The sequence below is a fragment of the Hamadaea sp. genome, from assembly GCF_013362815.1.
Classification (GTDB): domain Bacteria; phylum Actinomycetota; class Actinomycetes; order Mycobacteriales; family Micromonosporaceae; genus Hamadaea.
Window position 1 is genome coordinate 1 of sequence record NZ_JABFVK010000044.1, and the last position, 54,701, is coordinate 54,701.

A 54,701-nucleotide genomic window follows, 5' to 3' on the forward strand; every position below is an offset into this window, starting at 1 on the left:
GGGGCGGGGTCTCCGGGCGGCGACACGTCGCGTTATCCCGGGATAACGCGGCCTTCCAGCGCGAGAAGGGGACGTCATCCCGGGACAACGCGATGATCATGCCCGGGACGCCAGCGATCATGCCCGGGACGCCCAGCGATGATCATGCCCGGGGACGCCGGGGAGGATCACGCGCGGGACCCCCAGGGATGATCGTCGGGGCCGTCGGCGACGATCATGTGCCCCGCGACGACCCCGGGAGGGGTCAGGCAGGCGAGTCCCAGTCGATCCGGTTCTGAAAGACCCAGGCCATCTTCTCGGGCTTGGCCATCCGCGCGAAAGCCTTGATCGCCCAGGCGTTGATCACCCGCATGACCGGACCGGCCGCCTTGGCGGCGTTCTTGCGGTCGGTCGCGGCGATGACCCGCTCCACCCGAGGCCGCCGCGTCTGCTCGTACGCCGAGAAAGCCTCGTCGTAAGGCAGGTCGCGCAGGCAGCGGGCGAGTTCGATCGCGCTCTCGATGGCGAGCGAAGCGCCTTGGCCGGAGCTGGATGAGGGCGCGTGCACCGAGTCGCCGACGAGGACGAGGCGGCCGCGGCTCCACTTGGGAACGCGGGGCATCTTCTCCATCGGGCCGACCAGGATCAGCTCCTCGGGAGCGGTCCGGGCGATCAGGTCCGCCGCGGGCGTACGGTCTTCGGCGTACAGCGGGGGGAGCCGGCGCAGCCATTCCTCGGCCGGAGTCTCCTTGACCTGGGCCAGCGTCAGCGGCTCGGGATTCGGCAGGTTCACGAACCAAACCGCGGTGTCGTCGTCGAAGACTTGGTAGCCGAAGAAGCCCTTCTTGCCGAACGGCATGTTCATCTTGCCGCCGGTCGAGGGGACGCCGGGCTGAGGGATGAGCGCTCCGAAGCTGATGAGCCCGGTGTACGCCGGTTCCGGCGCGTTGGGATCGATGAGCTTGCGGGTGACCGAGCGGATGCCGTCCGCCCCGATCAGGATGTCGCCGGTCGCCTCGGTGCCGTCCGCGAAGCGGGCGGTGACTCCGTCCGTGGTCTCGACCGCGTCGACCAGGCGTTTGCCGGTCTCGATCCGGATTCCTCGCTTCGCGGCCTCGTCGAGCAGGGCGCGGTAGACCTCGTGGCGGAACATGAACAGCATCGGCGCGATGCCGGGCGGGTTGCCGAACTCGCCGAGCCGATCGCCTTTCCAGTCCTGGAGGACGATGCCGGTCATCGGCTTGCCCAGTGCGCGTACCGGTTCGTCGGCGTCGATGACTTTGAGGGCTTCCATGCCGTTGGGGGCGATGCTGAGGCCGCCGCCCTTGCCGTCCGCCGTTCCCGCGTACGCCTCGTAGACGACCGAGTCGATGCCCGCCTTCTGCAGTGCCATGGCCAGGACGGGCCCCGCGACGCCGCCACCGATGATCAACGCATTTCGAATTTTCCCCGTCATGCCGCCGATAGTTGCACAGCCACTAGTTACGTCGCAAGTAGTAGGGTCTACCCATGACCGTGCGTAGTTCTCCGCTCGCTCTGACGGTGCTGGCGCTCCTGATGTACAAGCCCCAGCACATCTACGGCATTCAGCGTCTGGTACGCGAGTGGGGCAAGGATCTGGTGGTCAACGTCGGTCAGCGGACGAGCCTCTATCGCACCGTCGAACGGCTCGCGGGCCAGGGGCTGGTCGCCGCGCGAGAGACCGAGCGCCATCAGGCGTACCCGGAGCGGACGGTCTACGAGATCACCGACACCGGCCGGGAGATCGCGCGTACGTGGCTCGCGGAGATGCTGACGGACACGCGCTATGAGTTCCCGCGGTTTCCGGCCGCGTTGTCCTATCTGCTGATGATCACTCCGGCCGAGGCGGCAGACCTTTTGCAACGCCGGTTCGACGCGCTGACGAAACAGCTTGGCGCGCTAGAGGTCCGGCTCGCCGACCAGAGCGGGGGCGGCCTGGACCGCGTCGGGCTGCTGGAGTTCGAGTATCTGCGCACGGTGACGGAGGCCGAGGCGAAATGGGTGGGATCGGTGGTCGACGACGTCCGATCCGGCCGGCTGACCTGGGCGTCGGCCTAACGATGCGAAATGGCCTCCGCCGTAGCAGTGAGCAGTGGCAGGACGTGGCGGCCGATCCGCTCGGCCTCCTCGCGATGCGGCCAGCCGGACAGGATGAACTCCGACAGCCCGAGGTCGGCGTACTCGCGAAGCCGATCGGCGACCTCGGCATAGCTGCCGACCAGCGCGGTTCCGGCGCCCTCCCGGACCAGGCCGACGCCCGCCCACAAGTTCGGCGCGATCACCAGCCGTTCCGCGCTGCCGCCGTTTAAGGCCGCCATCCGGGTCTGCCCGACGGAGTCCATAGTGGAGAAACGACGCTGGGCGGCGGCGATGCGCTCGGGGCTCATCCCCGCCAGCAGCCGGTCCATTTCCGCCCACGCTTCGTCGGCCGTCTCGCGCGCGATGACGTGCAGCCGAATGCCCAGGCTCAGCTCGCGTCCGTGCGCCGCCGCGAGCTGCCGCATCCGCTCGGCCCGCTGCGCGATCGCCGTCGGCGGCTCGCCCCACATCAGGTAGGTGTCGACCAGCTGCGCGGCGACCTGTTCGGCCGCTGGGGACGCGCCGCCGAAGTACAGGGGAATCGCCGGGCTCTGCGGCTGCTTCAGGCCGCCTCGCTCGATCCGGTAATGCTCGCCGTGGAAGTCGAACGGTTCGCCCGCGAACGACTGCCGGAGCACCTGCACGAACTCGCGGGTCCGCGCGTACCGGGCGTCGTGGTCCAGGAAGTCGCCATAGGCGCGCTGCTCGGCGCTGTCGCCGCCGGTCACGATGTTGAGCGCCAGGCGGTCGCCCACCAACTGCGTGAAGGCCTGCGCCTGCTGCGCGATCAGCGTCGGCAACGCGAAGCCCGGTCGCAAAGCGACCAAGAACTTCAATCTACTGGTACGCACAGCGACGGCTGAGCACACGATCCACGGGTCGGGACAGCCGGACCCGACGGGGGTGAGTGCACCGACGAACCCATTGTCCTCGGCCGCCTCGGCGACTTCGGCCAGGTAGTCCAGCGTAGCGGCGCGGCGGTGGTCGGCGGCCCCGGCGGTGACGGTGGCCGCCCCGATCTGATCGCCGTCGCCGGAGGTCGGGAGGAACCAGTGGAAGCGCAACACGCAGTAAGCCTATCGGCATAGTGGGAAATCAGCGAATCCGCCATTGCGGAACGGCAGCGGTCTCGCCGGTGAGGGGAATGGCGACGCGGGTGGGCTCGCCGTCCCGGGTGACGCCGACGTCCAGCACGTCTCCCGCGTTCAGCCGGACGATCTCCGGGTACCGCGGCAGCTCGACGATCTCGCCTTCGCGGAGGCCGGCGCGTTCGGCGACTCCGCCGGGGACCAGCCCTTGGACTCGGCGGGTCATGAAGGTCGCCGGGTCGAGCCCGAGGTCGAGGACGGGTACCTGGACCGTGGTCTGTTCGAACCGCGGCCCGAAGCAGTCTTCGCCGGGGCGTCCGACGCCGGCGAAGACCATCGCGTCGAGCATCGGCAGCTCGGCGTCCGGCAGGACTTCCTGAACCTGGGCGCACCAATGTTCGATGCCGACGCGTACGCCCGCCCGGCGGCTTCGGATCACGAACCGGACGATGTCGTCGACGCACTGTCGGCCGGCGGTCGCCTGCCGCAGCCGGGCGTCGAGGTCGGCCAGATAGAACAGGCCGCGGGCGTATGCGAGCCGGTGGGCCAGGAAGTCGGAGAAGAACAACCGTTGTGCCGCACGGAGGTCAAGGCTTCGACGGGGATTCGCATAGCCTTCGCGAGCTTCGAAATTGACGGCGGACAGGAAGGCGTCCTCGTCGAGCATGCCTGCGCGGAGGGGAAGTACGAGCGAGTAGTAATCGGCCGCGCCTTCGACGAACCACGTCACATCTTCGGGCGGTCCGTCGAGGCGTACCCATTCGTGGACGAGCTCGTGAGCGATGGTCTCGTAGATCGACGCCTCGTCGAGCGGGTTGTCAGGGTTCAGTGCCATGACGAACGAGGCCGGGTGAGCGGAGGCGGTGGCTCCTCGGTGCGGGTGCGTACGCAGGAAGACGCGATACGGATGGGCGGGAGCGTCGAACGCCTCCGCCATGACCCGGTAGGTGGCTCCGAGCCGGGCGGTGAAGGCTTCGACGTCGATGCCGGGCGGAGTCAGCCACCAGACGGACAGCTCGCCGTCGCGGCGATGACGGCCCGCCAGGTCGCCGCACATCAGGTAGGTGTCGCCGAGCAGCTCGAGCCCCGTATCCGCGGCCACCTTCTGTGCGCCGCCGGTGCTCTCGCCCAGGCTGAAGACGGCCGTCGAGGACTCGCCCTCCGGTTCGTCCCAGTGCACCTCGAAGGTGAGATCCTCCGGGCCGGGCGGAAGGATCACGAAGTTCTTGAGCGCTCCGGAGCGACCGCCGTTTTCCGCTCGGAGCTCCAGGGGCGCAGTGGCGGGCCGTGGTTCGCCGACGACCGCCTCCGCCCGGTACGACACCCCGACCGGGCCACGGGTCGGGCGTTCCACGATCCAACGGTGAACGGGTTCGCCGTCGCCGCTGTCCGGCGGAGTGAGGCTGAGCGGCACCGGCCCGAGTTCGTCCGTCGCCGTCAACGCGACCGCCTCCGGCCGCAGCGTCGGCGCCCCGGCGATGGTGACCGGCAGCTGTCCGAGTGCTTCGCCCTTGTCCAGGGTCACCCCGCTGAGCAGCCACTTCACCGCCACGCCGCGCGGATCGACCGCCAACGTCACCGACAGATGCGTACGCCCCATCCGCGAGACATTAGTCCTGCGGGCTGATCGGGTAGCGCAGGATCGTCTTGAGCCGTTCCGGCTTGGTCCGGCGCGGATCGGAGAGGTAGATCTCGTGGTGGTCGCCGCTGATCGCGTACCCCTGCTCGGTGATGAAGGCGTGCAGGACTTCCAGCGTCTCCGGCTCGGTGGCGTACGGTCCGATGTGGAGCGCCTGCGCGCTCAGTCCCTCGGTGAACCACTCGCGGCGGACGCCGCCGGGCAACGGGACCGCCAGCTCGGCGGCCTCGGGCGGCAGCCCGATCATCAGCGTCCACTTCCAGCGCGACCGGTCACCCCCGGCGGCGAAGACTTCGAGATCGTCGGCCCACCAGCGCCCCTCCAGGGGTGCGACCTTCCGCTCGACGCCCGCCTTCTTCAGGGCGAACCGGAGCGTGTACGCGGGTTTGTAGAGCCCCGCGACCGCCTCGGCGTGGCCCGGCCCGTCCGGGTCGCCATGGCCGTCGACCATCAAGAACTCCTGCTCGGGAAGGTCGACGATCTCCGGTTTCACGCGCGTACCTCCAGCATCAGGCGGGTCAGCAGGTCGGTCGGCTCGGCCTCGCCGGGCCCGATCAGATAGGCCTCACGCACCGGGCCGACGGGGGTCAGTCCCCGCTCGTGGATCCAGGCGAACAAGGTGTGGTACGCCAGCCGCAGCTCGGCGTACGGTCCATCGTGGACGGTGGTGACGACGTCGGCGGCGGGGAGTTCCACCGTTTCCAGGGTTGTGATCGCATCCGTCTCGGCAGCGGCCGTGACGAGCAGGCCGTCGGCCACGTCGTCCGGGAGGTCCAGCGGGTACAGCCCCCACAACGGCGGTTTCCAGGACTGTCCGGCGAGCGTCGCGAGCAGCTGAGCGGCACATTCGCCGTACGCCAATCCGATGCGCCCGGGATCGGCGGTCGCCCGGACGACGGCGAACCGTCTCGCCGGCTCCGTTGTGCGTATCACTTCATGGTCGGCGTGACCGGACGCGAGCCGATCGAGCAGCGCGAGCCGGGCCCGATCGCGGTCGATCCGGTCGGCGAGCCGGTCGCGTTCAGCGGACAGCAACCGCCCACGGTCCGGCTCGGGCGCGGCCAGGACGGCCGTGATGACCGCGAGCGGTAGATCGATCTCGCGCAGCAACGCGATCGTGAGCGCGTCGCGAGCCTGCGCCGGCGCGTAGTAGCGGTAGCCGGTGGCCGGATCCACGCGGGCGGGCCGCAGCAGTCCCGCCTCGTCGTAGTGGCGCAGCTGCTTCACGCTCAGCCGGCACAGCCGCGCGAAGCGGCCGATGGTCATCTCGTCGGGCACGGTTCCCATGCTGGACCCTCCCACGGTGGGAGAGTCCAGCTCACAGGCCGCTGTTAATGATTTTCACTAGATCGTGACATGGTGACAAACCCTCACGGACGCAGCTAGGGTGATCGACAACCTGGGAGGCATCCACAAAGGAGGTACTACCGATGCGCAGAATCGCAGCTGTCGCGGCGGCCGCCATGCTCACCGCCACCGGACTGGTCGGCACGGCCGCCCCCGCGCAGGCCGCGGGCACGTGCACGCTTGAACTCTCCAAGTACATCTACAACGGCGCGAACATGGTCATGTGGTCGCAGGGCCTGTCGGGGTGCGCGGGCACGGTGGACACCGAAGTGCAGTCGCTGTGCAACGGCCAGTGGATCGTGTGGTCGCAGTGGAGCGCGTACTACGACAACCAGACCGCCACCTACTACGGCGACGTCGACTACCCCAACTACATGCGGGTCCACGCGACCTTCGGTACGCAGGAGAAGTACACCGAGCCGGCGCAGAACAACAACGGCGGCGGCGACTGTCTCTAGCGGACCGGCCCGGGCGCGGACGCACCCCGCGCCCGGGTCTCCAGCAGCTCCTCGATCGCCGCGCCGATGACGGGATGGATCTCGAACCGCTGCCGCAGCCAGGCGTAGACCACCGCGGCTGCTTCGAAGGTACGTCCGTAGCCGGCCACCATCCCGGCCAACGGCAGTTCATCCGGGGTGTACGCCCGCTCCACGCGGCGGCTCGGATCGAACACGTCCCGCTGGTACGCCCGCGGATCGGTGAGCCGGGCGAGCGCGATCACCCGGTCTATGGCGTACGACTGGACGAAGCGGGCCGCCGTCAGCCGCTCGCCGCGCAGCTCCCGATGCAGGCCGACGTAGAGGTTCGTCAGCGCCTCGTTGAGGTGGAACTCCACGGTGTCGTAGGGGATCGGCTGTTTTACCGGCGCACCTTCGGCTATCGGGCCGGCGTCAGGGCGGCTCCAGACGACCCGCGCACCCGTGAACGGCAGCTGCTTCAGCTCCGGCGGCGTGAAGATCGCGTACTCGCAGAAGACTCCGTCGGCGTACAACGCCTTGCGGCCGTTGCGATCGTTGGCGAAGCTGTACGCCACCGGCGCGGGCGCGTTCAGCCAGCCGAGATCGTCGAGGTACCGCTGCTTCGCGGCGTCGTCGGCCACGACGACGAAGAAGTCCAGATCGGAGTGTTCGTCGAACCGGTCCGACTCCGCCCCGGCCGAGCCGAGGCCGAGCACCCCGAGCACGTCACCCCGGGTCGCCAGGTGAGCCGCCAGTTCGTCCAAGCGTCGCAACATCGACGCCCCCTTCGTCAGAGGAGTCGACGTTTCAGCCCGCACGGTCCTTGACGCCCGCCGAGGTCGCGACGACAGCATTGTATGGTGGGTCCGCCGATGCTGACCAGCCCGACCGCGCCTGGGGCCGAGGCCACCCCCGACGAGGGTCCTCGGCGGAATCTCGGCGCGCTGCTGAAGCACCTGCACCTGGCCGGGCCGACGTCGCGGGCCGAACTGGCCGAGCGCATGAACCTCAACCGCAGCACCATCATGGCGCTGACCACGCGACTCAGCGCCGCCGGTCTCGTCCGCGAACGGCAGCCGGGCGGGCTCGGGCGCTCCGGCCGTCCATCGCTGGTCGTCACGCCCGCCGCCGATCGTGCGTATGTGCTGGCCTTCGACGTCGCGGTGGATCGGCTCACCGCCGCCCGCGTGTCGCTCGGCGGACGCGTACAGGATCGGCGGGTCGCCGCCCGATCGCGGTCCGGGCCCGACTTGGACGCGGTGGTCGGCGTACTCGCCGAATTCGGCCGGGAGCTGCACGAGGCCGCCCGGCCGGAGGCGAGCTGCGTCGGCCTCGGCGCGTCCTACTGCGGGATGATCCGGCCCGGCGACGGGACCGTCCGGTACGGCCCCTACCTGGGCTGGGTCGACCAGGCGTTCGGCAGTGAACTCCGCGACCAGCTCGGGCTCGGCCTCCCGGTCCGGGTGGGCAACGAGGCGCATCTCGGGGCGTGGGCTGAGCACCTGAGGGGTGCCGGAGTCGGCGTACGCAACCTCATCTACCTGCACGGAGACGTCGGCGTGGGCGGCGGGATCATCGTCGGCGGCGAAGCGCTCGACGGCGAAAGCGGCTACGGCAGCGAAGTCGGCCACATGGTGGTCAACCCGCACGACGGGCGGCCCTGCTCATGTGGCGCACGCGGCTGCCTGGAAGCCGAAGTGGGGGAGCGGGCGCTGCTCGACGAGGCCGGTCTGCCTGCCGACGTCATCGGCCGGGAAGCCGTCCGCGACGTGGTCGAGGCGGCGCTCCGCGGCGACCCGGTGGCCCGGCGAGCCGTCGATCGGGTCGGCGACTGGCTCGGCATCGGCGTAGCCAACCTGATCAACCTGTTCAACCCCGGGATGCTCGTCTTCGGCGGCATCATGCGCGACATCTACTCGGGAGCCCGCGAACGGGTCGACGCCCGGATCGGCGCGCATGTCCTGCCGGTCTCCCGGCCTCGCGTACGCCTGGAGCTCGCTGCGCTCGGCGAGGACACCACGCTCATGGGTGCGGCCGAACTAGGGTTCGCCGACCTGATGGCCAATCCGCTCCGGGTCATGTCTTCCCGGGCGTGAGGCTCGGGTCACCGGACCCAGAACTCGTAGGGGTGCCGCCCGGGGCGGAATCCGTGCGCCTCCACCATCGCGGCCGCCTCGGCGAACCGGAACGCCAGCGCTGTGGGCTCGTGGGCGTCGCTGCCGAAGCAGACTGCCTCGCCACCCTCCTCGTGCCACCACCGGACGATCTCCGGCCGCATCGGTCCCTTGGTGTTGACCTCGAGCACCCGGCCACTGGCGGCCAGCGTACGCAGGACGTGCCGGAACTCGGGCTGGAGTGCGTACGGGTCGAAGGGTTCGGCGTCGGCAGGCCAATAGCGCACGGCGTAGTCGACGTGGGCCAGCACGCCGAACTCGGGCGCCTCGGCGAACATTCGCGGCAGTTCAGCGAGGTAGTCCCGCATGACCTCGACGGCCGGACGACGGCGGAAGTGGAAGGGCGGCTCGGAAGCCTTGTCCTCCCAGCCAATCGTATGCAGAGAGCCCAGCACCCGCTCGAACTCGCCGACCGACAGCAGGGCGGCGACCTGGTCGCGGTGCCGATGCGGTTCGCCGAGCTCGACGCCGCTGATGATCCGCAGATCCGGGAAGCGCACCCGGCATCGGTCGAGACACTCGAGATAGCCCGACGCGTCGAACCGCGGCGGGACCACCCGGTCATCGGCGTCGAGGTGCTTCTTGAGCGTGGGGAACGGATCCAGCTCGCCCGGGTCGACCGTCCACTTCGTGTGGTCGACGTGCTCGGTGAACGCGATCGCCGGCAGGCCCAGGGCCACCGCCTGCGCGCAGGTCTGCTCCATGTCCCCGCTGAACGCGTCCCACGACCATTCGCTGTGCACGTGTCCGTCGGTCGGCAGCATGCCGTCATTCTGCCCCCCGGGGCCCTTCCCGGCGTGGGTTGGTGCGTGCGTATCACGGGATAACGTTGCTATTCCGCGCGGGATAGCCGCGTTATGCCGGATAACGCGGAGTGCGCGGGGAACGCGAAGTGCGCGGGGATCGCGAGCGGGCGGGGACGCGAAGCGCGCGGGAACCCCGAGCGCCCGGGGAACGCGCCCCGACCCATGTTCGCCGGGTGTATACGCCGGGTGTATAGTCTCGGGCATGACGGTGCCTCTGACCCTCCTGGGCCTGCTCGAACGCGAGCCGAGCCACGGCTACGAGCTGAAGCGCGACTACGACGCGTACTTCGGCCGCGGGCGGCCGCTGCCGTTCGGGCAGGTGTATGCCACGCTCGGCCGGCTGGCCCGGGACGGCAAGGTCGTCATCAGCGACGTCGGCAAGGGCGACGGCCCCGACCGCAAGCGGTACATCATCACCGAGGTGGGCGCGACGGAGGTCGACGCCTGGCTGACCGAGCCGGTCGAGCCCGAGCCCCACCTTCAGACCATCCTCTTCTCGAAGGTGGTCCTCGCGCTCATGCTCGGCCGCCCCGCCGAGGAGTACCTCGACACGCAGCGGCGCGCCCATCTTCAGCGGATGCGGGAGCTCACCGAAGTCCGGCGTACCGGGGGACTGGTGGACGCGCTGCTCGCCGACCACAGCCTTTTCCACCTCGAGGCGGACCTGCGCTGGATCGACCTGACGGCGGCTCGGCTGGACTCGCTGGCGAAGGAGGTCCGCAAGTGACCGCCCTGATCGAGGCGCGCGAGGTCGCGCTGTCCTTCGGCGAGACGCCGGCCCTGCGGGGCGCGTCCTTCCGGGCCGAGGCGGGCGAGATCGTCGCCGTCATGGGCCCGAGCGGCTCCGGCAAGAGCACGCTGTTGCACTGTCTGGCCGGCATCCTCGTGCCGGACTCCGGCGAGGTGAAGTTCGCGGGGGACCGGATCGACCAGATGTCCGAGACCCGGCGTAGCGCGCTGCGGCGCGACCGCTTCGGCTTCGTCTTCCAGTTCGGCCAGCTCGTTCCGGAGTTGACGGCGCAGGAGAACGTCGCGCTGCCGCTGCTGCTCGGCGGCGTACGCCGGACGGCGGCGATGAGCCGGGCGCAGGAATGGTTCGAGCGCCTGGATCTGTCCGGAATGGAGGGTCGCCGGTCGGGAGAGCTCTCCGGCGGGCAGGCGCAGCGCGTCGCACTGGCCCGGGCTCTCGTAGCCCAGCCGCAGGTGCTGTTCGCCGACGAGCCGACCGGCGCGCTCGACTCGCTGACCGGCGAGCACGTGATGGACCTGCTCGTCGGGTCGGCGAAGGAGCAGGGCACCACCGTCGTCCTGGTCACCCACGAGGCCCGGGTCGCCGCGTACGCCGACCGCGAGATCATCGTCCGCGACGGTCGCGTGGCCGTGCCGGAAGGTCTCGCGTCGTGATCCGCCTCGGTCTGCGGCTGGCCATCGCCGGTGGCCGGGAAGCCTTCGTCCGGCTGATCACGATCGCCGCCGCCGTCGCGCTCGGGGTTGGCCTCGTGCTCGCCACGCTGGCCGCGATGAACGCGGTGCACTCCCTAAATCACCGGTACGCCTGGATGAACACCGGCCTCGCCCAGGCGACGTCGGCGGATTCCGTGCACGCCGACCCGTTGTGGTGGGCTCCCCGGCAGGACTACTTCGACGCGCAGTCGATCGCGCGGATCGACCTCGCCGCGACCGGCCCGGATTCGCCGATGCCGCCGGGGCTGTCCCGGTTGCCCGGGCCGGGTGAGTATTTCGTCTCCCCGAAGCTCCACGATCTCCTCGCCGCCACTCCGGCGGAGCAGCTCGGCGATCGCTACCCCGGTCACGAGGTGGGCATCATCGGCGATTCTGCGCTGCCGTCGCCGACCTCACTCGTGATCATCATCGGGCACGATCCGGCCGAGGCGGCGAAGCTGCCGGAAGCGCGGCAGGTCAGCAGCATCTTCGGGACCTCGCCGGAGGACTGCGCGAGCTGCCTCGTGGGTTACCGGGCCGCCGGATTCGACCTCATCCTCGGTGTCGTCGCCGGTGCCCTGCTGTTCCCAGTGCTCATCTTCATCGGCACCGCGACCCGGTTGACCGCAGCTCGCCGGGAACAGCGGTACGCGGCGATGCGCCTGATCGGCGCGACAAGCGGCCAGATCTCGAAGATGGCGGTCGTCGAGGCGGCCGTCGCCGCAGTCATCGGCACGTTCGCCGGGTTCGCCGTGTTCCTCCTCGTACGGCAACCGCTGGCGGCGATCCCGTTCACCGGAGACCCCTTCTATCCGGAGGACATGACGCTGTCGGTCGCGAACGTCTTGTGGGTGGCGTTGGGCGTACCGGTCGCGGCGCTCGCCGTCGCCTGGCTCTCCCTGCGCCGCGTACGCGTATCGCCGTTGGGCGTGACGAGGCGGGTCACCCCGAAGCCGCCGCGTGCGTACCGCCTGATTCCCTTGCTGGCCGGACTCGCCTGGCTGTACTACCTGAACGGGCACCGGCCGCGCACGAGCATCGAGCAGGTAGCGGTCTTCCTCCCCGGGTTTCTCGTGGTGATGTCGGGGCTGGTCATCGCCGGGCCCTGGTTCACCATGGTCGGGTCGCGACTCCTGGCTCGGCGGGCGCAGACGCCGTCCACTTTGATCGCCGCGCGGCGGCTGTCGGACAACCCGCAGGGCGGGTTCCGGGCGGTGAGCGGCCTCGTGCTCGCGCTGTTCGTGACCAGCGTCGCGGTTGGCGTGATCGGCACGATCACCAGCGACCACGGCAGCCGGACCAGCCGTTTCGACGACGGCTATGTGCGGCACATGTTCTGGGCGGGCGACCGGTACGCCGGCCCCACCGGGACACCGGCCGTGACCGCGCAGATCGAAGGCGTCCCGGGGGTGACCGACGTCTTCTTCCTGCGGGCCAATCCGAACTTCGCGTCGGAGGTCCCCGACCCGGCGGCCGGGCCTTACGTGATGGCCTGCTCCGACCTGGCCCGGCATCCCGAACTGGGCAGCTGCCCCGCCGGCGCGGCGGTCGTCGCTCCCACGGACTTCGCCGTCATCGGTGGCGGCCCTGCTCCGGTCTGGCCCGCGGTCCCCGTCACCCCGTCGGACTTCGAACAGCTGCCGATCGCGTCGATCCAGGTCGCCAACGACGGGTCCACCGGTGCGGTGGAGCGAACCCGCACGCTGCTGGAGGCGGCGTACCCGGACGTGCGCCCACCGTATTCCGAGAAGGACTTCACCACCGACTCGACGAAGATGTTCGCCGGCTGGGTCCAGCTGGCCAACGTCGTCATCTTGGCGAGCCTGCCGATCGCGGGGTGCAGTCTCGCCGCGAGCGTCGCCGGTGGTCTCAGCGATCGCAAGCGCCCGTTCAGCCTGCTGCGACTGACCGGCGTCTCACTGCGTACGCTGCGGCGGGTCGTCCTGCTGGAGAGCGTGATGCCGCTTCTCGTAGTGGCCGCGGTGGCGATCGTCATGGGGCTCGTGTCGGCGCAACTGTTCCTCCGGGCGCAGATGGAGACCACGCTCGTACCGCCCGGCTGGGAGTACTACGTCATGGTGGCGGCCGGTCTCGTCCTGTCGCTGGCGGTCATCGCCGGAACGCTCCCGCTGCTCACCCGGATGACCGGTCCCGAGGTGGCGCGCAACGAGTGACCGTTCGAACAATTGTTCCCGACACGCGGCGCCGGCTCTTGACGATGTCGTACCTATGTTCGATAGTCGTCGGGTGGACACGGAACGGGAATTGACCCCGTGGTCCGACGGCACCCGACGGGTGCGCCGCTGGATCGGCCGGGGCAGGCTTTCGGACGAGAAGCTGACGATCACGCTGGGCGTCCTGCCCGACGGGCGGTGGTTCGTCGGCTCGGCTCAGGCGAGCTGGACGATGTGGCAGCCGTTCGACCGGGAACAGGACGCCACCGCGGTGGCCGAGCGGCTCGCCGACGGCATGCGGGAGGCACCGGAGCACCGGATCACCGCCCTGGCCGAACTTGTCGGAGTCGCAGCTTAGTCTGGCCAGGTGATCATCACCTGGGACCAGGTCTTCGCCTGGCGGATGCGACGGCACCTGCTCGACCGGCCGAAGGGCACGTCCGCCGTGGACGTCGCCCACCGGCTCTGCGGGGTACAGGCGCAGGTCGCCTCCAGCGCCGAGCAGGCCGTCGCCGCTCGCCGGCAGACCACGGCGTCGGGTGAGGTCGCGAAGGCTCTCGCGAACCGCGAGCTCGTCAAGACCTGGGCGATGCGGGGCACGCTGCACCTACTGTGCCCGGCCGACGCTCCGGCGTTCCTGGCGCTCATGGCGGCGACCAAGGTCTGGGAGAAGCCGATCTGGCAGCGCAACTTCGTCACTGCGGCGCAGCTCAAGGCGATCGCCGAAGCCGCCTGGACAGCGCTCGACGGCGCGGTCCTCACCCGGGAGCAGCTCACTGAGGCGGTTCTGGAGCACAGCGGCGACGTCGCGCTCGCCGAGCACCTCGGCTCCGGCTGGGGTGCGGTGCTGAAACCGTTGGCCTATCAAGGTTTGCTCGTCTACGGGCCCAGCGACGGCAGCCGCGTCACGTTCACCCGGCCGGACACCTATCTCGACGGCTGGCCCGGCCTGCCCGATCCGGCGGAGGCCGCGCGGACCGCAGTGCCGGCGTACCTCGGTGCGTTCGGGCCGGCGACGATCGAGGCCTTCAACCAGTGGATCACTCGCGGCACGCTCAAGAAGACCGACCTCAAGAAGTGGTACGCCGAACTCACCGCCGACGGCGTGATCACCGCGGTCGACGTCGAGGGGACTCCCGCGTATGCGTTGACGAGTGAGCTGGACGCGATCGCAATGGCGAAACCGTTCGACGACGTACGCCTGCTGCCCGCCTTCGACCAGTACGTGCTCGGCCCCGGTACGCAGGACGAGCAGCTGATCGGCGCGGGACGGCGGCCGGAGATCAGCAAGGCGGCGGGATGGATCTCCCCGGTGGTGGTCCATCGGGGCCGGGTCGCCGGGGTCTGGGAGAGCGACGGCGACACCGTCTCGGTCCGATTGTTCACCGAGCGGGCCGACGTGCCGAAGACGCAGATCGCCTCGGAGGCCGCCCGGATCACCGGCGGAAAGCCGAAGCTGGATGTCACCGTCGGCTGAACGAGGCGGTTCAGACTTGGACGGGCCGGAAGCCCTCCCCGTCGAGCACCGGCACCACGTTGCTGCTGTCCACTTCGGACGCTATCCCGACATCCTCCGGGTATCCGTAACCGGTCAGCTCACGACCGCTGGCGCAGGCGTACAGCGCGTCTCGGAGGTGCGGGGCGACCTGGCGGTAGGCTGCGGCTGCCAGCTCTGCTTCCGGCGAGAACCCGTCGAGCCCCTCGTCGAAGAGCCCTTGGAGAAACGCGCCTGCGCCCCAGAGGTCCTCGGCCGCCGGTCGCAGCGAATCGTCGTGTTTCCAACGTTCACCGGCCGGGATGACGGCGACGGCCGCTCCGGCGGGCAGCGTACGCGTGACCCAGGTCGCGGCGGCCCGGGCGTTGCGCAGCGACACCCCGATGACAGTCGCGCCGGTCTCGGCCAGGCGACGGGCCACGGTGGAACCGTTGGGCGAGGGCAGGACCAGCCGCGTGATCCCCCGAGCGGCCCGGATCGTCGGGGGCGAGAGGCTGACGGGCTGGTCGGGGCTGACTGCCTGGCGTCCGACCGCCAGCATCGCGTCGTGCTCGGCGGCGAACGCTGCGGCCCGTTCGTCGCGCCAGCGATAAGGGAAGACCTCGATGCCGTTGTCGGCCGCCACGGTCAGCGCGGTGGTGAAGGAGAGCACGTCGACCACCGCGACGATTGCGGCACCCGGACCGACGGCGTCCGCGCCGACCGGACCCCAGTCACACCGCACCGCGTACGCGGACTGTGCATATGGACTGATCACCGGCGAAGCGTACGACATACGGCGAAGGACGGGGCCGGACCGCCTCCAGTTGGCGCACGCCTCGTTTTCCCAGGAAAGAACCGGCAGAATGGGCGGCGAACACGCCGGCCACCTCGGGGAGGGAAGGGGAGCGGTGAGCGAGCTGCGTGCCCGGCTGGACGTGCCGTCCGGGGCCGACGCCCCCCGAGGCGCTCGCAAGACCGTCCGTCAGCTGCTCACGGCGTGGGGCTTCACCGACGGCGATTGGCTGGACGTCGCCGATCTCGTCGTGTCCGAACTGGTCGCCAACGCCGTCCGGCACGGCGGCGGGTTGCTGGACGTCGCCGTGCAGGCGCACGAGAACAAGGTCACGATCAGCGCGGCCGACAGCACTCCGATCCCGCCCAGGCGGCGTACGCCGGACGACACGGGCGGATATGGCCTGGCGCTGATCGACAATCTCTCCGCGGGTTGGGGCGTCGAAGACTACGAGCACGGCAAGCGGGTCTGGGTCCGGCTGCGGTCCCACCCGACGCCGCCGAGACCCGTCACCTGATGCGTACGCCGACCACGGCGACGTCGTCGCTGACCGCCTCGTTGTGCAGCATGTTCGCGGTCGCGGCGGCGCAAAGTTCCTCGGCGTCGCCGCCGGTCAGCCCGGACAGCAGCTTCTCGATCCCGTCGTCGATCGACTGCCGGCGGCGTTCCACCAGCCCGTCGGTGTAGAGCAGCAGCCCGAGCCCGGGCGACACCGCCAGCGTCGTGATCCGGCGGTCGGCGTCCGGCAGCGCGCCGAGCGGCAGGTCGACGGGGGCTTCGAGCAGGTGTCCCCGGGCCGCCCCGGGTTCGAGGACCACCGGCATGAGATGCCCGGCGACGGAGAACGTGACGGACGTCCGGTCCGGCGTCACGACGGCGTACGCCGCGGTCGCCATCGCGCCCGGCTCGAAGAGCTGGATCTTCCGGTCGAGCCGGGTGAGCACGTCCGCCGGGTCGACCGACTCCAGCGCGTACGCCCGCAGCGCGCTGCGGATGCGGCCCATGACGACGGCGGACTGCAGGCCGTTGCCCGCGACGTCGCCGATGACGAGCCCGACATGGCCTGAGGGCAGGGAGAACACGTCGTACCAGTCGCCGCCGACGCCGACCTCCGCACCGGGGATGTAGCGGACGGCCATGTCGAGCCCGGCGATCTGCGGCGGCCGGGCGGGCAGCAGGCTGCGTTGCAGCGCGAGAGTCGCGACGCGTTCGGTCTGCGAAAGCCGGGCGTGCGCCGCGACACCGGCCCGGTCGGCGACCAGCCGTAGCAGTTCGATGTCGTCCTCGGTGAACGAACGGGGTTCGATGGTGCCCACGCGCAGCACGCCGACGACCCGCCCCGCGACGATCACCGGTACGCCGGCCATCGAGGTCACATGGTTGTCGATCAGTACGGGGCTGTAGAGGTCGCCATGGGAGACGCGGTCGATGACCAGCGGTTCACCGCTGGCGGCGACCCGGCCGGCGAAGCCGACGCCCATCGGCACCCGGATGTCCAGCTGGAGCTCCTCTTCCAGCCCCGCGGTGGCCGCGGTGATCAGCTCATGGCCGGACGGGTCAAGGAGCAGGATCGTCGCAGTGTCGACGTTGAGCAGGAGCTTCGTCCGCGTGATGAGCTCCGACAGCAGCGCGTCCGCCGGGAGGTGCGAGAGCTCGGCGTCGGTGACCGCCCGAATGCGGTCGAGGATCTCCGGATCGCGGCTCGTGGTCATTCGTGGCCCTGCCCGGTGAGCAGCGGCCACACTCCCGTCAGCTCCATCACCCGCCGGACCAGGTCACCGGCGGCGATGATCCGGAACGTCAGGCCCGCGTCCTCGGCCGCCCGGCGACCGCTGAGCAGGGCCGACATGCCGGACGAGTCCAGGAACGCGACGCCGGCCATGTCGACCTCGACACCGCTTTCGGCCTGCCCCACGGCGTCGGCGAGGCTCCGCGCCAGCAGTTCCCGGGAGAGCAGATCCACATCGCCGGTCACTTTGACGGCGACCGTGCCGTCTCGCTGTGTAGTGGCGATGTCCATGAGCTCCCCCCGTTCGGCCGACCGTGAGATCATTGTCCCGCGGGGAACGCTATCTCATACGTGAGCGCTTCGCTCTCTACTCGGTGCTCCGGCTTCTCGGCCGCCGCCCGTAGGCGAGCCGCCGCAGGACGAATTCGGCCGGTCCCGCCCGGATGAGGCCGTGGCCGACACGGACTTCCTGCTCGGCCTCGACCTCATCCTCGACGGAGTCGCTCAGCGCGTCGCCTGAACGATCACCTTGGCCACCACGTCCGGCCGGGTGATCAGGGCGAGATGCCCCGCCTTCACCTCGGTGATCCGTGCGCCGGCCCGCTCGGCCATGAACCGCTGGGCGGCCGGCGTGATGATCTGATCCTGCGTGCCGAGGATGTACCAGGACGGGATCGTCTTCCACGCCGGTACGCCGGCCGGGGTGAACCCGGCGCTCAACGTCAGCGGCCGCTGGGCGGCGTACAGCGACAGCGCTTTCGACCGGGGTACGCCTGCGGCGAACGGACCGAGGAAGGTGTCCCGCTTCAGGTAGAGGTCGACGTCGCTCGCCGGAGCGCCCGGGTAGGGCACGAAGTCGAAGACGGTCGCCGGATCGACGCTGAGCGCCGAGTCCGCCCCGGCGAGCGGGAAGATGACTTCGCCCTCGTCCGGCGCGAACGCGTCCTCGTAGACCAGCGCCTTGACGTCGGCGTTGCCGGTGGCGGCCTGGGTGATGACCGCGCCGCCGTAGGAGTGCCCGACCAGGACGATCGGCCCGCTGATGGTGGACAGGAAGTCCGCGATCGTCTGCCCGTCGGTGGTGAGGTTGCGCAACGGATTCGGCGGTATGCGCACGGGATACCCCGCTCGCCGCAGGATGTCGCCGACGGCGGACCACGAGGAGCCGTCGGCCCACGCGCCGTGGACGAGGACGATGGTGGGCTTCGGGCCCGGGTGGCGGTCGCCCGCCGCCGCGCCCGTCGCCGGGAGCAGGACGGACAGGGTCGTCGCGAGCACGGCCGTGAGCGCAGCCGCGAGGACGAGGCGGGGACGCCGGGCACCCGGGCGTTGTGGTTCGGACAACAGACACTCCTCGGTCTTTCGGTGTGGGGTGGTGTCAAGAGCCGAAACGTGCCGCGCCGGGCGACCGTGTCGTTCATTTATCGGATGCCGAGGATTCGTCCAGCAGGCATCGATCCAGCAGACATCGATATGTAACATTGCCTACAGCGATCCGCCTGCGGCCGAAGGAGTCCGATGACAGTCAAACGCGTCACTACGTTGCTGGCCGCGCTGGTGGCCTTGGGGGTGGCCGGCGGAGCGTACGCGGTCCAGCGCGCCCCCGCGCCGGCTCAGAAACCGGTGCCCGCAGCGGTCACCGCCGCCGCCGTTCCGCGGCCCGACCACATCGTGCTGGTCATGTTCGAGAACAAGAAGTACTCGTCGATCAACGGCAGTTCGAGTGCGCCCTACTTCAACTCCCTGGCCGGGCAGGGGGCCAAGTTCACCAAGTCCTTTGCCATCACCCACCCGAGCCAGCCGAACTACGTCGCGTTGTTCTCCGGCTCACCCCAGGGCATCACCGATGACAGCTGCCCGCGTAACTTCACCGGCAAGGAGAACCTCGGTCACCAGTTGATCGCGGCCGGGTTCACCTTCACCGGCTACTCCGAGGCGATGCCGTCGGACGGCTACACCGGCTGCTCCAGCGGCACGTACCGGCGCAAGCACAACAGCTGGGTGGACTTCGACAACGTCCCGGCGGCGAGCAACCTGCGGTACTCGAGGTTCCCCACGGACTTCACCACGTTGCCGACGGTCTCCTTCGTCACCCCGGACATGTGCAACGACATGCACGACTGCTCGATCAGCACCGGCGACACGTGGCTGAAGAACAAGCTCGACGCGTACGCCCAATGGGCCAAGACGCACAACAGCCTGCTGATCGTGACGTTCGACGAGGACAGCAACACGTCGGTGAACCAGATCTTCACCGTGTTCGTCGGTCAGCACGTCAAGATCGGCAACTATTCCGAGACCATCAACCACTACACGGTTCTGCGGACGATCGAGGACGCGTACGGGCTCTCGGCGATCAACAACGCCGCGAGTGCCACCCCCATCACCGACATCTGGCAGTGACGTGTACCTGTCGACGATAGATCGTCCGGCGGCGGCCTCCTCGGGTCGCCGCTGGACGGCGATCGGGGCCAACGTCGTCGCACTGGGCCTGGTCAGCCTCGTCACCGACGTCTCGGCCGAGATGGTCACGGCGGTGCTTCCGGCGTATCTCGTGCTCGGGCTCGGGATGACGCCGTTGGCGTACGGGGCCGTCGACGGGATCTACACCGGAGCCACCGCCGTCCTCCGGCTCGCCGGCGGGTGGCTCGCCGACCGGACCCGGCGTCGCAAGACGGTCGCCGGCGTCGGCTACGGCATCTCCGCGATCGCGAAGCTGGGCCTGCTCGCCGTGGGTACGCCGGTCACCGCCATCGGCGGAGTGATCGCCGCCGACCGGATGGGCAAAGGACTGCGTACCGCGCCGCGGGACGCGTTGATCACGCTGTCCGCCCCGCCCGCTCTGCTGGGCCGGGCGTTCGGCGTGCACCGGACCCTGGACGCGGCCGGCGCCTTCCTCGGGCCGCTGGTCGCGCTGAGCATCCTGACCGCCACCGGCTCCGCGGCGTTGACGGCCGCCTCCCGGGACGCGTTCGACGCCGTCTTCCTCTTTAGTTTCGCGGTCGCTGCTTTCGGCGTACTCCTTCTCGTGCTGTTTGTGAAAGAACATCGCGATCCACTAGCCGCGCCGCGGCCTCGCGCCCGCGATCTGGCCGCGCTGGCTCGTGATCCGCGAGCCCGGCGGCTCACCGCGGCCGGTTGCGTGCTCGGGCTGGCGACGATCGGCGACGGCTTCGTCTACCTGCTGCTTCAGCGGCGATCGGGGCTGGCGGTCGGCTGGTTCCCGGTGCTCGCGGTGGGCACGAACCTGGCGTATCTGCTGCTCGCGGGCCTGGCTGGGGCCGTCGCGGACCGCGTCGGGCGCGCGCGGGTGCTGCTGGGCGGCTACCTGCTGCTCGCGGCGATCTATCTCGCGCTGGCCACGCCCTGGCACGGAATGCCGATGATCGCGCTGATTCTGCTGCTCAACGGCGCTTTCTACGCGAGCACCGACGGCGTGCTGATGGCGCTGGCGGGGCCGGTGCTGCCGGCGACGCTGCGCACGACCGGCCTGTCGATGATCCAGACTGGCCAGGCCGTCGCCTATCTCGGCTCGTCACTGCTGTTCGGACTCGTCTGGCAGACCTGGGACACGACCGCTGCCGTGCTCGTCGCGCTCGCGCTCACGATCGCCGCCGGGGTCACGACCGGCTTCCTGGTGCGGCCGCGTGCGCACTAAACTCGTGGTCGCGGCGGCGGCCTTCGCGCTGCTCATCGCGGTCGGCATCGGCGTGATCCGGCACGCGCGGCAGCCGGCCCTCTCCGAATCCGCGCCGCTCACGCTTCATTCCGGCTTGTACGCCGTGAGCACCGCACCGGCGACCCAAGGCCACCTGATCTCGGCCGGTCGGGTGGCGGCCTTGTCCTGCAGCCGTTTCCACGCGGCCGCCGGCACCGGGATCTGCCTGCGCCCGGACGGTCCACTGGCGACGTACCAAGTCGTGGTGGTCGACGATCAGCTGCGCGAGAAGGACAAGTTCCCCCTGGTCGGCCTGCCGAACCGGGCCCGGGTCTCGCCCAGCGGACGCCTGCTGGCCTGGACCGTCTTCGTCACGGGGGACTCCTACAACAACGGCAAGTTCTCCACCCGCGCCGGAATCCTCGACACGGCCACCGGCGATCTCGTCGGTACGCTCGAAGACTTCACGGTGAGGCCTTCCGCAGCGGCCGACCGCAACTTCTGGGGCATCACCTTCACCAGCGATGACGATCACTTCTACGCCACGATGTCGACGCGAGGCCACCGCTACCTGGTGTACGGCTCCGTCTCCGGCCGTTCGGTTTCCGTCGTCCGCGACGGCGTCGAGTGCCCATCCCTGTCACCCGACGGTACGCGCATCGCGTTCAAGTCCGCTGTGGACGGTGATCCGGCCCGGGGCTGGCGACTGTCGGTGCTGACCCTGTCGACCGGGGCTGTCGTGCCGCTCGCCGAGGCGCGTAGCGTCGACGACCAGGCCGTGTGGCTGTCCACCTCCACCGTCGGGTACGCCCTGCGCCGGCCCGGCGGCGCGGACGTTTGGGCTGTGCCCGCCGACGGCTCCGGTACGCCTTCGCTACTCCTCGCAGACGCCGAGTCTCCCGCCGTCCTATCGTCCTCCTCGTGACCCCTTCCTGCGCGCATACCCAGTACGATTTCGGCCCATGATCAGCGGAAGATTCGCGGTGCCATAACCCCACATTTTCTCCGTTGATCTCCGCCAAGCCAACAGGCTCTAGCTGTGGTTTGGACGGTGCGTCGTGACGGGAGACTCCATGATCAACGCAACCGGTGAGCGTCCACTGCCGACGCTTCTCCGGCTGCCGGCCCAGCCCGGCCCGCGCCCGCTCGTCGTGTTCAGCCACGGTTACCTCCGGTTGCCCGAAGACTACGAAGTGCTCTTCCAAGCCTGGGTAGCGGCGGGTTTCCTCGTCGTAGCCCCGACCTTCCCGAAGACCGCGCGCGACTCGGCCGACCTCGACTTCGACGACTTCGTCGGCCAGCCCTCGGCGGTCCGGTCCACACTGGACCATGTGCTCCAGCTCAGTCGGACCGACGGTCATCGGCTGTTCGGGCGGGTCGACGAGACCCGGATCGCGGCGGCCGGGCACTCGCTGGGCGGGGTCACGACGGTCGCCCTGTTCGCCTCCGAGCGCGACGACCGCATCAAAGCCGGCATCGTGCTCGCCGGCAGCGCGTACGCCGTCGGCACCGGCTATCGCGCTCCGAACGCCAGCCTGCTGTTCGTCCATGGGGATCGAGACGGCGCGGTTCCGCTGGAAGACGGGCGCGCCGCTTACGAGGCGTTCCCCGGGCCGAAGGCGTGGCTGCCGTTGAAGGGCGGCGACCATCGCGGCCCCTACCTCGGTACCGATCCTGAGCGGACGGCGGTGGTTAGACAGGCCACGACCGACTACTTGCGGTGGGCATTCGGCGACGACGCGGCGTTCCAACGGTTGACGGCCGTCGTCGGCCTCTCCGTAGGCGCCAATCAAGACCAAGTTCCCTGAGTATGCGATTTGCGACGCGATTCGATGATCCAGTTCCGTTGGTATGCGCTTCGAGGCGGGATTCGGCATACCGTAGGAACTTGATCTTCGTTCTGTGCCGAAATCGCACACTATGGGCACTGGATCGTGACGTCTGTCCGATGCGGCGGCATCGCTCGAAGGGTCCGCACCTCCGTTCTGGATGGATCAACGTGTACGCCGGCTCGACGGGCTCGTCATCGCCCGGTGTTGGCCGCGGCGCCACGAGGTAGGTGTCCATATCGCCGGGGTCCCGTTCGTCGTCTGGTAGATACTCGACACGAGAGGCGGGATGGACATGGATTACGTGGCATTTGTCGGCACAGAGGGAGCGATGCCGGCCACAGCCGTCGCCGAGATGAACCGCGACTTTCCGGCGTACCAGGCCGAGATGCGGGCGCGCGGAGTGAAGCGGTTCGGCCGGGAGTTGGACTTTCCGCCAACCGCGGTGACGGTGCGGGTCCGCGACGGGGAGCCGCTGATCTCCGATGGACCGTTTGCTGAGACCAAGGAGTTCATCGGGGGGTTCGACCTGCTCGACTGCGCGGACCTGGATGAGGCGATCGAGGTTGAGAGCAAGAGCCCGGTGGCCCGGTTTCTGCCGTTCGAGATCCGGCCGTTCCGCGACGGCCTGCGCCGGGGGTCGGCCTCGGGCCCGTTGTTTCTGCTCACCGTGTGGGCGAGCGAGTCGCCGGTCTTCGACGAGCGGTACGACGCATGGCAGCGCGAACTCGCCGATCGCGGAGCGTTCCTGTTCGGCAACGCGCTCGGTGGCCCGGAGACGGCGACGACGCTGCGGATCCGGGCCGGGGCGCTCGAACTGGCCGACGGCCCGTTTCTGGTGCTCGACGATTTCGTCGCCGGCCTCGATGTCATCGCCTGTCCCGATCGCGACCAGGCGATCGCGTGGGCGGTGAGCCATCCGTTGGCCCAGCAGTATGCCGTCGAGGTTCGCCCGTTCCACCCCGACGGGCCGGCGTGACCGAGTCGCCCGTCGAAGCGGCGTTCCGGGCCGAGTGGCCCCGAGTCGTCGGTGCGCTGGTCCGGCGCACCGGCGACTGGGACCTCGCCGAGGACTGCGCGCAGGAGGCGTTCGCCGAGGCGGTACGGCGGTGGCCTGTCGAGGGCGTACCACTGCGTCCGGGTGCCTGGCTGACGACGGTCGCGGGCAACCGGGCGATCGACCGGATCCGGCGCGCCGCCCGGGGTACGCAATTGGTCGCCCAGCTGGCGGAGTCCGATCACGCGTCCCTGATAGAGGACAGCGCTGACGACATTTCGGACGACGGTTTGCGGCTCATCTTCACCTGCTGCCACCCAGCGCTGGCGCTTGAGGGCCGCGTCGCGCTGACGCTGCGGGCCGTGGCCGGTCTGACGACCGCCGAGATCGCCCGCGCGCTGCTGGTCTCCGAGTCGACGATGGCCAAACGTCTGACGCGTACCAAGGCCAAGATCGCCGCGGCGGGGATTCCTTATCGGGTGCCGCCGGCACATCTGCTGCCGGAGCGAACGGCCGGCGTGCTGGCCGTGTTGTATCTGCTCTTCAACGAGGGCTATTCGCTGCCGGTTCGATCGGACCTTTGCCGCGAGGCGATCCGGTTGACGCGGCTGCTGGCCGATCTGCTACCCGGCGATCCCGAGGTGATCGGTGCCCTGGCGTTGATGATCCTCCACCACTCCCGCCGCGATGCCCGGATCAGCGGGGACGGCGAGCTGATCGCCCTGGACGAACAGGACCGCCGACGATGGGACCCGGCCGATCGGCAGGAAGGCCTTCGGTTGCTGGATTCCGTGCGGGATCGGCCGGCCGGTCGCTACCAGCTGCAGGCATTGATCGCTGCCGGTCACCATCCGACCGGCAGTGACTGGCCGCGCATCGCTCAGCTGTACGCCCAGCTCGAGGAGCTCGTGCCGTCACCGGTGGTGCGGCTCAACCGGGCGGTGGCGGTGGCCGCAGCCGGTGACATCGATGCCGGTTTGGCCATCGTCGAGGAACTCGGCGCCGATCCCCGGCTGGAGAGCTATCACTTGCTGCCGGCCACCGAGGCCGACCTGCGACGCCGCCGCGGTGATCGGACCGGCGCGGCGATGGCCTACCGCCGCGCGATCGAGCTCGCGCCGTCCGACATCGAGCGCCGCTTTCTGCGGCGACGCCTCGATCAGGTCAGCTTCGATGACCGCTGAGTGAAGTGGTTCGTACTTGCTAAGCAGTGTCGGTGACCGGCTCGGCGCTTGTCACTGGAGCGGGCTTACGGAGCACGATCCCGGCGTAGATGCCGCCGAGGACGATGGTGATGCCCGCCAGGGCGAAAATGATGCTGAGCCCGTTCATGCGCACCGGGTCGAGGATGCGAACCCGCGACAGGGTGCTCGATGCCAGCCAGCCCGCGACCAGTGCGCCGACGATCGCGGCGACCTGTTGCACCGGATTGATCACTGAACTCACCCGGCCCAGGAGCTCGCGTGGAATCGCACCCATCGCAATCGGTCCCAGCGCCGCATTGACCAGCCCGACCGCGAAACAAGCCAGCGCTAGCAAGACCAATGCCGGGATGAAGGAATGCTGGAACGCGAAGGTGGTCTCGAGGACGCCTGTCACGATCAGGAAGACCCACATCGTGCGTACCGCGCCCAGTTTCCCGACGATGACCCCGGTGAGCAGCGATCCGATGATGATCCCGACGCCTTCGGCGGTACCGAGGAAGCCGTAGAACGTCGAATCGGTGCTGAGGTTGTCCGTGACGAAGAAGACCATCAGCGTGTTGATCGCACCGGTGCCGAGCGTCACGATGACGATGGCGATCATCACGGTGGACAGGATCCGGCTGGTGAAGAGGAAGCGTACGCCCGCCAGCAGCTCGCGCCACACGCTCGCCCGTTCGTCTGCGCGTGCGGGCGCGGGCTCGGCGACCGGCGGCTTCACGCCGCGTAGGAACAAGTAGGAAGCCAGGAAGGACGCGGCGTTGGCCACGAGCGCCCATTGATAGCCGACTGTGAACAACAGCGGCGCGGCCAGCGGCGGCCCGACGATCGACATCGTCGCAGCGGTGGCCTGCATGAGGCCCATTCCCTTGGCTCGCTCGGCCTCGGTGGTGAGCACGTCGCGGGCGAGCGTGAACGAGGCCGGCCGGAAGAACTGGGCGACGGCCGCGCAGAGCAGAATGATCCCGTAGATCATGACCAGGTGGCCGGTCGTCCCCAGCGCATGTTCGGGGAGGAACGCGAACAGGGCGAGTACGCCCACGAGACCGGCCCGGATCACGTCGGCGACGAGCATGGTGCGCCGCTTGTCCCACCGGTCGGCGTAGACCCCCGCGAAAGGTCCGATGAGGATGGTCGCCACCGAGACGGCCACAGCGACGCCGCCGACGGCGAGCGGCGCGAGGTCGCTGTCCTTGAGCAGCACGGTGCCCACCCACAGGAGGATCGTGGTGTCGAAGATCTGATCGCCGAGGATCGAGACTGCGGAGCCTGCCCACATCCGGCGGAAATTGGGGTTGATCAGCCTCATGACGGACAATCGTGCGCGACACGTACGCCGGGCGCGGCCCGCCGTGATAACGATTGCGTGACGCCGCCCGACTTTCGCGGGCGGTGCTGACGCGCGTGGTACGCCACGCACGTCATCGGTGGCGCGAGAGGTCGCTGGCGTACCACCGACGCGGGCTCAGCGGGAGACGGGTCAATGCGCGAGGCGATAGGCTGACGTGCGTCGAAGGGGGATGCCGGATGGGTGCGCTCAAGCCGTGGCACGTGCTGGCGCTGCTGTGCTGCATGGTCGGCGTCACGGGCATCGTCGCCGCGGTCGTGGCGATCGTGTTCGCGTCGAAGAAGAATCGCGGCTAGCCGGAGACAGAACGCGGCTAGTGGGCGCTGAAGTACCAGGCGGCTGAGGTCAGGACGGCTCCGACGAGGATCGTGAAGACGGCTCCGCCCGCGACCGGCAGGATCCATCCGGACAGGCCGGGCTTGGTCAGCACGAGCATCTTCACCGTGAACACGCCGAAGAGAAGGCAGCCGAGCAGCGAGTGCACGAGCACCCGGGCGTCGTACGCCTGGAAGCCGATGCCGTAGAGGCAGAAGACGCCGACCGGGACGGCGATGAAGAAGGCGAGCCGGCCGGACCAGCGGTGCAGGATGCCGATCCAAGACGGCGGCCTGATCGCCTTGATCTTGCCGTACATGATCAACGCTGAGCCGAGCTGGACGACCGCCAGGACGCCGGCGGCCAACGCCATCCAGCTCTTGACCTCGATCAGGTTCTCGAAGCCGGACACGCGGAAGACGATGCTGTCGCCCTTGTGGCGGCTGCCGTAGACGCCGAGGGCGACCGACACGAGGGCTCCGGCGAGCAGCGGGACGAGCATGCGGCTGCTCCTGGCCGGTGAGCGCGTCGGCGTACTGGTCATCGGGTCACCGTCGTCATAAAGGGCGCGCCGTAGGGCTCGGTCGGCTGCTCGGGCTTGGCCCGGGCGCTGAGGACCGCCACGATCACTGCGATCAGTACGCCGACAAGCAGCGTAACGATGGGGGTCGGGACCTTCATCTCCCCGATTATCCGCGCGACTGGTCATGATCGTTGCGTTCTTCGGATACCTAGAAGTACGATGCATTGAGTATCTAGGTTTACGGGAGGCGGCGTGCACATCACGAAGGACCTCGTCGCGGCGTCGGCGACCCCGCTGGTCCTCGGCATCCTCGCCGAGGGGGAGAGCTACGGCTACGCGATCCTCAAACAGGTCGGCGACCTGTCCGGCGGCCGTCTGGAGTGGACGGACGGACTGCTCTATCCGCTGCTGCATCGGCTGGAACGGCTGGGACACGTGGAATCGGTGTGGCGGGGCCCGGAGGGCGGACGCCGCCGCAAGTACTACCGGATCACCGAGCAAGGCCAGGCCGAGTTGGCCGAGCAGCGCCGGCAATGGTCGGCGGTCGTCGACGCGCTGCAGAACATCTGGAACGACGCGCAGGCGAGTGGCCCCAAGCTCGCCTGGGAGGGCTGATCGGTGGACATGGACGGCACCGCGCCCGAAGGGGGCGCATCGCACGGAACCGCCGAGGACGCGGCGTTGGAGGCGCAGATCGGCGAATGGGTCGCGTACATGCGACGGCGTCGCGAGCTGAGCGCGGCGGACTCCGACGAACTCGAGGATCACCTGCGCAACAGCATCGACGAGCTGACCGAGGCCGGCCTCGAGCCCGACGAGGCGTTCTTGATCGCCGTCAAGCGGATGGGCAGCCTCGACGAAGTCTCGCGGGAGTTCGCCCGGGAGCACTCGGAGCGACTCTGGAAGCAGCTGGTGCTGACCGGCGGCGGGGAGCCCGCCAAGGCGGGGCCCGTCCGCAAGGACCTGCTGATCATGATCGCGTGCGCGGCCGTCGCCGCGATCGGGATCAAGATCCCCGCCCTGTTCGGGCTGACCTTCGACAACGACCTCGGCTTCTACGGCCGCAATTTCAGCCTGTTCGCGCTGGTGCCGCTGGCGGCGTACTTCATCTGGCGTAACCAGGTCCGTCCGGCGATGATCGGGGTGATCGCGGCGCTCTTCGCGCTCGGGGTGATCGGGGCCAACGTCTACCCGCTGGACAACGACGCCGATACCACCATCCTCACCGCGATCCATCTGCCGATCGCCCTGTGGCTGGTCGTCGGGATCGCGTATGCGAGCGGGGAGTGGCGCTCCGATCGAAGGCGGATGGACTTCATCCGGTTCACCGGTGAGGTGGCGATCTACTACGTCCTCATCGCGCTCGGCGGCGGCGTGCTCACGGCTTTCACCGTCGGCGTGTTCCGGGCCATCGGCATCGACGCGGAGATCCTCGTCAGTCAATGGGTGCTGCCCTGCGGCGCGCTGGCTGCCGTCGTGGTGGCCGCCTGGCTGGTCGGCTGGAAGCAGAGCGTCATCGAGAACATGGCGCCCGTGCTGACTCGCGTCTTCACGCCGCTCTTCGTGGTGGCGCTGCTGGCCTTCGTCGGCGCGGTGATCTGGACCGGCAACGGCATCGACATCGAGCGGGACGTCCTGATCCTGTTCGATCTCGTGCTCGTCGCGGTGCTCGGGTTGCTGCTCTACGGCATCTCGGCGCGGGAACCCGCAGCGCCTCGGGGGTGGTTCGACTGGCTGCAGTTCGCGCTCGTGGTCAGCGCCCTCGTCATCGACGTGTTGGTGCTGCTCGCCGTGAACAGCCGGATCGCCGAGTTCGGGTTCAGCGCGAACAAGACGGCCGCACTCGGCGAAAACCTCATCCTGCTCGCGAATCTGGCCTGGTCCGCCTGGCTCCTGGCCGCATTCCTCTGGCGGCGCGCGCCGTTCTCGCGGCTGGAGCGCTGGCAGACCGGCTACCTCATCGTGTACGCCGCCTGGGCGTGGATCGTGGTGCTGGCCTTCCCGCCCATCTTCGATTTCGTCTGACGGAAGGGCGCCGTCTGACGGAAGACGGGAGGGCCTGCCAAAGGGAGTCCGTTTGTGGCTGCCCGGCACGCGAGCACCCCCGAGCTCAAGCGGCGCCGGACGGCCACAGCTTACGGCGTACCCGTTGATGAGCAGGTCAAACATGGGCCCGGTCCGCGGACCGGGCCCACGGCGGGGTCAGACGCCCGCGGAGACCGTGACGCCGGTGCCGACGGTGCGTGAGGTGCCGACGGAGGACACGATGTTGCCGGTCGACGCGACCGTGAGCGCCGTGCCGCTGCCCTTCTGATAGTTCAAGCCGGTCTCCCGGCTGGTCGCGCGGCCCAGGATGCCGTTGCCCGTGACGCTGACGAAGCCGCTGCCGCCGCCGTTGACCCCGTCGAGTCCGATGTAGACGAACGTGCCGGTGGCCGGGAACGCGCCGAACTGGTTGATCGTGTTGCCGCTGATCGACGACGGCGCCTTGTCCTGCACGGTGCAGCGGATGCCGTAGTAGGTGGTGCCGGACGTGCCCTGAGAGCCGAAGTCCTCGATGTAGTTGTCGTGGATGCCGGTGTTGTAACACCGGCTGGCGTCGATGCCGTTCTTGGCGACCTCGTAGAGGTGCAGGTCCCGGATCTGCCAGCCGGCCGCGTTGTCAGTGGCGACCGCGCTGCCGCCGGTGCCGGCGATCCAGCTGCGTTCGATCACGGTGTCGGTGAGCAGGTTGGCGGGGTCGTAGCCGTGGATGCCCGCGCCCTTGACGTTCTCGATGTAGATGTCGCTGAGGATGTTGTTCACCGCCGTGTTGGCGATCTGCGTGCCGTTCGCCGTCACCGTGGTCAGCAGGATGCCGTCGGCCGGGGCGTTGTAGATCCGGATGTCGTAGACCCGGCTGTCCCAGGTCTGGAGCACCAGCGGCGACGTGCCGGTGTTGGCGGCCGAGTTGCCGTCGAGGGTGAGCCGCTCGACGCGTACGCCTGATCCGACCCACGCGTTGTTGTCGGCCCACTCCTGAGAGGCGAGCATCGCCTTGAGGTTCGCGCCGTTCGCCTGCTTGAGCAGCGTACCGGCGCCGTCGCCGCGGTAGGTGCGATCGTCGGCGAGCTTGATCGTCGCATTGATCAAGCAGGGGCCCTTGATGACGATCTCGTCCCCGGGGGCGGAGGAGTTGATGGCGGTCTGAATCGTCGCCGCGTCCGACGTCGTGTTGGCACACGTGGCGTTGACCCGGGCGGCCTGGGCGGGCAGCACGTCACCGGCGAGGACGGCGGCGGCGGTGAGCACCAGCAAGGCACCGCTCAGGGCGATGTGACGGGCGCTCGCCGCGAGGTGGCGAGGGGAGGCGTTCATACGTGAGTGTCCTCCTTGGACTGATCAACAGAGAGCCTGATCGTAGAAAGATCACCTTCAGGACGACTACAAACTTCCTACACGGGTCGTCCCTCTTTGGAGGTAATCGCTGGCATATATCGGATAAGTCGGGCCATGCTGGGAAACCGGCCCGTGGCTCACCTCATCTCCCCAGCCGCCGGTCCTTCGCTCGCGCAATGCCGGCACCACTCTCGAAAGGCGGGTGTGACATGACCGCCCCGACTCACCGGCTGTCCCAGCGCCACGGCGTCCTCGTGGTGACCACCGACGCGGTCTACGGCCGCGCGATCCATCAAGTTCTCGGCCAGGTCCTCGGGATCGCCGCCCGGTCGAAGAACCCCTACGGCGAAGGATTCGTGTCCCTGCGTACGGGCGGGAGCAACGGGGCGGACGTGCGCCGCGATCTGCTCATAGCCTGCCGCTGGGAAGCGGTCGACGACATGACGGCCGCCGCCGCGCAGTTCGGGGCGGACGCGGTCGTCGCCATGCGGTTCGATCATCGCCAGGTCACCGAGAGCTGGTTCGAGGTGTGTGCGTACGGCACCGCGGTGGTCCTCGCCCCGGCGACGACGGAGATCCCGGCGGCTCGTCGCGCCCCTGCGTACGCCGAGGCCACCCGCACGGCGTGAAGCCGCCCGGGAATCGTTTGCGACTTTTCTCCAAGTGCGGTTTGCGGCCGTACCGCTCGGGGTATCCGCGCTCGCGTTCGGGCTCGCGGCCCGTGGCGGTTCCCTGTCCGTGACGGATCGTGACCCGCTTGTCATGGAAAGTTGTACGTCTCCCGACATAGGAGAAAACCGTGGATGGCCGCTATTGTCGGCCGTGCGACGGATTGCGTGTCATGGCGGTGACGCGGCCATCGGGGGTGAGCGGGAGGAGCGGGCGACCATGTCTGACCGAGCGGACGGCGGCTCCCCAGCCGACCGCGAAGCAGGGGCGCGCCTGGTGCCCGAGCAGGCCGACCGCCTGCTCGACATCGGATTCGTGGCCGGCCAGTTGTATCAGGTCCGGCAGACCGTGGTGGCGCACGCCCAGTCGGGCGGAGCCGGGCCGACCACGGTGGAGGCGGTCCTGCTGATCGCGAGCGAGTTGGCGGTCAATGCCATCCGGCACGGCGGCGGGCGCGGCCAGTTGCGGCTCTGGCGTACCTCGGATGCCGTCTACTGCCAGGTGGAGGATGCCGGGCCGGGCATCGCCGAGCCCGAGTCGGCCGGGGCGGACCCGTCGGCCGAGGACGAGGGCGGCCAGCCCGGCCGACGCGGGCTGTGGATCGTCCGCATGGTCGCCGACGAGTTCGCCATCGAGACGAGCTCGGCCGGGACGACCGTCACCACCCGCGTACGCCTTCGCGGTCCCGGCGATCGCCAGCACGGGCGGGGCGGACTGCGTACGCCGGTGTTCGACTCAAGGGCGCGCACCTGACGCTGGCGTAACACGGTCTGTAGTCGTGTCGCTACGCATCGTTGCGTCTCTGGCATGGCAGGCTGTTCCCGCATCCCTCGTCAGCCGTGCCTTGCCGGGCACCGACGAAGGGTTGCGTGTTGCGCCGACCGACTTCCGGCCGCACCGCGGCGTACGCCGTCGTCGTGCTGGCTCTGAGCCTGCTGACACTGTGGACGACCTGGGGATCCGGGCCGGCAGTCGCAGCCGACGGGGCCACGATCACCATCGAGAAGGGCGGCGACCGCACCGGCGCGCAGACCGTCGCGGGCCTGCCCGGCGCGGTGTTCGACCTCTACGCCGGAGTCTCCACGGGCTCTCCGAGCGGCACGCCCGCCGCTTCGTGCACCACTGGGGCCGACGGCACCTGCACGGTCACGGTGCCCGCCCGGACCGGAAACAATCAGGGCTATTGGGTGGTCGAGCGCACCGCGCCGACCGGTTTCTCGATCATCTCGCAGCTCAACACCGGCGGTGGTACGACGACGCCGACTGCGTACAACCGGTACTTCATCGGCAACGTGCACGCGAACCAGAGCTATCAGGTGCCCACCCCCTCGACCGGCAACACCAACGCCACGGCGCGCAGCGATTACTGGGCCGACATCCGGGACAACCCCTCGCTGCCCGACCACTGCGGGCTGAACATCGCCCTGCTCGTCGACGTCTCCGGTTCGATCGCATCGTCGCTGCCCACGGTGAAGGACGCCGCCAACGGCTTCGTGGACGCCCTCACCGGTACGCCGTCGCGGATCGCGGTCTACAGCTTCGCGACCAACGCCGACGCTCTGCTGGGGCCGACGGCGGTGCCCGACAGCAGCTCGGCCCAGACGGTCAAGGACGTGGTCAACGGGCTGACCGCCGGGGGCGGCACGAACTGGGACGCGGGGCTGTGGGCGGTCGCCGCCGCGACTACTACCTTCGACGCGGTCGTCATGCTGACCGACGGCAATCCGACGTTCTACGGGCCGAACGCCGACGGGCCCGGCAACTTCACCCGGTTCCGCGAGGTCGAGAACGGGATCTTCTCGGCCAACGCCGTCAAGGCGCTTGGCACCAAAGTGGTCGCGGTCGGCGTCGGCGCCGGGATCAGCGGTTCGCCGCTCAATCTGCAGGCGGTCTCGGGCCCGGTGGCCGGGACCGACTACGTGCAGACCGGGTATGACCAGCTCGCCGCGGTGTTCCGCGCGATCGCGCTGCGTACCTGCTCCGGCTCGGTGAGCGTGGTCAAGCGGGTGCTGCCGCCGACCGGGACGATCGACGACGCCGTTCCCGCCGGGGACTGGGTGTTCAGCACCACGACAGCCGGGGTCACTCCTACGTCAGGCACCACCGCCGGTGACTCCGGGGCGGTCAGCTTCACCGCCGACCTGGACGGCGCCGCCGCACTGCCGGTGACGCTCACCGAGACTCCGCAAGCCGGCTACAGCCTGGTCCAGGTGGGCGGCCTCAACGCGACGTGCGCCTCGGACGGCAGTTCGGTGCCGGTCACGAACTCGGGCGCCACCGGGTTCACGGTCTCGGCCCTGCGGAACGCCATCGTCACCTGCACCGTGTACAACCGAGCGCCGACGCCTCCCGCCACGGTCACCGTGCACAAGAAGTGGATCATTCAGGGGACGGCGTATGACGAGCCGAATCAGCCCGACGAATTCCAATCGGCGCTGACCTTGACCGGGCAGACCGATCCCGTCTGGGGGCAGACCTACGGCGGATACCTGGCCGGCGACGTCGTCACCATCGGTGAGAACGTCAACCTGGACCTGCTGCCCCCGGGGTGCTCGCTCACTGCGACTCAGGGCGACGTCGGCGTGGAGACGCTGGTCGCCGGGGACAACGTGTTCACCGTGACGAACACGGTCACTTGTGAGACCAAACTGACGCTGCTCAAGAGCGTGATCAACCCGTTCACCGCCGCCGAGCCGGCCGACAGCTGGACCCTCACCGCGTACGCGGAAGGCGGGAGCCCGGTCTTCAGCGGAACAACCGGCGTGCAGCAGGAGGTCGAGCCCCGTACGCGATACCTGCTCGGCGAGACGACAGTGCCTGGATACGTGCAGGATCGGGGGCCGAACGCGGTCATCGTCCCGCCGGCGACCGGGAGTTGGAGCTGCTCGCTGCGGCAGCGCGACGGCACCCTCGGGCCGGAGTACGACGGGCTCAACGGCGGGGTCACCGTCCAACTGGGTCAATTGGCCGAGTGCACCGCGGTCAACCAGGCCCAGCCCGCGAAGCTCACGCTGCGTAAGCAGGTCGACAACACCGGCGGCGGGTCGGCCGAACCCGGCTCGTGGCTGCTTCAGGCTGTCCCGGACGGCGATGCCTCGTCGATCAGCGGCCGGGACGGTGAGCCGGCCGTCACCGGCGCGGAGGCGGTTCCGGGGATCGCGTACGCCCTCGGCGAGTCCGGTGGTCCCACCGATTACCTGCCCGGCCCGGTGACCTGCGTACTCACCGGCACGGACACGGTCGTGGACACGCCCGGCGACGTACTCACCCCGGCGATCGGGCAGGACGTCACCTGCACGTTCACCAACGTCTACCAACCGACCTCGCCGACGCCGTCCGCATCCAGCGGAGAGCCGTCGCCGTCCGCTAGCGGGCAACCGACGCCGACGGCGAGCGGCACGACGCCGCCACCCATCCCGGTCACGGGAACGCCGGTGGGACGGGTGGCGGCGTACGCGGTGGGCCTGACGGCCCTCGGGGCCGGGTTGCTGCTGGCGGCCCGGATCAGAAGACGGGACCGTGACCCGTCGCCCCGATGATCGCGACGATCATGATGGTCCGGCGACGGCGCTTGGTCATCAATGCGTACACCATCGACAGCACCACGAGCTCCAGGTCGGGCCAGTCGCCGGTGACCTCCACTCGCATCGGGCGGCGGGCGAGCGGCGGGATCTGCACATCGATGCTGCGGCCGTCGCGCTCGAGCCGGGCTCCTCGGTGACCTCGCTGCCAGCGGACCGGGCCGCCCGGCCCGGGGACGTGCGAGCGCTGCGGATGCAGCCGCACGGCCGGGCCGCTTCCGGCGTACGCCTCGACGCCGATGCGACGCCGGTCAGTCGGATGGATCGTCCATTCGCGGTCGCCGAGCCGGATGACGGCCCGCCGCCACGACCAACTCGTCTGGAGCGTCGCGTTGCCGAACTCGAAGACGCCCTTGGAACGTACGACGGAGCGCTCGACGGTGCCTGCGGCGTTCATCGGGTGCTCCAGCGCAGGCCGGGGATCACCACAGCGCCGACCGCGAGGTGCAGCGCGGCGAGCCCGAGCTTCGCCGAACCGGAGACGCCGCCGGTCGGGCCGAGCAGCACCGACAGCAGCAGGAATCCGGCGGCGATGATCGTCCAGACGGTCAGCGCCCGGGCGGTCAGCCGCTCCAGCAGGGCGAGCAGGCCCCAACCGGCGAGGGCGGCGACCGCACCGGCGATGAGCGCGGCGGCGAGCGTCACCTCGGTGGTGGAGGTGCCGGTCCGGACGGCGAGGTCGATTCCGGCCGGGCCGGCGAGCAGGGCGAACCCGGCTCCGGCGACTGCGGTGGCGGCGGCGGTGATGGTGAGGCGGCGTACGGATTTCGTCATGGCGGCAGCTTGGCCCGAGCCCGGTCGCTCCGTCATCGCTCCGGAGGTCGTGGGGACACCGTCTTTAGTAAGCGCGCTACATCTTTAGTAGGTGGCCGGCCCACGTCGTGCCTGGATAACCTGCCAGCGTGAACGCCCGCCGAACCGGCCTGACGATCACCGTCGTGGTGATCGGGGGCCTCGTCGCGTACGCCCTGTGGGGCGCGACGCAATCCGCCCCGGACCTGATTCCGTTCGACGCCGTCGTCGCGCTCGTGTCGATCGGGGTCACCGCCTGGCTGTTCCGGCAGCCGCTGGCCGGTGGACTCGTCGCCGGGGTGCTCGCCGCGTTCTCCCCGGTCGCGACGCCGGTCGCCAGCTTCGCCGCGTTCCACACCGCCCGTCGGCGGCCGTTCCGCGAAGCACTGGCGGTCACCGTGGTCGGCATCCTCGGGCAGGCGATCCAGGGGATCTGGCGGACGCCGGCCGGATTGTCGTACGGCTGGTGGATGCTGCTCATGACGGCGGCGTACGCGGCCCTGCTCGGCTGGGGATTCTGGGCTCAGGCCCGCGTGAACCTGCTGCGGGAGCTGCGCGACCGCGCCCGGCGAGCGGAGGAGGAGCAGGAACGAAGGATCGTCGAGGCCCGGCAGTCCGAACGCAACCGCATCGCCCGCGAGATGCACGACGTGCTTGCTCATCGCCTGTCGCTGCTCGCCGCGTACGCGGGCGCGGTCGAGTATCGGCCCGACGCCCCGCCCGAACGTCTGACCGAGGCGGCTCGCGTCATCCGTGCGGGTGCGCACCAGGCGCTCGAAGACCTACGCGAGGTCATCACCCTCATGCGGTCCGAGGACGACGGCAATCCCGACGCTCCGGCCGGCCAGACCCTCGCCGACCTGCCCGCGCTCCTCGCCGAGGCGCGGGCCGCGGGCCAGCGCGTCGAGCTCGACGACCGGCTCGACCCGGCCGCTTTGCCGCCGGCGCTCGGGCGGTGTGCGTATCGCGTGATCCAAGAAGGACTGACGAACGCGCGCAAACACGCCCCCGGGCAGGTGGTGACGCTTCAGCTTGCGGGTCCACCCACAATCTTGACGGTACGCAATTCCACCGTGCCGGATGGGCGCGGACCGGGCGGCGGAACCGGATTGGCCGGGCTCGCCGAGCGGGTGTCGCTCGTGGGCGGTGAACTGGAGCACGAGATCGACGCGGACGGCGAGTTCCGGCTCACCGTTCGGTTACCGTGACCGGCATGATCAGGGTTGTGATCGTCGACGACGATCCGCTGGTACGCGGAGCGCTGACGATGATGCTGGACGGCGCGGACGGCATCGCAGTCGTGGGCGAGGCGGCCGATGGCGCGCAGGCGCTGGTCGCGGTCGAAAAGCACGACCCGGACGTGGTGCTGATGGACATCCGGATGCCGGGAGTGAGCGGCATCGTGGCGACCGAGCGGATTCGGCGTCGCACGCGACCGCCCGAGGTCGTCATGCTCACCACTTTCGACTCCGACGACCACATCGTGCGGGCGCTGCGGGCCGGAGCGAGCGGCTTTCTGCTCAAGGACACGCCGCCGGAGCGCATCGCGGCGGCCGTCCGCAGCGTCGCGGCCGGAGAGCCGATCCTGTCGCCCAGCGTGACACGGCGGCTCGTCGACCAGGTCACAACCGGTTCCGCCGCAACCGAACGGGCCCGGGAGACCCTCGCCGCACTGACTCCTCGGGAGCGGGATGTCGTGCTCGCGATCGCCCAGGGACGCTCGAACGCGGAGATCGCCGGGGAGCTGCTGATGAGCCTGACGACGGTGAAGGCGCACGTGTCGCACATCTTGACCAAACTCGACCTGACCAACCGTACGCAGATCGCACTGCTCGCCCACGACGCCGGACTGATCTGAGGATTGCCATGCAGGACGACGAATCGCCACTGGCCCGAGCCTGGGATCAAGCCGCCGCAGGCTACGACGACTACTTCGTACCCCGGTTCGCTCCGTGGGTCGAGTTAGCGGTGCAAGAGCTCGGCCGGGACCTGCCGGACGGTCCGATCCTCGTGCCCTGTTGCGGCACCTTTCCGGAATTGCCCTTGCTCGCGACTGCTTTTCCCGGACGCCCGATCGTCGGGATCGACCTGTCGCCCGGCATGGTGGCGCGCGCGTCCGCTCGGGCTTCGTCGTTCCCGCTCGCCGAGGCGGTCGTCGGGGACGCCGTCGAGGTCGGGCCGGAGTGGACCGGACGCTGTGCGGCGGTGGTTTCCGTCTTCGGGCTGCAACAGTTGCCCGACCCGCCGGCCGCGCTGGCCTCGTGGGTCGGCCTGTTACGTCCGGGCGGGCGGCTGTCGGTCGTGTACTGGCCCGATGTGGTCGAACAGGAAGGGCCGTTCGCGCTGTCCCATCGCATTCGCGGGCGAGCCGCTGCCGACCCCGACGCCGCACGCCGGGCGGCCGAGGCGATCGCGTACGCGGGCGCGGAGGTGACGGCGGATCGGGCGGTCTCCTTCCCGATGGAGCATCCCGATGCGGCGACGTTCTGACGGGCTATGTCCAGTAGTGGGCCGTTACGGGCGTTTGCCCTGACTCAGGGCGAAGACGCACTGGCCGAACTCGGGCGGCGGTTTCTAGCGGCCGCACCGGCCGACCGGCCCTGGCGGCATACGCCGAGCGCCCGGCTGCTGACTGCCCGGAAACCAGCCCCAGCTGGGAATTCGTGATCTAGCGTGGACGCATGGTGGGCACAATTCTGTGGGGGATCATCGGCGGCGCCATCGTGGGCATCCTCGCCCGCCTGCTGCTGCCGGGCAAGCAGCACATCTCGATGCTCGTGACGGTGATCGTCGGCATCGTCGCCGCGACGCTGGGCGGCGTCATCGCCGACTGGCTCGGAGTGGGTGACACCAGAGGCATCGACTGGATCCGGCACTTCATCCAGATCGCCCTGGCGATCCTGTTCATCTGGCTGGCCGATCGGATGTTCAGCAAGCGTACGCCGCCTGCTGTTCCCGCTCGCTGACGCTCGCGGGTGCGCGGCGCTTCCCGCTCGCGGGTGCGCGCCGGGTACGCGGTCACCAGACGGTGTGCAGCAGGTGGTTGACGAGCAACGCCGTAGCCGCCTGCGCCACGAGCCACAGCTTCGGCCGGGGCAGCAGAGCGGCCGCGGCGGGCAGCCAGATCGCGAAGGGCAGCCAGATGCGTTCGACCTCCGCCTTGCTGAGGCCGGACAGGTCGGCCACGACGATCGCGGCGAGCGCGCCCAGCGCGAGGATCGCGACCGGCGCTGTCTTTTCTTGCGGCAGATCAGGGTTCTGGGTCGAATCTTGCCCCATGATTCGACCCAGAACCCTGATCTGGTTCGTAGAAGCGAGACGGGGGAGTGCGGCGTACCCGGCAGGCCCGATGCTGAAGGCGAGGGCGGCGAAGTTCGCCCAAGCCCAGTACCAGTAAGGGCGGAGCGAAGCGATGCCCTGGTAGTAGCGGATGCGTACCAGGGAGTAGCCGTCGAACCACCAGAAGCCGGCCAAGGCGAACCCGGCGACCGGCAGCAGCGCGCCGCCGGACGCCCAGAGGAGCGGTTTCCATCGCCGCGCCGCAATGGCGACCGCGACCGCGAGGAACGCCATCAGGACCAGGCCGTACGACAGGAACACGGCGAATCCGAAGAGCACCCCGGCCAGCACCGTCCACAGTGCCCGTCCAGTGGCGAGCAAGGCGACCGCGACCGAGGTGACGCCGAGGAAGAGGCCGTCGCCGGAGACGCCGACCCATACTGCGCCGGGGAAGAGCACGACGAACGGCACGGCGGCTCGTGCGATCTCGCCCGAGCCGAGCGAGCGCAGCGCCGACGGGACCGCCACGGCGGCGAATGAGCCTACCGCGATGCACGTGAGCGCGGCGGCGACTCCGCCGGAAAGGCCCACCCGGTCGAGCACCGCGAACACGAGCAGGGCGCCCGGCGGATGTCCGGCCGCTTGGGTGTTCCAGGAATCGGGCTGGAAGTCGAGGATGCGGTCGGCGTACCCGTGGATCATCGCGGGGATGTCTCCGGCGCTAGGCAACGCCGCGAGGTACTCCGCGTCGACGGTCAGCCGGGTGGCCACCCCGTGGTTCCAGCCGTCCACCATCGCCAAGCTCAGCGTCCAGCCGAACGCGGCGACATAGGACACCGCGAGCAGGCTCCGCCACGGCAGGTTCCGGGGGAACGCGAAGATCACCAGCAGTGCGATGAGGATGGCTGGAACGGTGCCCGGCCCGGTATGCGGAATCCAATGCGCGTACAGGGGTGCCGCAGCGGCTTGAACGTCGACCTGCCGCCCCACCACGATGGCCGCGCCGACCAGGACGGCGGCTCCGCACAGGACGAGGAGCTCAGCCCGCCGCAAACTCCGCCATCCCTTGCTCGAACGGAACGGCGGCGTGGAAGCCGAGGTCGGCCGCCGCCCGGGCGGGGGAGGCGACGATATGCCGGACGTCGCCCGCCCGGAACTGCCCGGTGACCACCGGATCGGGTCCGGCCATGACACTCGACAATGCGGCAGCGAGATCGCCTACAGTGCGGGGTACGCCGGACGCGATGTTGAACGCGCGGAACGGTTCCGCGTTCGAGCGGTCCAACCAGGACAGTGCGGCGACGTTGGCGGCGGCGACGTCGCGTACGTGGACGAAGTCGCGGCGCTGGCCGCCGTCCTCGAAGACCCGGGGCGCCTGTCCGGCGGCCAGCGCCGACCGGAAGATCGCGGCGACTCCGGCGTACGGGGTGTCGCGGGGCATCCCCGGTCCGTAGACGTTGTGATAGCGCAACGCCGCGCATCGGCTGCCCGACGCGTGGGCCCACGCCGATGCGAGGTGCTCCTGCGCCAGCTTCGTGGCCGCGTACACGCTGCGCGGATCGAGCGCCGCGTCCTCGTCGATCACCTCCGGCGTCACGGGCGCGCCGCACTGCGGGCAGGTGGGCTCGAACCGGCCGGCGGTCAGGTCCGGCTCGTGGCGCACCCGGGCGCGCACCGGTCCATGGTCACCACACGTGTACGCGCCATCGCCGTACACCACCATGGAGGAGGCGAGCACCAACCGGCGTACGCCGTGCCGGGCCATCGCGGCCAGGAGAACCGCCGTGCCCAGGTCGTTGCAGCCCGCGTACTCGGGAAGGTCCTGCAGGTCGACGCCGAGTCCGACCATGGCGGCCTGGTGGACGACGGCGTCCACGCCCGACACCGCCCGGTCGACGGCCGCCGGGTCTCGCAAGTCCTCGCCGCTGGGCAGCGCCCGGTCGAAGACGCGTACGCCGTGCCCGGCCGCGGTCAGCTGATCGACGACGGAACAGCCGATGAACCCGGCCCCGCCGGTCACGAGAACCTTCACGCCTTCGACGCTAAGCGCTGGCGAGCGCTCCGTCCGGGAGGCGTCACGGGTTCGTAAGGATTTCCCCGGAGTCGGTAAGAATATGTGGTCGATTCCGGCGGTACGGTGCGTTCATGGTCGACGTTATATTGCCGTGTCTCAATGAAGCGGCCGCGTTACCGCAGGTGTTGACCGGTCTGCCGACCGGCTATCGGGCCATTGTCGCGGACAACGGATCGACCGACGACTCCGTCGCGGTCGCCCGGGCGTTCGACGCCCACGTGGTCCACGCCCCGCAGCGCGGGTTCGGTGCGGCCGTCCACGCCGGACTGGAGGCGGCCACTTCCGAAGTGGTCTGCGTGGCCGACGCGGACGGCTCGTTCGACCTGCGCGACCTGCCTCAGGTCGTCGATCCGGTGGTCGCCGACGAGGCGGACCTGACCTTGGGGCGGCGCACGCCGGGCCCGGGCGCCTGGCCGTGGCACGCCCAGCAGGCGAACCGGTTCCTCGCCTGGTGGCTGCGCGGCGAACTGGACGTCGACATCCACGATCTCGGCCCGATGCGGGCGGCCCGGCGGACGGCGTTGCTGGAGCTGGACCTGCGCGACCGGCGCTTCGGCTATCCACTGGAGATGATCGTCGCCGCCGCCCGGGCCGGGTGGCGCATCGCCGAGGTCCCCGTCGCGTACGCGCCCCGGGCCGAAGGAACGAAGTCGAAGGTGACCGGGACCGTGCTGGGCACCGCACGGGCCGTCCGGGACATGGCGAAGGTGCTGGCCGGATGAGGACGCAGGTACTCGTGCTGGCGAAGGCGCCCGTGCCGGGCCGGGTGAAGACCCGGCTGTGTCCGCCGTGCACTCCCGAGCAGGCGGCGGCGGTGGCGTACGCGGCGATCGAGGACACCTTGGACGCCGTCGACGCCACCTCGGCGCGCTGGCGGACGTTGGTCGCCGACGGCGTGATGACCGCTCGTCCGGGGTGGTGCCTCGTCCCGCAGCGCGACGGTGATCTCGGCGTACGCATAGCGTCGGCGTTCACCGCAGCCGCCGAGGAAGCAGAGGCGACCCTGCTCATCGGTATGGACACCCCGCAAGTGCGGCCCGACCTGCTCGACGCGGCGGTCCGGGCGGCCGATGAGGCGGACGCGGCGCTCGGGCTCGCCGAGGACGGCGGCTGGTGGGCGCTGACCCTGCGCGATCCCGCACACGCGACGCTGATCCAGGAGATCCCGACGTCGAGGCCGGACACCGGGCGACGGACGTTGGCCGCCTTGCGCGCGTACGGACTGCGGGTCGCGGAACTGCCGGTATTGCGAGACGTCGACACCGCTGCCGACGCCGTCGAAGTCGCCCGCAGATGCCCGGACGGACGGTTCGCGGCCGCTGTGACGGAGTGCCTCGGATGATCACTGCGCTCGCGCTCTACAGTGGCGCGCTCCGGCGTGACACCCGGTTGCGGCTGCTCGACCTCGCCGGGCGGTCGCTGCGCCACCTCGAAACCGGCGCGTGGCATCGGCTGCGACCGGGGGATCGGGGCGTGCTCGACCGCTGCGCCGGCCCGACCCTCGACGTCGGCTGTGGACCGGGACGGCTTGCCGCCGCGCTGACGGCGACCGGCATCACCGCGCTCGGCATCGATCTCAGCCCGACCGCCGTCCGGCTGGCCCGCCGCCGGGGCGCACATGCCGTGAGCGGGGACGTCTTCGGCCCGGTGCCCGGCGCGGGCACGTGGCGGCATGCGCTGCTGATCGACGGCAACATCGGTATCGGCGGCGACCCGGCGCGTCTGCTGCGGCGCTGCGCCGAACTGATCGGCCCGGACGCTACCGTGCTGGTGGAGACCGATCCGCCGGGTGCCGCCTGCTGGTCGGGCCCGGTCGTCCTGCACGACGGCGACCGCGAGAGCACGCCGTTCCCGTGGGCGCTGGTCGCGGCCGACCGGCTCGCCGGGCCCGCCGCCGACGCGGGCTTCACCGTCCGCGAGACCTGGAATGAGGAGGGACGATGGTTCGCCTGCCTCGGGCGGTGAGCCGCCTGCGCTCGCCCCGGCTCACCAGCCAGCTCGGCCTGATGCTGGGCACGGCCTTCGCGATCTGCCTGCTCACCGGCTACATCAGCCACGCGATTCAGCATCCGCCCGGCTGGTTCTTCTGGCCCTCGCGCCCGGTCGGCCTCTATCGCGTCACGCAGGGCCTGCACGTCGCGACCGGTCTCGCCATCGTCCCGCTGCTCGGTGCGAAGATCTGGTCCGTCTACCCCAAGCTCTTCCGCTGGCCGCCGGCTCGCGACCTGGCGCACGGTCTTGAACGGCTGAGCTTGGCGATCCTCGTGGCCGCGGCCGGCTTCCAGGTGCTCACGGGCCTGCTCAACATCGCCAGATGGTATGCACCGATGGGGTTCTTCTTCACGGTCGCCCATTTCTGGACCGCCTGGATAGCGGCCGGCGCGATCTTGATCCACATCGGAGTGAAACTCCCGATCCTCCGGCGCGCCTTGACGGCCAAGGTACGCCCGACGCCGGCCGGTGACGGGTGGACCCGGCGTGGCTTCCTCGTCACCGTCGGGGCGGCGATCGGAGTCGTGACCGTCGCGACGGTCGGCCAGACGATCCGTCCGCTGGCCGGGATCTCCGTTCTCGCGCCGCGCGATCCCCGCATCGGAGTCCAAGGGGTCCCGGTGAACGGGTCGGCGGCGTCGGCCGGTGTCCGGGACCGGGCGCTGCATTCGGCGTACAAGCTGGAACTGATCGGCCCGAGCGGCACGAAGCTGTTGTCGCTCGCGGACTTGGCGGCGCTGCCGCAATACACCGCGAGCCTGCCGATCACCTGCGTGGAGGGCTGGAGCGCGGACGCCGTGTGGACGGGGGTACGCCTGCGCGACCTGACGGCGCTGGTCGGCGGGGGAGCGGACGACGTCGTGACGGTGGAGTCGTTGCAAGAGAACAGTCCTTATCGGACGTCTACTGTGGAGCAACCCCATGCGCGAGACCCGCTGACGTTGGTGGCGCTGCGATTGCACGGGGAGACGCTGGATCTCGACCACGGTTACCCATGCCGTCTGATCGCCCCGAACCGGCCGGGCGTGTTGCAGACGAAGTGGCTGGCCCGGATCACAGTGGGCGCGGCATGACACTTCTCCGTCGTCTGCTCATCGCCGCGGGCCTGGTGGTGATCGTCATCGGCGCGATCGGTGTGCTGCGCTCGGCGTCGGTCGGATTCTGGCCCTACGTACGCTTCCTGTTCGTCAGCGCCGTGTACGCCGACCTGCTCGTGATGCCGCTCGTGCTGCTCGCCGGGGTGCTCGCCGCCCGGCTGCTGCCGCCTTGGCTGCGCGTGCCCGTCCAGGCTGGACTTTACGTGTCCGCTGCCGTCGCCTTCATTTCGCTTCCGCTTGTTCTCGGGTACGGGCGCGATTCCTCGCTTCCCTCGGCGCTGCCGCGGGACTACCCTCGCGGGCTGCTCATCGTGCTTGCTTTCGTCTGGGCTGCGGTCGTGGTGGCCTCGGTCTGGCGGTTCGTCCGCTCGCGCTCTTCGCGACGGACTCCCGCGTCTACGTGACGTACCTCGGGCGACTTTGCGACGTATCCCGGGATAACGCGGCTTTGTCGGCGATCTAAGCCGCGTCATCCCCGGATCTTGCGATGATCATGGACCGGCACTGGGTCGCCCGGGAAAGTGAGGCAGGTGTGGGCCTCGAAGGTCATCATTCCGGCCTGGACGCAGGGATCCTCGGCGATCAATGCCTTGGCCTCGTCGGCGCCGATGCTCATGATGAGGACGCCGGCCATACCGGCTTCGGAGTCGTCGACTACCGGGCACAGGACCGCGATCACGCCGTCGGCGCGCAGCGCGACCATGCGGCGCTGATGCTCCAGTTCGGTCGCCGCAGCGCCGTCTTGGTGGCGCTCTGCGGTCCAACGCAGGATCACGATGCTCGCCGGGTTCGCAGTCGCCGCCAGGTCCCTGATCTGGGTGTCGGTCACGGTCGATGTCATGTGATCTCCTCATGTTCTGGCAGGGCGGCGCTGGCCCCGATCGATCAAGCCCGCGTCGCCGGAGCCGGCGGTTGACGGACCTTACTCGTCTGAGTAATAGTTACTCACACAAGTAAACACAAATCAAGGGGGAGTCGAAGTGCCGAAACCTGCAGACTTGACGACCGCCAAGAAGCCGCCGTCGACCTTCGCTGCGATCGCCGTCCTGATCGGCCTCGAAATCCTGGTCATCGCGCTCCTCACCGCGATCGGCGTCACCGGTACCCCGGCGGTCGTCGCCGTGGTCGCCTTCGCATTCGTTGAGCGCGTCGCCTACGTGCGATGGTTCAAGCGGCGGGCGTGAGGGATCGCTCAGGCGGGGAGGCGTACCTCGAACCGGCAGCCCTCGCCGGCGTTCCGGGCGGCCACCGTGCCGCCGTGCGCTTCCACGAGGCCGCGGACGATGGCCAACCCCAGACCGCCGCCCGAGCCGGTGTCCGGCGTACGCGCCCGGGACCCCCGGAAGGCGACGTCGAACACCCGGTCGAGATCGGCCTCGGGGATGCCGCCGCAGGTGTCGCTGACTGCCAGCCAGGGTCCGGTGGCGTCCCGCCCGCCGTCGATCGTGACGGTGCCGTCGGGCGGGGTGTATCGGACGGCGTTGAGGACGAGGTTGGCCACCACGCGACCGAGTTCTCGTTCGCTGGCCTTCACCGTCGGCCAGGCGGCCTGCGACGGCGTACGCAGCCGGACGCTGCGGCTCGCCGCGATGGGCGAGGCGGCGGCGATGGCGTCGGAGACGACGTCGCCGAGCCCCACGTCGGCCACCGTCAGATTCAGCGCCCCGGCGTGGATGCGGGACAACTCGAAGAGGTCGTCGACCAGCCGCGCCATCCGGTCGGACTCGACGCGCAGCCGGTGGTGGTACTCCCGCATCGACTCCGCGTCGTCCACCACGCCGTCCTCTAGCGCCTCGGCCATCGCCCGCATCCCGGCCAGCGGCGTACGCAGATCGTGGCTGACCCACGCGATGAGCTGACGGCGGCTGGCCTCCAGCGTCCGTTCGCGGCGGCGGGCGTCGGCGGCCCACACGGCGGCCCGGGCCATGCGGCGGCCCATCCAGAGCCCGATCGCGAGTGACATCGCGCCCGCGATCGGCACGACGATCAGGACGACCTGGAGGTCGTGGCCGGAGATGAACATCTCCTCGGCGACGGCGAGCACTCCGGCCGCAACCGCCAGCACGACGACGAGCACGAGCACGCCCACGTTGGCCGTGATCGACCGGCGTTGCAGCAGGCGCAGGGCGACCGCCCCGGGTACGCACACGACCAGCGCGCCGAGGAGGGCGGCGAGCGCGATCAGCACGACGTCACGCATCGGCGGCCACCGGTTCGTAGCGGTAGCCGATGCCCCACACGGTCTGGATGCGCGACGGATTCGCCGGATCGGGCTCGATCTTCTCCCGCAGCCGCCGGATGTGCACCGTCACCGTGGACTGGTCGCCGAACGTCCAGCCCCACACCTGGTCCAGCAGCTGCGGGCGTTTCAAGGCGACGCCCGGCTGCGACATCAACGCCACGAGCAGGTCGAATTCGCGTACGGTCAGCGCCAGTGGCGAACCACTGAGCGTCGCGGTGCGGCGCGCCGGGTCGACCACGAGGTCGCCGTCGTGCAGGAGATCCTTCGGCTGCTGCGGCTGCGCCCCGGTACGCCGGAGCACCGACTGCACGCGGAGCACGAGTTCGCGCGGGGAGAACGGCTTGGTGACGTAGTCGTCCGCGCCCAGTTGCAGGCCGACGATCCGGTCGATCTCCTCACCCATGGCGGTCAGCATGATGATCGGCAGCTCGGCGGAGGACTGCCGCATGCGGCGGCACACTTCGAGCCCGTCGACCCCGGGCAGCATCAGGTCCAGCACCACGAGATCCGGTGGGCGGGCGGCGTACGCGGCCAGGGCGGTGTCGCCGTCGGCGGCCAGTTCGACGGTCATCCCGGCCCGTTCCAGGTATCGCCGCACGACGTCGGCGACGGTGGGATCGTCGTCGACGACGAGGATGGCGGGCGAGCTGGATCGGGTCACGTAGCCAGCGTAGGTCCGGCCGAGCCCGCTGCGGCAGCCCCGACGCGTTCTGTCAGGGCTTCGTAAGGCATCTTGTACTACCGTACAAGTTCATGGGCTACGTCTTCCTCCTGTGCGCCATCACGGCCGAGGTCATCGCGACCAGTCTGCTCAAGTCGACGCACGGGTTCACCAAGCTGTGGCCCACCCTCGCGGTGCTCGTCGGCTACGGTCTGTCGTTCATCGCGCTGTCCCAAGTCGTCAAGTCGGTCCCGGTCGGCGTCGCGTACGCCGTGTGGTCGGGGCTGGGCACGGCGGCGATCGTCGCCATCGGCGCGGTCTTCCTCGGCGAGCCGCTCACGGTCGTCAAGGTGGTCGGCATCGGGCTGATCGTGGCCGGCGTCGTGATCCTCAACGTCGGCGGAGCGGCGGCCCATTGAGCGCCGACCAGCGTCGGGTGCAACGGCCCCGGGATCCGCAGGCCCGCCGGGACGCCCTCACGGCAGCGGTCATCGAAAGCATCGCCGACGTCGGCATCGGGCGTACGACGCACCGCAGTGTTGCGACCCGCGCCGGGTTGCCGCTCGGCGCGACGACCTACTACTTCCCGACCCTGGACGACCTGGTCGAGGCGGGGCTGCGCCGGGCGGCCGAGATCTTCGATCGCGATCTGACGAGCTGGGCCGAGCGGCTGGCCGCTGCGGCCGACCCGGCCACCGAGCTGGCGGCGATCGCAGCCGAGTACGCCGCCGACGCGGTGCCCGCCCGGCTCGCGTACGAGCTGTCGGCGGCGGCGATGCGCGACGAGCGGCTGCGTCCGCTTGCCCACCGTCGGCTCGGCGGCCTCCGCGAGGTGCTCGAAGCCGCGTTCGGGCGATGCGCGTACGCCGTCGGCGCGGTGCTGGACGGTGCGGTGCTGCAGGCGCTCACCACCGGCGTACCCGTCGACCGGGAAGCGCTCGCAAGCGTCGTCCGCCGCCTCACTAGGACTGGCGACGACCGTGAACCACTCCGTCGCGATCGGGCATGAACAGACGTGACAGATTTGCGTTCGCCCGTGCAGTACGCCGACGACGTGCTGATCCGGGAGTCGATCCGCGCGCCGGAACGCTTCGCGCCGCTGTTCGACCGGCACGCCACCGCGGTGCACCGGTATCTGAGCCGGCGGATCGGCGAATCCGCCGACGACCTGCTGGCCGAGACGTTCCTCGTCGCCTTTCGCGTGCGGGAGTCCTTCGAACCGCTGCGGATCGACGCCCGGCCGTGGCTGTTCGGCATCGCGACCAACGTGCTGCGTCGGCATGTGCGGGCGGAAGAGCGCCGCTATCGGGCGCTGGCCCGCTCGGCGGGGTCGGACCGAGGCGTACACCTCGACGAGGCGCTAGATGATCGCCTCGACGCCCAGGCGTTGCGCGGTGCCCTCGCCGCCGCGCTCGCGAGCCTGAAGCCTCCGGATCGCGACGCGCTGCTGCTGCTCGCCTGGGCTCAGCTCTCGTACGCAGAGATCGCCGCCACGCTCGGCATCCCCATCGGGACGGTGCGGTCCAGGATCAACCGCGCCCGTCGGGTCACCCGGTCCGCGCTGGGTCTGCCAGCGGAATCGCTTGGTCTTCCGGAGGAATCATGAACGAGATCTCGTTGCTGGACGCGTTTGGCCCGGATGCGACGGAGCTGCCTGACCATGCTCGGCTCGCAGCTCGCGAACGGTTGCTCGCCGAGTGTCGGACGCCGAGCGCGGGTACCCGGCTGCGGAGCGCGGGCGGGCGGCGTACCAGGGGATTCTCTCGCCGCTGGACACTGGCCGGGGCTGGGTTGGTCCTCGCCGCCGGTGCGGCGGCGGTCGTGCTGCCTCGGCTCACCCGACCGACGCCGGACGAATCGGCTGGCTCGGTGGAGCTGGTCGCGGCGAGCACTCCCGAGTTCCCCTACACCGTTCCCGGACTGGGTAAACCGACGTTCACGGCGGAGCCGAACAGCCCCATCATGGCGGTCTACGCCCAGCCGGACGGGAGTGAAGTCGTGCTGGCTCCGCTGGCCGCGCCACCGGACGAGTACGTCAAGGGAGAGCGGGAGATCACGGTCGACGGCCGCCCAGGCCGCATCGTCACGGGGAAGAAGGAGTCCGGAGAGGTCATGTTCGTGGCCCTCCGCTGGGAACACCGGCCAGGCGTATGGCTCTCGCTCACCAAGGCCGGGCACAACGCCACCGAAGAGTTCGTTCTGGCGCTGGCCCACGCGGTGGTCGACCAACCGCAGAGCGTCGGCTTCAAACTCACCATCGGCCTGGTGCCGAAGGGCTGGCGGCTCGGGATGTTCAAGGACGACGGAGCGATCCTCTCCTACGTCGATCCGAAGGCCCCCAGTCGGGTGCTGACCGCGAACTGGACGCCGCAGCCCGACACGAGTCGGGACGATCAAATCGAGGGATTCGAGTCGGTCGAGACCGTCACGGTCGGGGGCAAGCGAGTGAAGCTCGTACGGGCCGCCGAGTTCTGGCGGTTGAGCGCCGTCCTGCCCGACGGGTCGGGCTTCACGCTCATGGCGTCACGGTCCTTCCGGGCGAACCAGGTGGTCGCGGTCGCCGGCAGCGTGCGGCTCACCAAGTCGTGATCGCGCGGCCGGCCCGGTCCCTGAAGACCTCGGCAAACGCCGGATATGGCCGAGTCGGCCCGGTTACGGTGAGGGCATGCGGGCTTTGCAGCTGGTCTCACCCGGGAAGATCGAGGTACGCGACGTCGAGGTGCCGGAGATCGCCTCGGACGAAGTGCTCGTGAAGGTCGCCGGGGCCGGGCTCTGCCATTCCGACCTCCACGTGCTGCACGTGCCGGAGTGGCCGATCCCGAACATGACGCTGGGCCACGAGACTGCGGGGCACATCGAGAAACTCGGCGACACGGTGACCGGATTCGCCAAGGGCGACGCCGTTCTCGTCTACCTGATCTGGGCCTGCGGCGTGTGCCGCCCGTGCATCGAGGGCCGCGACAACGTCTGCGTCAACCAGGGCGGCCGGTACGCGTACCCGCCGTGCCCCGGGCTCGGCCCGGACGGCGGCATGGCCGAATACATGCGGGTCAAGGCGCGGTATCTGGAACCGTTGGGCGACCTCGATCCGGTGCAGGCCGCGCCGCTGGCCGACGCCGGGCTGACCCCGATGCACGCGATCAACGGCGCACGCCATCGGCTCGGCCCGGGCTCGACCGCGGTCGTCATCGCGGTCGGCGGTCTGGGCCACGTCGGGCTGCAGATCCTCGCCGCGACGACGTCGGCGCGGATCATCGCGGTCGACTCCAGCGAGCAGAAGCTCGAGATCGCCCAGGAACACGGGGCCGACCTCGTTCTGAAGAGCGATGAGAACGCCGTGAAGCGGATTCTGGAGGAGACCGGCGGCTACGGAGCTGACGCGGTCTTCGACTTCGTCGGCGTGCAGCCCACCATCGACCTCGCCACCCACACGATCGCGCCGGACGGCGCGCTGCGCGTCGTCGGGCTCGGCGGCGGCTCGTTCACCTACGAGGCGAACGGGACGGCCGATCCGTTGCCCTGGGGCGTCGACGTACGCCGCTCGTTCGGTGGGACGCGGACGGATCAGCGGCAGGTTCTCTCGCTGGCCCAGCAGGGCAAGATCTCCGTCGACGTGCAGACCTATCCGCTGGCCGACGGGCTCAAGGCGTTCGCCGATCTCGAGGCGGGCACCGTCCGCGGACGGGCCGTCCTCGTCCCCTGACGGCCGCAGCAGGGATCTGCGCCGGATCACGGATCTCGGTCGAATCTCGGACCAAGATTCGACCCGGAACCCTGATCCAGCGCGAAAAGGCGGGCGCGAAAGGCGGCGGGCGTGATCTGCGGCATACGAGAGCGCGGTAGCAAGACGGACGTACGGTTTGTTACGCTGCCCGCGTGCTCCTCCCACCCCGTGGCAACGCCCGCATCCTGATCGCCGCCCACTTCGTCAACACGCTCGGCAACGGGGCGTACCTGACGACGAGCACGCTGTTCCTGACGCGCTCGATCGGGCTGAGCCCGGCCGAAGTCGCGCTCGGGCTGGCGATCGCGGCCGGGGCGGGCATGGCGCTGAGTACGCCGATGGGCTACGTCGCCGACAAGTACGGTCCCAAGCGCGTCATGCTGACGATGCTGATCCTGCAGTCGGCCTGTTTCGCCGGCCTGATCGGCGTACGCGGACTGTGGTCGTTCGCGCCGATCGCCTGCCTCATCGCGATCGGGGAGGCGTGCGCGAAGGCGGCGAACGGGGCGATGATCGCGGCGGCCGTCGAACCGGGGCAGCGGTTGCGCGTACGCGCCTTCCTGCGCTCGGCCAACAACGCCGGGATCGGCTTGGGGGCGTTGATCGGCAGCATTCCGCTGATGCTGGACAGCCGGCCGGCGTACGTGGCGATGCTGCTCGGCAACTCCGTCACGTTCCTGCTCGCGGCATCGGTCCTCACCCGGGTGCACCTGGAACAACCGGTGGTCGAGCGCCCGGCCGAGCAACCGCGCCTGGTGGCGTTGCGGGACCGCCCGTTCCTCAGCTTCGCCCTCGTCGACGGGCTGGTCGCCGCGCTCTACAACGAGCTGCTCACGATCGGGCTGCCGTTGTGGCTGACCGTGCACACCGGCGGTCCACTGTGGCTGGTGTCGGCGGCGCTGCTGATCAACACCACGGGCTGCGTCCTGTTGCAGGTGTGGGCTTCCGGTGGCACCGACGGCCTGGCGAGTGCCGCGCGTACGGGTCGCCGCGGTGCGCTGATCATCGCCGTCGCGTGTGTCCTGTTCGGAGCGTCGACCGGTATGCCAGCCTGGGCGGTCGTCGCCGGAGTGCTCGCCGCGTCGTGCGTACACGTGCTGGGTGAGCTGTTCAGCTCGACCGCGACGTGGGCGGTCATCTTCGGGCTCGCCCCGGACTGGGCGCAAGGCCAGTATCAGGGCGCGTATCTGACCGGCCGCCAGATCGGCAACATGGTCACTCCGCCCCTGCTCACGGCCCTTGTCGTGGGGGGCGGCGGACCCGGGTGGCTGGTTGTCGCGCTCGTCTTCGCGACCGCAGGCATCGCGTACCCCTCGTTGGTGCGCTGGGGAGCACGGACCCGGACCGAGCCGGTGCCCGCCTGAAAGCGGACCCGGACCGCCGACGCGCAGTATGCGATCATGGGGGACCGCGACGCGAGAGGGGCTGATCGAGGTGGAGGTCGAGCGGACGGCGCTGCCGGGGATCGGACTGCGGCACGAGTTCCGGACGGCGCGCGGGCAGCACGCCGCGGTCGTCTCCCACCACAACGGCCGCCGGGACCTGGTCGTCTATGACCCACGAGATCCCGATACCACCCTGGCGAGCCTCGCCCTGACCAGCGAGGAGGCCAACGGGGTCGCCGAGCTGCTGGGCACCGCACGGCTGGTCGAGCGGCTCGCGGACCTGCAACGGCAGGTGACCGGGCTGGTCACGATCCAGGTGCAGGTGTCCGACGATTCGCCGTACGCCGGTCGGTTCATGGGCGACGCGCGAGTGCGGACGCGCACCGGAGCTTCGATCGTCGCGATCGTGCGGGACGCGGAAGTCGTCGCGAGCCCCGGCCCCGACACCCGCCTGCGGTCCGGTGACCTCGTGGTGATCGTCGGCACCGCCGACGGCACCGCGGCGGCCGCCGAGATCTTCACGCGCGGATAGGGCCGCCTATGCACGCCGCCTTCACGCTGATCGAGATCGGCGCCATCATCCTCGCCCTCGGGCTGCTCGGCGCGTTGTCGCTGCGCTTCAGCATCTCACCGATCCCGCTGTATCTGCTGGCCGGTCTGGCCTTCGGCCACGGTGGCATCCTGCCGCTCACCACGAGCGAGGAGTTCACCGCGACCGGGGCCGAGATCGGTGTCATCCTCCTGCTGTTCACCCTGGGCCTGGAGTACACCGCGCCCGAACTCGTGGGCACGTTGCGCACCAACGCTCCGGCCGGTCTCGTCGACCTCGTGCTCAACTCGCTCCCGGGCGTCGCCGTCGCGCTGCTCATGGGCTGGGGGCCGGTCGCGGCCGTCGCGCTCGGCGGGATCACCTACGTCACGTCGTCCGGCATCACCGCGAAGGTGATGGCCGACTTGGACTGGCTCGGTAACCGCGAGGTCCCGGTCGTGCTGTCATTGCTGGTCTTCGAAGACCTCACGATGGCGGTCTACCTGCCGATCCTCACCGCGATGCTGGCCGGGGCCGGATTCCTCACGGGCGCGATCACACTCGGCATCGCCGCCGCCACGATCACCGTGATCCTCATCGTGGCGCTGCGATTCGGTCACATCGTGGAGAAGCTGGTCGCCTCGCCGAGCCAGGAAGTGCTGCTCCTCAAGGTGCTGGGCCTGACAGTGCTGGTCGCCGGAGTCGCCCAATTGTTGCAAGTCTCGGCGGCGGTCGGCGCGTTCCTCGTCGGCATCGCGCTGTCCGGGCCACTCGCGCATCAGGCCCGCGAACTGCTGACACCGTTGCGCGATCTGTTCGCGGCGGTGTTCTTCGTCTTCTTCGGCCTGCACACCGATCCTGGGGATCTCCCGCCGGTGGCCGGCATCGCGATCGGGCTCGCGATCGTGGGCATGCTGACGAAGATGGCCACCGGCTGGTGGGCCGCCCGCCGCGCCGGGGTCTCGACCGTCGGCCGGTTGCGCGCCGGGGCCGCGTTGCTGCCGCGCGGCGAGTTCAACATCGTCATCGCCGGGCTCGCGGTCACCGCCGGGGTCAATTCCGAACTCGGCCCGCTCGCGGCGGCGTACGTGCTCGTGCTCGCGGTCACCGGCCCGCTCACGGCCCGCGCCATCGTTCCGATCGCCAAGCGATACGCACAACGGCGTGCCCCGATTCCGCGACAAGCGAGCGCTGAGGAGCATTCGCCCGAACGAATCACAGTCGATCCCTAGATCGGCGCCACCCGTGTACGATCCCGCATACGACCTGCTTCAGACGGATTGGGACACCGACATGGCCACGCGCAGCACCGAGTTCGTGGCCGACGTCGTGCACGAGCGGCTTCGTGAGGCGATCCTGTCCGCGCAGTTCCGCCCGAACCACCGCCTCGTCGAGGAGGAGCTGGCGGACTGGCTGAAGGTCAGCCGCACTCCCGTACGCGAGGCGCTCCTCCGGCTCCGTCAGGAGGGACTGGTCGAACAGCGCCGGGGCTGGATCGTGCGCGATCACGCCCCCGAGGAGATGCTGGAGATCATCGAGGCGCGGGCCGGGATCGAGGCGCATGCGGCGTACCTGGCGGCGGGTCGGCTCAAGCAGGACGACTTCGCCCGGCTCGACGAGCTGATCGAGCTCATGGAGGATCCAGGTGCGTCCCGAGTCCGGCTGAACGAGCTGAACAACGAGTTCCACGACCTCGTCGCCCAGGCGGCCGGCAATGCGCTGGTGAGCCAGTTCTTCCGGCGTACCAAGGTGAACTATTGGAACTTCCACCAGCCGGTGGTCTTCACCCCGGCCGACGACGAGATCGTCAACCGGCAGCATCGGGATCTCGTCGCCGCCCTCCGGGCGCAGGACGGCGAGACGGCCGCGAAGATCGCCCGCGAGCACGTCGAGAACACCGCGCGGATCATCATGTCGGCGCTCGGGCGCTGACATCTCCTTAACATCACGTTGAGTACGCTCGGCCCGGTGAACCGTCGCCGTGCCATCTGGCTGATCTCGCTCGCCGCCGCCACCACGGCCCTCGTCGTCGCCGCGTTCGTGGTCGTGCCGATGCTGCTGCCGCCCGGACCACGCCCGCTGTTCCAGCTGCCGGTCGCATGTGGAGAGACGTGGGAGCTCGGCACCTATCCCGGCCACGACGACTTCGACCTGGATCTGTTCCCCACCAAGGGAACTGCGTGGGGCCGTCCGATCCTCGCCTCGTTCGGCGGCACTGT

At 69.7% G+C, this 54,701-nt stretch carries 61 protein-coding genes and 2 pseudogenes (1 of these 63 running past the window's edge); 41 read left to right on the top strand and 22 right to left on the bottom strand.

Annotation, left to right across the window (positions count from 1 at the left end; genetic code table 11):
- Positions 1-244: 244 nt before the first annotated feature.
- Positions 245-1,435, bottom strand: coding sequence for an NAD(P)/FAD-dependent oxidoreductase (locus tag HOV77_RS21095; protein ID WP_290864254.1), 1,191 nt, complete (start codon positions 1,433-1,435; stop codon positions 245-247).
- Positions 1,436-1,488: 53 nt separating this feature from the next.
- Here HOV77_RS21095 and HOV77_RS21100 point away from each other — a divergent pair, with 53 nt between their 5' ends.
- Positions 1,489-2,058, top strand: coding sequence for a PadR family transcriptional regulator (locus tag HOV77_RS21100; protein ID WP_290864256.1), 570 nt, complete (start codon positions 1,489-1,491; stop codon positions 2,056-2,058).
- Here the strand turns inward: HOV77_RS21100 and HOV77_RS21105 are convergent.
- From HOV77_RS21105 to HOV77_RS21120, 4 genes are read right to left on the bottom strand one after another with little or no spacing between them, the layout of a single operon-like run.
- The gene (locus HOV77_RS21105) at positions 2,055-3,146 is read right to left on the bottom strand and encodes an LLM class flavin-dependent oxidoreductase (RefSeq protein WP_290864258.1); all 1,092 of its coding nucleotides are present in this window, start codon (positions 3,144-3,146) and stop codon (positions 2,055-2,057) included. The two genes, HOV77_RS21100 and HOV77_RS21105, sit on opposite strands and share 4 nt — an antisense overlap.
- Before the next feature lie 28 nt (positions 3,147-3,174).
- Positions 3,175-4,767: a hypothetical protein gene (locus HOV77_RS21110; RefSeq protein ID WP_290864260.1), complete on the bottom strand. Its 1,593-nt coding sequence runs from the start codon at positions 4,765-4,767 to the stop codon at positions 3,175-3,177.
- Positions 4,768-4,777: 10 nt separating this feature from the next.
- The gene (locus tag HOV77_RS21115) at positions 4,778-5,299 is read right to left on the bottom strand and encodes a GyrI-like domain-containing protein (RefSeq protein WP_290864262.1); all 522 of its coding nucleotides are present in this window, start codon (positions 5,297-5,299) and stop codon (positions 4,778-4,780) included.
- Entirely contained in the window at positions 5,296-6,093 is a 798-nt protein-coding gene (locus HOV77_RS21120; RefSeq protein WP_290864264.1) for a GyrI-like domain-containing protein, read from the bottom strand. The genes HOV77_RS21115 and HOV77_RS21120 overlap by 4 nt, the downstream gene beginning before the upstream one ends.
- 143 nt (positions 6,094-6,236) lie before the next feature.
- Here HOV77_RS21120 and HOV77_RS21125 point away from each other — a divergent pair, with 143 nt between their 5' ends.
- Positions 6,237-6,611, top strand: coding sequence for a hypothetical protein (locus tag HOV77_RS21125; RefSeq protein WP_290864266.1), 375 nt, complete (start codon positions 6,237-6,239; stop codon positions 6,609-6,611).
- Here the strand turns inward: HOV77_RS21125 and HOV77_RS21130 are convergent.
- Positions 6,608-7,387 carry a hypothetical protein gene (locus HOV77_RS21130; RefSeq protein WP_290864268.1) on the bottom strand — a complete coding sequence of 260 codons (780 nt, stop codon included), beginning with the start codon at positions 7,385-7,387 and terminating at the stop codon, positions 6,608-6,610. The genes HOV77_RS21125 and HOV77_RS21130 overlap by 4 nt on opposite strands.
- A 96-nt stretch (positions 7,388-7,483) precedes the next feature.
- On the opposite strand from HOV77_RS21130, the gene HOV77_RS21135 reads away from it, so the two are divergent.
- Entirely contained in the window at positions 7,484-8,707 is a 1,224-nt protein-coding gene (locus tag HOV77_RS21135) for an ROK family transcriptional regulator (protein WP_290864270.1), read from the top strand.
- Between the two features lie 8 nt (positions 8,708-8,715).
- On the opposite strand, the gene HOV77_RS21140 is transcribed toward HOV77_RS21135, so the two are convergent.
- The gene (locus tag HOV77_RS21140) at positions 8,716-9,549 is read right to left on the bottom strand and encodes a PHP domain-containing protein (protein WP_290864272.1); all 834 of its coding nucleotides are present in this window, start codon (positions 9,547-9,549) and stop codon (positions 8,716-8,718) included.
- Between the two features lie 244 nt (positions 9,550-9,793).
- Between HOV77_RS21140 and HOV77_RS21145 the strand changes: the two genes are divergently transcribed.
- The 5 genes from HOV77_RS21145 to HOV77_RS21165 all read left to right on the top strand — a co-directional run bounded on the left by HOV77_RS21145 (position 9,794) and on the right by HOV77_RS21165 (position 14,685).
- Positions 9,794-10,318 (top strand): PadR family transcriptional regulator, encoded by a 525-nt coding sequence (locus HOV77_RS21145; protein WP_290864274.1) that lies wholly within the window; start codon positions 9,794-9,796, stop codon positions 10,316-10,318.
- Positions 10,315-10,995, top strand: a complete 681-nt coding sequence (locus tag HOV77_RS21150) for an ABC transporter ATP-binding protein (RefSeq protein WP_290864276.1) — start codon at positions 10,315-10,317, stop codon at positions 10,993-10,995. Before HOV77_RS21145 ends, HOV77_RS21150 begins: the two co-directional genes overlap by 4 nt.
- A complete protein-coding gene (locus HOV77_RS21155) occupies positions 10,992-13,208 on the top strand; it encodes an FtsX-like permease family protein (RefSeq protein WP_290864278.1) in 2,217 nt (738 codons plus the stop codon). Before HOV77_RS21150 ends, HOV77_RS21155 begins: the two co-directional genes overlap by 4 nt.
- Before the next feature lie 73 nt (positions 13,209-13,281).
- Positions 13,282-13,566 (top strand): hypothetical protein, encoded by a 285-nt coding sequence (locus HOV77_RS21160; RefSeq protein ID WP_290864280.1) that lies wholly within the window; start codon positions 13,282-13,284, stop codon positions 13,564-13,566.
- A gap of 9 nt (positions 13,567-13,575) precedes the next feature.
- Complete coding sequence (locus HOV77_RS21165; protein WP_290864282.1) at positions 13,576-14,685, top strand: winged helix DNA-binding domain-containing protein; 1,110 nt, start codon at positions 13,576-13,578, stop codon at positions 14,683-14,685.
- A 10-nt stretch (positions 14,686-14,695) separates the two neighbouring features.
- Here the strand turns inward: HOV77_RS21165 and HOV77_RS21170 are convergent, their stop codons facing one another.
- Positions 14,696-15,460 (bottom strand): 2-phosphosulfolactate phosphatase, encoded by a 765-nt coding sequence (locus tag HOV77_RS21170; RefSeq protein WP_290864284.1) that lies wholly within the window; start codon positions 15,458-15,460, stop codon positions 14,696-14,698.
- Between the two features lie 133 nt (positions 15,461-15,593).
- On the opposite strand from HOV77_RS21170, the gene HOV77_RS21175 reads away from it, so the two are divergent.
- Positions 15,594-15,995 carry an ATP-binding protein gene (locus tag HOV77_RS21175; protein WP_290864286.1) on the top strand — a complete coding sequence of 134 codons (402 nt, stop codon included), beginning with the start codon at positions 15,594-15,596 and terminating at the stop codon, positions 15,993-15,995.
- Here the strand turns inward: HOV77_RS21175 and HOV77_RS21180 are convergent.
- The 3 genes from HOV77_RS21180 to HOV77_RS21190 form a co-directional block, all read right to left on the bottom strand.
- Positions 15,988-17,190 (bottom strand): GAF domain-containing SpoIIE family protein phosphatase, encoded by a 1,203-nt coding sequence (locus HOV77_RS21180; protein ID WP_290864288.1) that lies wholly within the window; start codon positions 17,188-17,190, stop codon positions 15,988-15,990. The two genes, HOV77_RS21175 and HOV77_RS21180, sit on opposite strands and share 8 nt — an antisense overlap.
- Entirely contained in the window at positions 17,187-17,498 is a 312-nt protein-coding gene (locus HOV77_RS21185; RefSeq protein WP_290864290.1) for an STAS domain-containing protein, read from the bottom strand. Before HOV77_RS21185 ends, HOV77_RS21180 begins: the two co-directional genes overlap by 4 nt.
- Before the next feature lie 213 nt (positions 17,499-17,711).
- Entirely contained in the window at positions 17,712-18,551 is an 840-nt protein-coding gene (locus tag HOV77_RS21190; RefSeq protein WP_290864292.1) for an alpha/beta hydrolase, read from the bottom strand.
- A 174-nt stretch (positions 18,552-18,725) separates the two neighbouring features.
- Here HOV77_RS21190 and HOV77_RS21195 point away from each other — a divergent pair, with 174 nt between their 5' ends.
- The 7 genes and pseudogenes from HOV77_RS21195 (at position 18,726) to HOV77_RS21225 (ending at position 24,875) form a co-directional block, all read left to right on the top strand.
- Positions 18,726-19,610 carry an alkaline phosphatase family protein gene (locus tag HOV77_RS21195; protein ID WP_290864294.1) on the top strand — a complete coding sequence of 295 codons (885 nt, stop codon included), beginning with the start codon at positions 18,726-18,728 and terminating at the stop codon, positions 19,608-19,610.
- Position 19,611: 1 nt separating this feature from the next.
- A complete protein-coding gene (locus HOV77_RS21200; RefSeq protein WP_290864296.1) occupies positions 19,612-20,865 on the top strand; it encodes an MFS transporter in 1,254 nt (417 codons plus the stop codon).
- Complete coding sequence (locus HOV77_RS21205; RefSeq protein WP_290864298.1) at positions 20,855-21,790, top strand: hypothetical protein; 936 nt, start codon at positions 20,855-20,857, stop codon at positions 21,788-21,790. Before HOV77_RS21200 ends, HOV77_RS21205 begins: the two co-directional genes overlap by 11 nt.
- 148 nt (positions 21,791-21,938) lie before the next feature.
- Positions 21,939-22,673, top strand: coding sequence for a chlorophyllase (locus HOV77_RS21210; protein WP_290864300.1), 735 nt, complete (start codon positions 21,939-21,941; stop codon positions 22,671-22,673).
- 316 nt (positions 22,674-22,989) lie between these two features.
- Positions 22,990-23,313: pseudogene (locus HOV77_RS21215) on the top strand (YciI family protein); the annotation flags it as partial.
- 105 nt (positions 23,314-23,418) lie between these two features.
- Positions 23,419-23,673: pseudogene (locus HOV77_RS21220) on the top strand (YciI family protein); the annotation flags it as partial.
- Positions 23,670-24,875, top strand: coding sequence for a sigma-70 family RNA polymerase sigma factor (locus HOV77_RS21225; RefSeq protein ID WP_290864302.1), 1,206 nt, complete (start codon positions 23,670-23,672; stop codon positions 24,873-24,875). The pseudogene HOV77_RS21220 and the gene HOV77_RS21225, both read left to right, overlap by 4 nt.
- 19 nt (positions 24,876-24,894) lie before the next feature.
- Here HOV77_RS21225 and HOV77_RS21230 read toward each other — a convergent pair whose 3' ends face one another.
- The 3 genes from HOV77_RS21230 to HOV77_RS21240 form a co-directional block, all read right to left on the bottom strand.
- On the bottom strand, positions 24,895-26,202 hold the full coding sequence (locus HOV77_RS21230) for an MFS transporter (protein WP_290864304.1): 1,308 nt from the start codon (positions 26,200-26,202) through the stop codon (positions 24,895-24,897).
- Between the two features lie 352 nt (positions 26,203-26,554).
- Positions 26,555-27,100 (bottom strand): DUF6529 family protein, encoded by a 546-nt coding sequence (locus HOV77_RS21235; protein WP_290864306.1) that lies wholly within the window; start codon positions 27,098-27,100, stop codon positions 26,555-26,557.
- The gene (locus HOV77_RS21240; RefSeq protein ID WP_290864308.1) at positions 27,097-27,237 is read right to left on the bottom strand and encodes a hypothetical protein; all 141 of its coding nucleotides are present in this window, start codon (positions 27,235-27,237) and stop codon (positions 27,097-27,099) included. Before HOV77_RS21240 ends, HOV77_RS21235 begins: the two co-directional genes overlap by 4 nt.
- A 94-nt stretch (positions 27,238-27,331) precedes the next feature.
- On the opposite strand from HOV77_RS21240, the gene HOV77_RS21245 reads away from it, so the two are divergent.
- Together HOV77_RS21245 and HOV77_RS21250 are read left to right on the top strand one after the other, a co-directional pair.
- A complete protein-coding gene (locus HOV77_RS21245; protein WP_290864310.1) occupies positions 27,332-27,694 on the top strand; it encodes a PadR family transcriptional regulator in 363 nt (120 codons plus the stop codon).
- Between the two features lie 9 nt (positions 27,695-27,703).
- Entirely contained in the window at positions 27,704-29,104 is a 1,401-nt protein-coding gene (locus HOV77_RS21250) for a permease prefix domain 1-containing protein (RefSeq protein WP_290864371.1), read from the top strand.
- Positions 29,105-29,281: 177 nt separating this feature from the next.
- Here the strand turns inward: HOV77_RS21250 and HOV77_RS21255 are convergent, their stop codons facing one another.
- A complete protein-coding gene (locus HOV77_RS21255) occupies positions 29,282-30,436 on the bottom strand; it encodes a right-handed parallel beta-helix repeat-containing protein (RefSeq protein WP_290864312.1) in 1,155 nt (384 codons plus the stop codon).
- Between the two features lie 230 nt (positions 30,437-30,666).
- Between HOV77_RS21255 and HOV77_RS21260 the strand changes: the two genes are divergently transcribed.
- From HOV77_RS21260 to HOV77_RS21270, 3 genes are all read left to right on the top strand, one after another.
- The gene (locus HOV77_RS21260; protein ID WP_290864314.1) at positions 30,667-31,086 is read left to right on the top strand and encodes a heavy metal-binding domain-containing protein; all 420 of its coding nucleotides are present in this window, start codon (positions 30,667-30,669) and stop codon (positions 31,084-31,086) included.
- Positions 31,087-31,345: 259 nt separating this feature from the next.
- On the top strand, positions 31,346-31,879 hold the full coding sequence (locus HOV77_RS21265) for an ATP-binding protein (protein ID WP_290864315.1): 534 nt from the start codon (positions 31,346-31,348) through the stop codon (positions 31,877-31,879).
- Positions 31,880-31,995: 116 nt separating this feature from the next.
- Positions 31,996-34,665, top strand: coding sequence for a VWA domain-containing protein (locus HOV77_RS21270; protein WP_290864316.1), 2,670 nt, complete (start codon positions 31,996-31,998; stop codon positions 34,663-34,665).
- On the opposite strand, the gene HOV77_RS21275 is transcribed toward HOV77_RS21270, so the two are convergent.
- A complete protein-coding gene (locus tag HOV77_RS21275; RefSeq protein WP_290864317.1) occupies positions 34,631-35,104 on the bottom strand; it encodes a hypothetical protein in 474 nt (157 codons plus the stop codon). The two genes, HOV77_RS21270 and HOV77_RS21275, sit on opposite strands and share 35 nt — an antisense overlap.
- The gene (locus HOV77_RS21280) at positions 35,101-35,481 is read right to left on the bottom strand and encodes a DUF6069 family protein (RefSeq protein ID WP_290864318.1); all 381 of its coding nucleotides are present in this window, start codon (positions 35,479-35,481) and stop codon (positions 35,101-35,103) included. Before HOV77_RS21280 ends, HOV77_RS21275 begins: the two co-directional genes overlap by 4 nt.
- A gap of 128 nt (positions 35,482-35,609) precedes the next feature.
- Between HOV77_RS21280 and HOV77_RS21285 the strand changes: the two genes are divergently transcribed.
- The 4 genes from HOV77_RS21285 (at position 35,610) to HOV77_RS21300 (ending at position 38,465) form a co-directional block, all read left to right on the top strand.
- Positions 35,610-36,707 carry a histidine kinase gene (locus HOV77_RS21285; protein ID WP_290864319.1) on the top strand — a complete coding sequence of 366 codons (1,098 nt, stop codon included), beginning with the start codon at positions 35,610-35,612 and terminating at the stop codon, positions 36,705-36,707.
- A 5-nt stretch (positions 36,708-36,712) separates the two neighbouring features.
- On the top strand, positions 36,713-37,357 hold the full coding sequence (locus tag HOV77_RS21290) for a response regulator transcription factor (protein ID WP_290864320.1): 645 nt from the start codon (positions 36,713-36,715) through the stop codon (positions 37,355-37,357).
- A gap of 8 nt (positions 37,358-37,365) precedes the next feature.
- Positions 37,366-37,989: a class I SAM-dependent methyltransferase gene (locus tag HOV77_RS21295; RefSeq protein WP_290864321.1), complete on the top strand. Its 624-nt coding sequence runs from the start codon at positions 37,366-37,368 to the stop codon at positions 37,987-37,989.
- 191 nt (positions 37,990-38,180) lie between these two features.
- The gene (locus HOV77_RS21300; protein WP_290864322.1) at positions 38,181-38,465 is read left to right on the top strand and encodes a GlsB/YeaQ/YmgE family stress response membrane protein; all 285 of its coding nucleotides are present in this window, start codon (positions 38,181-38,183) and stop codon (positions 38,463-38,465) included.
- A 52-nt stretch (positions 38,466-38,517) separates the two neighbouring features.
- Here HOV77_RS21300 and HOV77_RS21305 read toward each other — a convergent pair whose 3' ends face one another.
- Both HOV77_RS21305 and HOV77_RS21310 read right to left on the bottom strand, forming a co-directional pair.
- Positions 38,518-39,831: a hypothetical protein gene (locus HOV77_RS21305; protein ID WP_290864323.1), complete on the bottom strand. Its 1,314-nt coding sequence runs from the start codon at positions 39,829-39,831 to the stop codon at positions 38,518-38,520.
- Positions 39,818-40,810, bottom strand: a complete 993-nt coding sequence (locus HOV77_RS21310; protein ID WP_290864324.1) for an NAD-dependent epimerase/dehydratase family protein — start codon at positions 40,808-40,810, stop codon at positions 39,818-39,820. Before HOV77_RS21310 ends, HOV77_RS21305 begins: the two co-directional genes overlap by 14 nt.
- Positions 40,811-40,923: 113 nt before the next feature.
- Here HOV77_RS21310 and HOV77_RS21315 point away from each other — a divergent pair, with 113 nt between their 5' ends.
- From HOV77_RS21315 to HOV77_RS21335, 5 genes are read left to right on the top strand one after another with little or no spacing between them, the layout of a single operon-like run.
- Positions 40,924-41,574, top strand: coding sequence for a glycosyltransferase family 2 protein (locus HOV77_RS21315; RefSeq protein ID WP_290864325.1), 651 nt, complete (start codon positions 40,924-40,926; stop codon positions 41,572-41,574).
- Positions 41,571-42,194 carry a DUF2064 domain-containing protein gene (locus HOV77_RS21320; RefSeq protein WP_290864326.1) on the top strand — a complete coding sequence of 208 codons (624 nt, stop codon included), beginning with the start codon at positions 41,571-41,573 and terminating at the stop codon, positions 42,192-42,194. The genes HOV77_RS21315 and HOV77_RS21320 overlap by 4 nt, the downstream gene beginning before the upstream one ends.
- Positions 42,191-42,817 (top strand): class I SAM-dependent methyltransferase, encoded by a 627-nt coding sequence (locus HOV77_RS21325; protein WP_290864327.1) that lies wholly within the window; start codon positions 42,191-42,193, stop codon positions 42,815-42,817. Before HOV77_RS21320 ends, HOV77_RS21325 begins: the two co-directional genes overlap by 4 nt.
- The gene (locus HOV77_RS21330; RefSeq protein WP_290864328.1) at positions 42,793-43,917 is read left to right on the top strand and encodes a molybdopterin-dependent oxidoreductase; all 1,125 of its coding nucleotides are present in this window, start codon (positions 42,793-42,795) and stop codon (positions 43,915-43,917) included. The genes HOV77_RS21325 and HOV77_RS21330 overlap by 25 nt, the downstream gene beginning before the upstream one ends.
- Positions 43,914-44,345 carry a hypothetical protein gene (locus HOV77_RS21335; RefSeq protein ID WP_290864329.1) on the top strand — a complete coding sequence of 144 codons (432 nt, stop codon included), beginning with the start codon at positions 43,914-43,916 and terminating at the stop codon, positions 44,343-44,345. The genes HOV77_RS21330 and HOV77_RS21335 overlap by 4 nt, the downstream gene beginning before the upstream one ends.
- A 65-nt stretch (positions 44,346-44,410) precedes the next feature.
- Here HOV77_RS21335 and HOV77_RS21340 read toward each other — a convergent pair whose 3' ends face one another.
- A complete protein-coding gene (locus HOV77_RS21340) occupies positions 44,411-44,782 on the bottom strand; it encodes a hypothetical protein (protein ID WP_290864330.1) in 372 nt (123 codons plus the stop codon).
- 139 nt (positions 44,783-44,921) lie between these two features.
- Here HOV77_RS21340 and HOV77_RS21345 point away from each other — a divergent pair, with 139 nt between their 5' ends.
- Complete coding sequence (locus HOV77_RS21345) at positions 44,922-45,125, top strand: hypothetical protein (protein WP_290864331.1); 204 nt, start codon at positions 44,922-44,924, stop codon at positions 45,123-45,125.
- Positions 45,126-45,133: 8 nt separating this feature from the next.
- Here HOV77_RS21345 and HOV77_RS21350 read toward each other — a convergent pair whose 3' ends face one another.
- Together HOV77_RS21350 and HOV77_RS21355 are read right to left on the bottom strand one after the other, a co-directional pair.
- Positions 45,134-46,141: a HAMP domain-containing sensor histidine kinase gene (locus tag HOV77_RS21350; RefSeq protein ID WP_290864333.1), complete on the bottom strand. Its 1,008-nt coding sequence runs from the start codon at positions 46,139-46,141 to the stop codon at positions 45,134-45,136.
- Complete coding sequence (locus HOV77_RS21355; RefSeq protein ID WP_290864335.1) at positions 46,134-46,844, bottom strand: response regulator transcription factor; 711 nt, start codon at positions 46,842-46,844, stop codon at positions 46,134-46,136. Before HOV77_RS21355 ends, HOV77_RS21350 begins: the two co-directional genes overlap by 8 nt.
- A 92-nt stretch (positions 46,845-46,936) precedes the next feature.
- Here HOV77_RS21355 and HOV77_RS21360 point away from each other — a divergent pair, with 92 nt between their 5' ends.
- The 10 genes from HOV77_RS21360 to HOV77_RS21405 all read left to right on the top strand — a co-directional run.
- Complete coding sequence (locus tag HOV77_RS21360; RefSeq protein WP_290864337.1) at positions 46,937-47,263, top strand: multidrug efflux SMR transporter; 327 nt, start codon at positions 46,937-46,939, stop codon at positions 47,261-47,263.
- A 17-nt stretch (positions 47,264-47,280) separates the two neighbouring features.
- Positions 47,281-47,853: a TetR family transcriptional regulator gene (locus tag HOV77_RS21365; protein WP_290864339.1), complete on the top strand. Its 573-nt coding sequence runs from the start codon at positions 47,281-47,283 to the stop codon at positions 47,851-47,853.
- Between the two features lie 6 nt (positions 47,854-47,859).
- Entirely contained in the window at positions 47,860-48,450 is a 591-nt protein-coding gene (locus HOV77_RS21370; RefSeq protein WP_290864341.1) for a sigma-70 family RNA polymerase sigma factor, read from the top strand.
- Positions 48,447-49,433, top strand: a complete 987-nt coding sequence (locus tag HOV77_RS21375; RefSeq protein ID WP_290864343.1) for a hypothetical protein — start codon at positions 48,447-48,449, stop codon at positions 49,431-49,433. Before HOV77_RS21370 ends, HOV77_RS21375 begins: the two co-directional genes overlap by 4 nt.
- 76 nt (positions 49,434-49,509) lie before the next feature.
- Positions 49,510-50,547: an NAD(P)-dependent alcohol dehydrogenase gene (locus tag HOV77_RS21380; protein ID WP_290864345.1), complete on the top strand. Its 1,038-nt coding sequence runs from the start codon at positions 49,510-49,512 to the stop codon at positions 50,545-50,547.
- 173 nt (positions 50,548-50,720) lie between these two features.
- Entirely contained in the window at positions 50,721-51,932 is a 1,212-nt protein-coding gene (locus tag HOV77_RS21385; protein ID WP_290864347.1) for an MFS transporter, read from the top strand.
- A 64-nt stretch (positions 51,933-51,996) separates the two neighbouring features.
- Positions 51,997-52,485, top strand: coding sequence for a cation:proton antiporter regulatory subunit (locus HOV77_RS21390; RefSeq protein ID WP_290864373.1), 489 nt, complete (start codon positions 51,997-51,999; stop codon positions 52,483-52,485).
- Between the two features lie 8 nt (positions 52,486-52,493).
- A complete protein-coding gene (locus HOV77_RS21395) occupies positions 52,494-53,714 on the top strand; it encodes a cation:proton antiporter (protein ID WP_290864349.1) in 1,221 nt (406 codons plus the stop codon).
- Between the two features lie 61 nt (positions 53,715-53,775).
- On the top strand, positions 53,776-54,414 hold the full coding sequence (locus HOV77_RS21400) for a GntR family transcriptional regulator (protein WP_290864351.1): 639 nt from the start codon (positions 53,776-53,778) through the stop codon (positions 54,412-54,414).
- A gap of 54 nt (positions 54,415-54,468) precedes the next feature.
- On the top strand, positions 54,469-54,701 hold the 5' end (the start) of the coding sequence (locus HOV77_RS21405; RefSeq protein WP_290864375.1) for a M23 family metallopeptidase. Its footprint extends 376 nt past the window's final position; only the first 233 of its 609 coding nucleotides appear in the window; it begins with the start codon at positions 54,469-54,471; its stop codon lies beyond the right edge, outside the window.

What these genes read in the sequence shown, in the direction of transcription:
- HOV77_RS21095 (WP_290864254.1), bottom strand. Translation starts at nt 1,435, where the DNA reads ATGACGGGGAAAATTCGAAATGCGTTGATCATCGGTGGCGGCGTCGCG.
- HOV77_RS21100 (WP_290864256.1), top strand. Translation starts at nt 1,489, where the DNA reads ATGACCGTGCGTAGTTCTCCGCTCGCTCTGACGGTGCTGGCGCTCCTG.
- HOV77_RS21110 (WP_290864260.1), bottom strand. Translation starts at nt 4,767, where the DNA reads ATGGGGCGTACGCATCTGTCGGTGACGTTGGCGGTCGATCCGCGCGGC.
- HOV77_RS21120 (WP_290864264.1), bottom strand. Translation starts at nt 6,093, where the DNA reads ATGGGAACCGTGCCCGACGAGATGACCATCGGCCGCTTCGCGCGGCTG.
- HOV77_RS21125 (WP_290864266.1), top strand. Translation starts at nt 6,237, where the DNA reads ATGCGCAGAATCGCAGCTGTCGCGGCGGCCGCCATGCTCACCGCCACC.
- HOV77_RS21130 (WP_290864268.1), bottom strand. Translation starts at nt 7,387, where the DNA reads ATGTTGCGACGCTTGGACGAACTGGCGGCTCACCTGGCGACCCGGGGT.
- HOV77_RS21135 (WP_290864270.1), top strand. Translation starts at nt 7,484, where the DNA reads ATGCTGACCAGCCCGACCGCGCCTGGGGCCGAGGCCACCCCCGACGAG.
- HOV77_RS21140 (WP_290864272.1), bottom strand. Translation starts at nt 9,549, where the DNA reads ATGCTGCCGACCGACGGACACGTGCACAGCGAATGGTCGTGGGACGCG.
- HOV77_RS21145 (WP_290864274.1), top strand. Translation starts at nt 9,794, where the DNA reads ATGACGGTGCCTCTGACCCTCCTGGGCCTGCTCGAACGCGAGCCGAGC.
- HOV77_RS21180 (WP_290864288.1), bottom strand. Translation starts at nt 17,190, where the DNA reads ATGACCACGAGCCGCGATCCGGAGATCCTCGACCGCATTCGGGCGGTC.
- HOV77_RS21185 (WP_290864290.1), bottom strand. Translation starts at nt 17,498, where the DNA reads ATGGACATCGCCACTACACAGCGAGACGGCACGGTCGCCGTCAAAGTG.
- HOV77_RS21195 (WP_290864294.1), top strand. Translation starts at nt 18,726, where the DNA reads ATGACAGTCAAACGCGTCACTACGTTGCTGGCCGCGCTGGTGGCCTTG.
- HOV77_RS21210 (WP_290864300.1), top strand. Translation starts at nt 21,939, where the DNA reads ATGATCAACGCAACCGGTGAGCGTCCACTGCCGACGCTTCTCCGGCTG.
- HOV77_RS21230 (WP_290864304.1), bottom strand. Translation starts at nt 26,202, where the DNA reads ATGAGGCTGATCAACCCCAATTTCCGCCGGATGTGGGCAGGCTCCGCA.
- HOV77_RS21235 (WP_290864306.1), bottom strand. Translation starts at nt 27,100, where the DNA reads ATGACCAGTACGCCGACGCGCTCACCGGCCAGGAGCAGCCGCATGCTC.
- HOV77_RS21240 (WP_290864308.1), bottom strand. Translation starts at nt 27,237, where the DNA reads ATGAAGGTCCCGACCCCCATCGTTACGCTGCTTGTCGGCGTACTGATC.
- HOV77_RS21250 (WP_290864371.1), top strand. Translation starts at nt 27,704, where the DNA reads ATGGACGGCACCGCGCCCGAAGGGGGCGCATCGCACGGAACCGCCGAG.
- HOV77_RS21255 (WP_290864312.1), bottom strand. Translation starts at nt 30,436, where the DNA reads ATGAACGCCTCCCCTCGCCACCTCGCGGCGAGCGCCCGTCACATCGCC.
- HOV77_RS21260 (WP_290864314.1), top strand. Translation starts at nt 30,667, where the DNA reads ATGACCGCCCCGACTCACCGGCTGTCCCAGCGCCACGGCGTCCTCGTG.
- HOV77_RS21265 (WP_290864315.1), top strand. Translation starts at nt 31,346, where the DNA reads ATGTCTGACCGAGCGGACGGCGGCTCCCCAGCCGACCGCGAAGCAGGG.
- HOV77_RS21275 (WP_290864317.1), bottom strand. Translation starts at nt 35,104, where the DNA reads ATGAACGCCGCAGGCACCGTCGAGCGCTCCGTCGTACGTTCCAAGGGC.
- HOV77_RS21280 (WP_290864318.1), bottom strand. Translation starts at nt 35,481, where the DNA reads ATGACGAAATCCGTACGCCGCCTCACCATCACCGCCGCCGCCACCGCA.
- HOV77_RS21290 (WP_290864320.1), top strand. Translation starts at nt 36,713, where the DNA reads ATGATCAGGGTTGTGATCGTCGACGACGATCCGCTGGTACGCGGAGCG.
- HOV77_RS21295 (WP_290864321.1), top strand. Translation starts at nt 37,366, where the DNA reads ATGCAGGACGACGAATCGCCACTGGCCCGAGCCTGGGATCAAGCCGCC.
- HOV77_RS21300 (WP_290864322.1), top strand. Translation starts at nt 38,181, where the DNA reads ATGGTGGGCACAATTCTGTGGGGGATCATCGGCGGCGCCATCGTGGGC.
- HOV77_RS21315 (WP_290864325.1), top strand. Translation starts at nt 40,924, where the DNA reads ATGGTCGACGTTATATTGCCGTGTCTCAATGAAGCGGCCGCGTTACCG.
- HOV77_RS21320 (WP_290864326.1), top strand. Translation starts at nt 41,571, where the DNA reads ATGAGGACGCAGGTACTCGTGCTGGCGAAGGCGCCCGTGCCGGGCCGG.
- HOV77_RS21325 (WP_290864327.1), top strand. Translation starts at nt 42,191, where the DNA reads ATGATCACTGCGCTCGCGCTCTACAGTGGCGCGCTCCGGCGTGACACC.
- HOV77_RS21330 (WP_290864328.1), top strand. Translation starts at nt 42,793, where the DNA reads ATGGTTCGCCTGCCTCGGGCGGTGAGCCGCCTGCGCTCGCCCCGGCTC.
- HOV77_RS21335 (WP_290864329.1), top strand. Translation starts at nt 43,914, where the DNA reads ATGACACTTCTCCGTCGTCTGCTCATCGCCGCGGGCCTGGTGGTGATC.
- HOV77_RS21340 (WP_290864330.1), bottom strand. Translation starts at nt 44,782, where the DNA reads ATGACATCGACCGTGACCGACACCCAGATCAGGGACCTGGCGGCGACT.
- HOV77_RS21350 (WP_290864333.1), bottom strand. Translation starts at nt 46,141, where the DNA reads ATGCGTGACGTCGTGCTGATCGCGCTCGCCGCCCTCCTCGGCGCGCTG.
- HOV77_RS21360 (WP_290864337.1), top strand. Translation starts at nt 46,937, where the DNA reads ATGGGCTACGTCTTCCTCCTGTGCGCCATCACGGCCGAGGTCATCGCG.
- HOV77_RS21375 (WP_290864343.1), top strand. Translation starts at nt 48,447, where the DNA reads ATGAACGAGATCTCGTTGCTGGACGCGTTTGGCCCGGATGCGACGGAG.
- HOV77_RS21380 (WP_290864345.1), top strand. Translation starts at nt 49,510, where the DNA reads ATGCGGGCTTTGCAGCTGGTCTCACCCGGGAAGATCGAGGTACGCGAC.
- HOV77_RS21395 (WP_290864349.1), top strand. Translation starts at nt 52,494, where the DNA reads ATGCACGCCGCCTTCACGCTGATCGAGATCGGCGCCATCATCCTCGCC.
- HOV77_RS21400 (WP_290864351.1), top strand. Translation starts at nt 53,776, where the DNA reads ATGGCCACGCGCAGCACCGAGTTCGTGGCCGACGTCGTGCACGAGCGG.